General features: G+C 60.8%; 54 protein-coding genes and 1 tRNA gene (1 of these 55 cut by a window edge). 23 read left to right on the forward strand and 32 right to left on the reverse strand.

Going from position 1 to position 56655, the window contains the following annotated elements; genetic code table 11:
* The 6 genes from HDF16_RS20440 to HDF16_RS20465 form a co-directional block, all read left to right on the forward strand.
* Nucleotides 1-267, forward strand: the 3' portion of a protein-coding gene (locus HDF16_RS20440) for a DUF6982 domain-containing protein (RefSeq protein WP_184221076.1). 312 nt of this gene lie to the left of the window's left edge; 267 of the gene's 579 nt are visible here — the last part of the coding sequence; the start codon falls outside the window, past its left edge; it ends in the stop codon at nucleotides 265-267.
* Between the two features lie 93 nt (nucleotides 268-360).
* Nucleotides 361-1374, forward strand: a complete 1014-nt coding sequence (gene lpxD / locus HDF16_RS20445; RefSeq protein ID WP_184221446.1) for a UDP-3-O-(3-hydroxymyristoyl)glucosamine N-acyltransferase — start codon at nucleotides 361-363, stop codon at nucleotides 1372-1374.
* Between the two features lie 60 nt (nucleotides 1375-1434).
* Nucleotides 1435-2262: a response regulator gene (locus HDF16_RS20450; RefSeq protein ID WP_184221078.1), complete on the forward strand. Its 828-nt coding sequence runs from the start codon at nucleotides 1435-1437 to the stop codon at nucleotides 2260-2262.
* 42 nt (nucleotides 2263-2304) lie between these two features.
* The gene (locus tag HDF16_RS20455; RefSeq protein WP_348641372.1) at nucleotides 2305-2664 is read left to right on the forward strand and encodes a hypothetical protein; all 360 of its coding nucleotides are present in this window, start codon (nucleotides 2305-2307) and stop codon (nucleotides 2662-2664) included.
* A gap of 85 nt (nucleotides 2665-2749) precedes the next feature.
* The gene (gene tmk / locus HDF16_RS20460) at nucleotides 2750-3433 is read left to right on the forward strand and encodes a dTMP kinase (protein WP_184221080.1); all 684 of its coding nucleotides are present in this window, start codon (nucleotides 2750-2752) and stop codon (nucleotides 3431-3433) included.
* Nucleotides 3430-4887: a cytochrome P450 gene (locus HDF16_RS20465; RefSeq protein WP_184221082.1), complete on the forward strand. Its 1458-nt coding sequence runs from the start codon at nucleotides 3430-3432 to the stop codon at nucleotides 4885-4887. Before tmk ends, HDF16_RS20465 begins: the two co-directional genes overlap by 4 nt.
* Before the next feature lie 68 nt (nucleotides 4888-4955).
* Here the strand turns inward: HDF16_RS20465 and HDF16_RS20470 are convergent, their stop codons facing one another.
* The 4 genes from HDF16_RS20470 to HDF16_RS20485 form a co-directional block, all read right to left on the reverse strand.
* Nucleotides 4956-6623 carry a trypsin-like peptidase domain-containing protein gene (locus HDF16_RS20470; RefSeq protein WP_184221085.1) on the reverse strand — a complete coding sequence of 556 codons (1668 nt, stop codon included), beginning with the start codon at nucleotides 6621-6623 and terminating at the stop codon, nucleotides 4956-4958.
* 194 nt (nucleotides 6624-6817) lie between these two features.
* Nucleotides 6818-7960 carry a DNA polymerase III subunit gene (locus tag HDF16_RS20475; protein WP_184221086.1) on the reverse strand — a complete coding sequence of 381 codons (1143 nt, stop codon included), beginning with the start codon at nucleotides 7958-7960 and terminating at the stop codon, nucleotides 6818-6820.
* 51 nt (nucleotides 7961-8011) lie between these two features.
* Entirely contained in the window at nucleotides 8012-8281 is a 270-nt protein-coding gene (locus HDF16_RS20480) for a hypothetical protein (protein ID WP_184221088.1), read from the reverse strand.
* A gap of 88 nt (nucleotides 8282-8369) precedes the next feature.
* Nucleotides 8370-9203: an amidohydrolase family protein gene (locus HDF16_RS20485; protein WP_184221090.1), complete on the reverse strand. Its 834-nt coding sequence runs from the start codon at nucleotides 9201-9203 to the stop codon at nucleotides 8370-8372.
* Between the two features lie 304 nt (nucleotides 9204-9507).
* On the opposite strand from HDF16_RS20485, the gene HDF16_RS20490 reads away from it, so the two are divergent.
* The 8 genes from HDF16_RS20490 to HDF16_RS20525 all read left to right on the forward strand — a co-directional run bounded on the left by HDF16_RS20490 (nucleotide 9508) and on the right by HDF16_RS20525 (nucleotide 17908).
* Entirely contained in the window at nucleotides 9508-10716 is a 1209-nt protein-coding gene (locus tag HDF16_RS20490; RefSeq protein WP_184221092.1) for a hypothetical protein, read from the forward strand.
* 87 nt (nucleotides 10717-10803) lie between these two features.
* Nucleotides 10804-11880: a VWA domain-containing protein gene (locus tag HDF16_RS20495; RefSeq protein ID WP_246409490.1), complete on the forward strand. Its 1077-nt coding sequence runs from the start codon at nucleotides 10804-10806 to the stop codon at nucleotides 11878-11880.
* Between the two features lie 23 nt (nucleotides 11881-11903).
* The gene (locus HDF16_RS20500; protein WP_184221096.1) at nucleotides 11904-13166 is read left to right on the forward strand and encodes an alginate lyase family protein; all 1263 of its coding nucleotides are present in this window, start codon (nucleotides 11904-11906) and stop codon (nucleotides 13164-13166) included.
* 126 nt (nucleotides 13167-13292) lie between these two features.
* Nucleotides 13293-14132 carry an ATP-dependent sacrificial sulfur transferase LarE gene (gene larE / locus HDF16_RS20505; protein ID WP_246409493.1) on the forward strand — a complete coding sequence of 280 codons (840 nt, stop codon included), beginning with the start codon at nucleotides 13293-13295 and terminating at the stop codon, nucleotides 14130-14132.
* 24 nt (nucleotides 14133-14156) lie between these two features.
* Nucleotides 14157-15572, forward strand: coding sequence for a nickel pincer cofactor biosynthesis protein LarC (larC, locus tag HDF16_RS20510; RefSeq protein WP_246409496.1), 1416 nt, complete (start codon nucleotides 14157-14159; stop codon nucleotides 15570-15572).
* Nucleotides 15565-16326: a nickel pincer cofactor biosynthesis protein LarB gene (gene larB, locus HDF16_RS20515; RefSeq protein ID WP_184221098.1), complete on the forward strand. Its 762-nt coding sequence runs from the start codon at nucleotides 15565-15567 to the stop codon at nucleotides 16324-16326. Before larC ends, larB begins: the two co-directional genes overlap by 8 nt.
* A 107-nt stretch (nucleotides 16327-16433) precedes the next feature.
* Complete coding sequence (locus tag HDF16_RS20520; RefSeq protein WP_184221100.1) at nucleotides 16434-17468, forward strand: aldo/keto reductase; 1035 nt, start codon at nucleotides 16434-16436, stop codon at nucleotides 17466-17468.
* A 185-nt stretch (nucleotides 17469-17653) separates the two neighbouring features.
* Nucleotides 17654-17908, forward strand: a complete 255-nt coding sequence (locus tag HDF16_RS20525; RefSeq protein ID WP_184221102.1) for a hypothetical protein — start codon at nucleotides 17654-17656, stop codon at nucleotides 17906-17908.
* A gap of 5 nt (nucleotides 17909-17913) precedes the next feature.
* Here the strand turns inward: HDF16_RS20525 and HDF16_RS20530 are convergent, their stop codons facing one another.
* The 5 genes from HDF16_RS20530 to HDF16_RS20550 form a co-directional block, all read right to left on the reverse strand.
* Nucleotides 17914-18690 (reverse strand): SDR family NAD(P)-dependent oxidoreductase, encoded by a 777-nt coding sequence (locus HDF16_RS20530; RefSeq protein WP_184221104.1) that lies wholly within the window; start codon nucleotides 18688-18690, stop codon nucleotides 17914-17916.
* A 16-nt stretch (nucleotides 18691-18706) separates the two neighbouring features.
* The gene (locus HDF16_RS20535; RefSeq protein WP_184221106.1) at nucleotides 18707-19204 is read right to left on the reverse strand and encodes a gluconokinase; all 498 of its coding nucleotides are present in this window, start codon (nucleotides 19202-19204) and stop codon (nucleotides 18707-18709) included.
* A 9-nt stretch (nucleotides 19205-19213) separates the two neighbouring features.
* Nucleotides 19214-20476 (reverse strand): tagaturonate epimerase family protein, encoded by a 1263-nt coding sequence (locus HDF16_RS20540; protein ID WP_184221108.1) that lies wholly within the window; start codon nucleotides 20474-20476, stop codon nucleotides 19214-19216.
* Nucleotides 20477-20763: 287 nt separating this feature from the next.
* On the reverse strand, nucleotides 20764-21150 hold the full coding sequence (locus tag HDF16_RS20545; protein WP_184221110.1) for a type II toxin-antitoxin system VapC family toxin: 387 nt from the start codon (nucleotides 21148-21150) through the stop codon (nucleotides 20764-20766).
* Nucleotides 21147-21398, reverse strand: a complete 252-nt coding sequence (locus HDF16_RS20550) for a type II toxin-antitoxin system Phd/YefM family antitoxin (protein WP_184221112.1) — start codon at nucleotides 21396-21398, stop codon at nucleotides 21147-21149. The genes HDF16_RS20545 and HDF16_RS20550 overlap by 4 nt, the downstream gene beginning before the upstream one ends.
* Nucleotides 21399-21497: 99 nt before the next feature.
* Between HDF16_RS20550 and ychF the strand changes: the two genes are divergently transcribed.
* Nucleotides 21498-22595: a redox-regulated ATPase YchF gene (gene ychF / locus HDF16_RS20555; RefSeq protein WP_184221114.1), complete on the forward strand. Its 1098-nt coding sequence runs from the start codon at nucleotides 21498-21500 to the stop codon at nucleotides 22593-22595.
* Nucleotides 22596-22630: 35 nt separating this feature from the next.
* Nucleotides 22631-23038 (forward strand): OsmC family protein, encoded by a 408-nt coding sequence (locus tag HDF16_RS20560; RefSeq protein WP_184221116.1) that lies wholly within the window; start codon nucleotides 22631-22633, stop codon nucleotides 23036-23038.
* Nucleotides 23039-23142: 104 nt separating this feature from the next.
* Here HDF16_RS20560 and HDF16_RS20565 read toward each other — a convergent pair whose 3' ends face one another.
* The 4 genes from HDF16_RS20565 to HDF16_RS20580 all read right to left on the reverse strand — a co-directional run bounded on the left by HDF16_RS20565 (nucleotide 23143) and on the right by HDF16_RS20580 (nucleotide 28688).
* A complete protein-coding gene (locus HDF16_RS20565) occupies nucleotides 23143-24519 on the reverse strand; it encodes a hypothetical protein (protein ID WP_184221118.1) in 1377 nt (458 codons plus the stop codon).
* Nucleotides 24520-24595: 76 nt separating this feature from the next.
* Nucleotides 24596-25144 (reverse strand): Uma2 family endonuclease, encoded by a 549-nt coding sequence (locus tag HDF16_RS20570; protein ID WP_184221120.1) that lies wholly within the window; start codon nucleotides 25142-25144, stop codon nucleotides 24596-24598.
* Nucleotides 25145-25281: 137 nt separating this feature from the next.
* A complete protein-coding gene (locus HDF16_RS20575) occupies nucleotides 25282-26856 on the reverse strand; it encodes a DUF885 family protein (RefSeq protein ID WP_348641373.1) in 1575 nt (524 codons plus the stop codon).
* A 212-nt stretch (nucleotides 26857-27068) separates the two neighbouring features.
* Nucleotides 27069-28688, reverse strand: coding sequence for a winged helix-turn-helix domain-containing protein (locus HDF16_RS20580; RefSeq protein WP_348641374.1), 1620 nt, complete (start codon nucleotides 28686-28688; stop codon nucleotides 27069-27071).
* A gap of 283 nt (nucleotides 28689-28971) precedes the next feature.
* On the opposite strand from HDF16_RS20580, the gene HDF16_RS20585 reads away from it, so the two are divergent.
* Nucleotides 28972-29397, forward strand: a complete 426-nt coding sequence (locus HDF16_RS20585) for a hypothetical protein (protein ID WP_184221124.1) — start codon at nucleotides 28972-28974, stop codon at nucleotides 29395-29397.
* 83 nt (nucleotides 29398-29480) lie between these two features.
* Here the strand turns inward: HDF16_RS20585 and hydA are convergent, their stop codons facing one another.
* The 7 genes from hydA to mce form a co-directional block, all read right to left on the reverse strand.
* Complete coding sequence (hydA, locus tag HDF16_RS20590) at nucleotides 29481-30872, reverse strand: dihydropyrimidinase (protein ID WP_184221126.1); 1392 nt, start codon at nucleotides 30870-30872, stop codon at nucleotides 29481-29483.
* Between the two features lie 28 nt (nucleotides 30873-30900).
* The gene (locus HDF16_RS20595) at nucleotides 30901-31926 is read right to left on the reverse strand and encodes an Asd/ArgC dimerization domain-containing protein (protein WP_184221128.1); all 1026 of its coding nucleotides are present in this window, start codon (nucleotides 31924-31926) and stop codon (nucleotides 30901-30903) included.
* A 49-nt stretch (nucleotides 31927-31975) separates the two neighbouring features.
* The gene (gene pssA, locus HDF16_RS20600; RefSeq protein WP_184221456.1) at nucleotides 31976-32770 is read right to left on the reverse strand and encodes a CDP-diacylglycerol--serine O-phosphatidyltransferase; all 795 of its coding nucleotides are present in this window, start codon (nucleotides 32768-32770) and stop codon (nucleotides 31976-31978) included.
* A 134-nt stretch (nucleotides 32771-32904) separates the two neighbouring features.
* On the reverse strand, nucleotides 32905-33564 hold the full coding sequence (locus HDF16_RS20605; protein ID WP_184221130.1) for a phosphatidylserine decarboxylase: 660 nt from the start codon (nucleotides 33562-33564) through the stop codon (nucleotides 32905-32907).
* 21 nt (nucleotides 33565-33585) lie between these two features.
* A complete protein-coding gene (locus HDF16_RS20610; RefSeq protein WP_184221132.1) occupies nucleotides 33586-34110 on the reverse strand; it encodes a GNAT family N-acetyltransferase in 525 nt (174 codons plus the stop codon).
* 8 nt (nucleotides 34111-34118) lie between these two features.
* Entirely contained in the window at nucleotides 34119-34787 is a 669-nt protein-coding gene (gene tsaB / locus HDF16_RS20615) for a tRNA (adenosine(37)-N6)-threonylcarbamoyltransferase complex dimerization subunit type 1 TsaB (RefSeq protein WP_184221134.1), read from the reverse strand.
* Nucleotide 34788: 1 nt separating this feature from the next.
* Nucleotides 34789-35268 carry a methylmalonyl-CoA epimerase gene (gene mce / locus HDF16_RS20620; RefSeq protein WP_184221136.1) on the reverse strand — a complete coding sequence of 160 codons (480 nt, stop codon included), beginning with the start codon at nucleotides 35266-35268 and terminating at the stop codon, nucleotides 34789-34791.
* A gap of 123 nt (nucleotides 35269-35391) precedes the next feature.
* Between mce and HDF16_RS20625 the strand changes: the two genes are divergently transcribed.
* From HDF16_RS20625 to HDF16_RS20635, 3 genes are all read left to right on the forward strand, one after another.
* Nucleotides 35392-36738, forward strand: coding sequence for an MFS transporter (locus tag HDF16_RS20625; RefSeq protein ID WP_184221138.1), 1347 nt, complete (start codon nucleotides 35392-35394; stop codon nucleotides 36736-36738).
* A 101-nt stretch (nucleotides 36739-36839) separates the two neighbouring features.
* Nucleotides 36840-38027 carry a tetratricopeptide repeat protein gene (locus HDF16_RS20630; RefSeq protein WP_184221140.1) on the forward strand — a complete coding sequence of 396 codons (1188 nt, stop codon included), beginning with the start codon at nucleotides 36840-36842 and terminating at the stop codon, nucleotides 38025-38027.
* Nucleotides 38028-38037: 10 nt separating this feature from the next.
* The gene (locus HDF16_RS20635) at nucleotides 38038-39819 is read left to right on the forward strand and encodes a chloride channel protein (RefSeq protein ID WP_184221142.1); all 1782 of its coding nucleotides are present in this window, start codon (nucleotides 38038-38040) and stop codon (nucleotides 39817-39819) included.
* 67 nt (nucleotides 39820-39886) lie between these two features.
* On the opposite strand, the gene pgi is transcribed toward HDF16_RS20635, so the two are convergent.
* The 7 genes from pgi to HDF16_RS20665 form a co-directional block, all read right to left on the reverse strand.
* Nucleotides 39887-41509 carry a glucose-6-phosphate isomerase gene (gene pgi, locus HDF16_RS20640; protein ID WP_184221144.1) on the reverse strand — a complete coding sequence of 541 codons (1623 nt, stop codon included), beginning with the start codon at nucleotides 41507-41509 and terminating at the stop codon, nucleotides 39887-39889.
* A gap of 313 nt (nucleotides 41510-41822) precedes the next feature.
* Nucleotides 41823-43436 carry a Do family serine endopeptidase gene (locus HDF16_RS20645; protein ID WP_184221146.1) on the reverse strand — a complete coding sequence of 538 codons (1614 nt, stop codon included), beginning with the start codon at nucleotides 43434-43436 and terminating at the stop codon, nucleotides 41823-41825.
* Nucleotides 43437-43468: 32 nt separating this feature from the next.
* A complete protein-coding gene (locus tag HDF16_RS20650) occupies nucleotides 43469-44938 on the reverse strand; it encodes a M56 family metallopeptidase (RefSeq protein WP_184221148.1) in 1470 nt (489 codons plus the stop codon).
* A 2-nt stretch (nucleotides 44939-44940) separates the two neighbouring features.
* Nucleotides 44941-45360 (reverse strand): BlaI/MecI/CopY family transcriptional regulator, encoded by a 420-nt coding sequence (locus HDF16_RS20655; protein WP_184221150.1) that lies wholly within the window; start codon nucleotides 45358-45360, stop codon nucleotides 44941-44943.
* Nucleotides 45361-45501: 141 nt separating this feature from the next.
* Nucleotides 45502-45630, reverse strand: a complete 129-nt coding sequence (locus HDF16_RS31290) for a hypothetical protein (protein WP_281383528.1) — start codon at nucleotides 45628-45630, stop codon at nucleotides 45502-45504.
* Nucleotides 45631-46145: 515 nt separating this feature from the next.
* The gene (locus HDF16_RS20660) at nucleotides 46146-47384 is read right to left on the reverse strand and encodes an ABC transporter permease (protein ID WP_184221152.1); all 1239 of its coding nucleotides are present in this window, start codon (nucleotides 47382-47384) and stop codon (nucleotides 46146-46148) included.
* Nucleotides 47385-47386: 2 nt separating this feature from the next.
* Entirely contained in the window at nucleotides 47387-48643 is a 1257-nt protein-coding gene (locus HDF16_RS20665) for an ABC transporter permease (RefSeq protein WP_184221154.1), read from the reverse strand.
* Between the two features lie 384 nt (nucleotides 48644-49027).
* On the opposite strand from HDF16_RS20665, the gene HDF16_RS20670 reads away from it, so the two are divergent.
* Complete coding sequence (locus tag HDF16_RS20670; protein ID WP_184221156.1) at nucleotides 49028-49348, forward strand: GIY-YIG nuclease family protein; 321 nt, start codon at nucleotides 49028-49030, stop codon at nucleotides 49346-49348.
* 275 nt (nucleotides 49349-49623) lie between these two features.
* Here HDF16_RS20670 and HDF16_RS20675 read toward each other — a convergent pair whose 3' ends face one another.
* The 5 genes from HDF16_RS20675 to HDF16_RS20695 form a co-directional block, all read right to left on the reverse strand.
* Nucleotides 49624-50178: a 3-hydroxyacyl-CoA dehydrogenase NAD-binding domain-containing protein gene (locus tag HDF16_RS20675; protein ID WP_348641375.1), complete on the reverse strand. Its 555-nt coding sequence runs from the start codon at nucleotides 50176-50178 to the stop codon at nucleotides 49624-49626.
* 10 nt (nucleotides 50179-50188) lie between these two features.
* Complete coding sequence (locus tag HDF16_RS20680; protein WP_184221158.1) at nucleotides 50189-50374, reverse strand: hypothetical protein; 186 nt, start codon at nucleotides 50372-50374, stop codon at nucleotides 50189-50191.
* A 96-nt stretch (nucleotides 50375-50470) separates the two neighbouring features.
* Entirely contained in the window at nucleotides 50471-52054 is a 1584-nt protein-coding gene (gene malQ / locus HDF16_RS20685; protein ID WP_184221160.1) for a 4-alpha-glucanotransferase, read from the reverse strand.
* A gap of 391 nt (nucleotides 52055-52445) precedes the next feature.
* On the reverse strand, nucleotides 52446-54425 hold the full coding sequence (locus tag HDF16_RS20690; RefSeq protein WP_184221162.1) for a peptidylprolyl isomerase: 1980 nt from the start codon (nucleotides 54423-54425) through the stop codon (nucleotides 52446-52448).
* Between the two features lie 207 nt (nucleotides 54426-54632).
* Nucleotides 54633-55910 carry a BON domain-containing protein gene (locus HDF16_RS20695; RefSeq protein ID WP_184221164.1) on the reverse strand — a complete coding sequence of 426 codons (1278 nt, stop codon included), beginning with the start codon at nucleotides 55908-55910 and terminating at the stop codon, nucleotides 54633-54635.
* 218 nt (nucleotides 55911-56128) lie between these two features.
* On the opposite strand from HDF16_RS20695, the gene HDF16_RS20700 reads away from it, so the two are divergent.
* Nucleotides 56129-56205 (forward strand) — tRNA-Met (locus HDF16_RS20700).
* A gap of 188 nt (nucleotides 56206-56393) precedes the next feature.
* On the forward strand, nucleotides 56394-56582 hold the full coding sequence (locus HDF16_RS20705; protein ID WP_184221166.1) for a hypothetical protein: 189 nt from the start codon (nucleotides 56394-56396) through the stop codon (nucleotides 56580-56582).
* Nucleotides 56583-56655 lie beyond the last annotated feature (73 nt).

Raw genomic sequence — 56655 nt, forward strand, 5'->3', positions numbered from 1 at the left:
TCCGAGATAATACTGGAGGGACTGGCGGCGGCAGACCTTTCCCTGCTCGATTCCCTGATCGAGGACGGCGGCCTGCACGTTGCGCCACCGGATATCCGCTCAAATACGCAACGAATCTTCGTTCCCCGGGCGGCGATCGAGAGCCTGCAGATCCTTGCGGTGATTACGACGCCGTCGCGGGCGAAGCCGGTCCCGGAGCGGACGCCTGAAGAGATTCAGAAGAGCCTGTTCGAGGCACTGACGCCACGCAATACCAGACCAAACTGACCGGGTCGACACGAGTACGGGCGAAGCTGCCGGGCGGCTACAATCGTCGACATGCCTACCGATTCCCTGCTGCCTGATGCGCCTGTCACCACAATTAGCCTGTCGGCTTTAGCCGAACGTCTCGGAGCCAGTCTCACGGGCGACGGTGAGGCGCTGGTTAGCGGTGTTGCTGGAATCGAGGAAGCAGAAACGGGCGACCTGACGTTCGTCGCGAACCCGAAGTATGCCGCGAAGGCAAGACATACGGCGGCGACGGCGGTGCTGGTAGAGCCCGATTTTCCTGAAATATCGGCGGCGACGCTTCGGGTCGCGAATCCTTATCTGGCGTTCGCGCGAGCAATCGAGATCTTCTATAGCGCTCCGGTGTATGCGCTGGGGATTCATCCGACGGCGGTGGTGGCAGATTCAGCGCGGATCGGGGCCAATGCGCATGTCGGAGCGTATGCGGTGATCGGGGAACACGTCGTTCTGGGAGATGACGCAGTCGTCCTATCCCATGTAGTGCTGTATCCGCATGTGCGCGTGGGTGACCGGTTCTTCGCACATGCCCATGCGGTCGTCCGAGAATATTGTCAATTGGGCGACGATGTAATCCTGCAGAATGGCGCGATCGTGGGCGCGGATGGCTTCGGCTTCGCGCGGCAGCATGGCAAGGAGTTCGCCGGGCGGGCCTGGTACAAGATCCGGCAGTCGGGACCGGCTGTACTGGAAGACGCAGTCGAGGTGCAGGCAAATGCGTGCATCGACCGGGCTTCGATCGGCGAGACGCGGATCGGCTCGGGGAGCAAGATCGACAATCTTGTCCAGGTGGGGCATGGGTCGACGGTAGGCAAAGATACGCTGCTGTGCGCCCAGGTAGGACTGGCTGGATCGACGACCGTGGGGAACAACGTAATCCTGGCGGGGCAGGTCGGGGTGGCAGGGCACTGTACGGTAGGCGACGGAGCGATTGCCACGGCGCAGAGCGGAATTCCGGGGGACGTGGCCGCGGGTGCGACGGTAAGCGGCTATCCGGCGATCGAGAACCGGCAGTGGCTGCGATCCGTAGCTATCTTCAACCGGCTTCCGGAGATCGTCAGGCAGTTAAAGGGAAAAAACACCCCGTAGAAGTCGACTTGAAATGGCAGGAAGAGCAAGCTGTCGACCTCCTGCCTGCATCCAACCTTGATGATGAGTGACTCAATTCCGAACAGTTCGATTGAAACAAGCCCCGGTACGCCGCCCGTAAGGGTGCTGCTGCTGGACGATGAACCCACGACGCTCTTCCTCCGAAGCCTTGCCCTGCGTCAGCAAGGATACGAGTGCGTTGCGACGAGCACCGTGGAGGAGGCGATGGAGGTCATCTCGGAGATCGATATCGCGGTGCTCGATTACCACCTGGGTGAGGGGCAGTTTGGGACCGAAGTAGCGACACGCCTCAGGCAGATTCGGCCGGAGGTACCGATCATCATCCTCTCGGCGACGCTCGAGCACCGCTTTGGCGGCGTCGAGGATATGCACCTTTTGAAGGGCTATAGCTCCAACGAAGACCTGGTCAACGCTCTTCGGTCGCTGGAGGCGAAGCGCCGGGGCACACCGGTGGTGGTGGATGCGCGAGAGTTCTTCTACTCACGGATTGGACTGGCGATCGGATCGGACGTACTGGTTCAGGTGCTGGACGGCGACGGCCGTTGGGTCTACGTGAATGAGGCCGCCGCGGACTACCTGGGGCAGCCGCGAGAGTGGTTTCCAGATCGCAATCTCTTCGACGAGATGCCCACCATGATGCGCGACTGGCGGGAGATCATCAGCTCGGTGGCAACCCGGCGAGAGACCTACATTGACCGAAGCAGACGGGGACTGCTGGCGCTCGACCCCACGGGTCTCAACGCGACGGGCGAGACCGGCACCCCTGCTTGGAGCGTGCTCGCGTTTCCCATCAGCCTCTACGATGGCCGAAATGGCGTGGTGTTGACCGCCCGGCTGCTGGGCGGCACCTACGTGCTCCCGGACTAGCTCGGCTGGTAGGCTGGGTGGATGATGCAATGGAAGAGATGGGTGGACAGACGCAGAGTTGCAGTCGTCCTCGCCGCGCTGGTGGTGACTTTGATGATCTCGGGGTGCCACTCCGCTTACGTGAATGCGACGATCAGCAATCACACGCCGACACCGATCACGGTCGTGCAGGTTGAGTATCCGAGCGCAAGCTTTGGGACGCAGACCATTGCTCCGGGGCAGGAGTTCAAGTACCGGTTCAAGGTACTGGGTTCGGGGACGGTGAAGCTCACTTACACGGACGCAGCACAGGTGGAGCATAAGTTCACGGGACCTTCGCTGAAAGAAGGCGACGAAGGAAATCTCTCTGCCGTAGTGGGAGCGGGCAATCTTGGCTGGAATCTTTCGTTGCAGTCGAAGTAATCACGCGACGGGACAATCCTTGATGCAATCGAAGCGGCTCCTTTCGGTGATGTTCGCGCGCCGGTCGCTACGGTAGACTTTGCTTATGCCGCGCGGCTTTTTTATTACCTTCGAAGGGTTGGACGGCTCAGGCAAGACGACCCAACTCCGCCGGCTGACGACCTCGTTGACGAAGCAGGGGCACAAGGTCGTCTCGCTGCGTCAGCCGGGCGGAACGGCGCTAGGCGACCGTATCCGCGGCGTAGTGCTCGATTCGCGAAGCGAAAGTTCACTGGGGGCAATCGCACCCGTAGCCGAGTTGACGCTGATGTTCGCGGACCGGGCGCAGGCGATCGCCGAGGTGATCCTTCCCGCCCTTGAGGATGGAGCCATCGTACTGTGCGACCGATTTACAGACAGCTCCGAGGCCTATCAGGGCGGCGGACGCGAGCTAGGCAGCGAACGTGTGCTGGCGCTTCACGTGGCGGTCTGTGACGGCCTGCAGCCCGACCTGACGATCCTGCTGCTGCCACCGCTTGAGCCATCGCTGGAGCGCGCACGGAACAGGAACCAGCGTCACGTGGCGAAGCTGGGCACCGACGAAAACCGCTTCGAGCGCGAGGGCGATGCGTTTTATCGCCGCATCTATGAGAAGTACCAGGAGATTGCGGCGCGAGATGCGGGCCGGGTGGTGACGATCGCGGAGGAAGCGTCGATCCAGGTGATCGAAGAGAAGATCTACAAGATCGTCAGCGCTCGAATCTCTCCGGATTCACAGGGGACGAGATGACTCCGCCGGTGCTGCCACTGGACGGGACCTCTGAGTCGCAGAAGCTGGAGTCGGAGCGGCCAAAGTACAGGCTGCCGCCGGGCCTGAAGCGCTCGCTTCCCTTCTATGCGTTCAAGCCGTGGGTGAAGCTTGGGCATCCGATTTTGCTGTTCGAACACCTGCACCGGACCTACGGCAACATCGCCTGCTACAAGCTGTTTGGAACGCCGATCGTCTTCGTAAACGATCCGGAGTTTATCCGCGAGATTCTCGTGACGCAAGGCGCGGCGTTTGTAAAAGAGCGCACGGTACGGCGGATGAAGGTGCTGCTGGGCGAAGGTCTGATCACCTCCGATGATCCCATTCACATCCGCCAGCGACGCATCGCCGCACCGGCGTTTCATCGCCAGCGGATCGCCGCCTATGGCGACCAGATCGTCGCTTGTGCAGCAGCGCAGAACGAACGCTGGGAGCAGCGGACGCGGCCCGATGAGCCGATCGATATTGCGGCCGCAAGCATGGAGCTTTCGCTCGAGATCGTCGCGCGGACGCTCTTCGATACCGAGGTCACCGAGGACATCCGGCGCATCAACGATGAAGTAAACACGATTATGGAGCTGTACAACTTCATCGTCGCGTTCCCGCGAATTGAGTTGTTCATGAAGCTGCCGATCCCGGGGATCATGAAGTTTCGGCGGTCGAAGGCCCGGCTGGATGCTGTCGTTGACCGGCTGATCCGAGAGCATAAAGAGGCGACACTAGCGGGCAAACCTGATCCTGGCGACCTGCTCTCCATGCTGCTGCAATCGCGCGACGAACAGGCCGATGCGCAGGGGAACTTCACCGGCATGTCTGACGAGCAGGTGCGTGACGAGGTGCTGACGATCTTCCTCGCCGGGTATGAGACCGTCGCGAACGGGCTGACATGGACGTGGTATCTGCTAAGCCAGAATCCTGAAGTGGAGGCGAAGCTTCACGCGGAGCTTGATGCTGTGCTGGGTGTAGGTACAGAGCGACGGCTGGCGACGCTGGCTGACTATCCCAACCTGAAGTACACCGAGCAGGTCTTTGCGGAGTCGATGCGACTCTATCCGCCGGCGTGGGCGATGGGGCGAATGTCCACCAAACCGGTGCAGCTCGGCGAGTACCTGATCCCGCCGGGAGCGCACTTCTTCTTCAGCCAGTACATGATGGGACGGACGGAAGAGTACTTCCCTGACCCGCTGCGTTTCGATCCCGACCGCTTCAGCGCCGAGAACAAGGCGCGGAGACCGAAGTACACGTACTTCCCCTTCGGCGGCGGATCGCGGCAGTGTATCGGCGAGTCGTTCGCGTGGATGGAGGGCGTGTTCTCGATTGCGACGCTGGCGCAAAAATGGCGGCTAAGCTACGCAGAGAGCGCGCCACCCGAGGTGCAGGAGAAGATCACGCTGCGGCCGAAAGACCCGCTGATGATGCGGCTCGAGTCGCGTTAGCGCAGGCTCAGAAAGAGAAACGGCGCGGAGAGATTCTCCGCGCCGTTCTTGTTTCTCGTGCAATGGCGCTACGGAAGCGTGCCACCGACATACGAGTTGCCACCATTCTTCTGCCCTGCGATCCGGATCACAAAGACTACGTCCTCGCCCGGCTTCAACGCTGAGACGATCGCCTTGTAGCTGGCTTCGTCCGTCACCGGCTTCTTGTTGATGGCAACGATCACCGCACCCTTTTCGAGGTTGATGTCGTCGGCAAACGAGTCAGGCCGAACGCTGGTCACAATCACGCCCTTTACTCCGCCCAGCTTGCTTGAAATCGCCGGGGGAATTGAGGAGACTGTGATGCCCAGCTTGCCCTGACCGGCGTCGGACTCTGTCGGGGCCGCGCTGTCATCCGTGTCCTGCGCCCCGGCCGAGAAGATCTTGCTGCGGTCGGTGATAGCTACCGTTGCTGTTGCCTTGCTTCCCGCACGGAGATAGCCAAGCTGCACGGTCGACCCGATCTTGCGGGCCGAGATGTCCGCCACCAGGTCGTCGCCATCTTTGATGGGGCGACCATCGATCGATACGATCACGTCGTCCGGCTTTAGCCCCGCCTTCGCTGCCGCAGCGTTCGGATCGACCGAAGCGATCATCACGCCACCGTTCGAGAAGCCGTACATGCGGGTCACCGCGGAGGAGACATTCGGCTGGAAGCTGATGCCGATCGATCCGCGCGTCACCTTGTGGTCAGGTCCGATGAGCATGTTGTAGACGCCGATGATGGTGTTCGAAGGCATCGCAAATCCTACACCTTCGCTACCTGCGGACTGGGTGTAGATCGCCGTGTTCATGCCGATCACCGCGCCGGTCATATCGACGAGCGGGCCGCCGGAGTTGCCCGGGTTGATCGCCGCGTCGGTCTGGATGAAGCGCTGAAACTGGCTCTGCTGTCCGCCTTCAATCGTGCGGTTCTTGGCCGAAACGATGCCCGCTGTTACCGTCTTCGCCAGAGCAAACGGGCTGCCTACCGCGAGGACCCAGTCGCCTACCTGTGCGCCGTCGGAGTTGCCGAGCTTGATCGTCGGCAGTGGCTCGGGCGCATCGATCTTGATGACCGCGATGTCGGTGTCCTTGTCGACGCCGATCAGCTTCGCCGGACGGCCATTGTCGCCGGGACCACCATCAGGATCGGTCGACAGCTTTACGTAGATCTTGTCGGCCTTGTCCACTACGTGGTTGTTCGTGATGATGTATCCGCGCGAGTCCACGATGAAGCCTGAACCAAGAGCGCGACGCGATCCGCCGTCTGCGCCATCGCCACCATCATCTCCGCCCTGGCCACCCTGGCCGCCGAAGAAGTGGTTGAAGAAGTCCTGCATGTTGTCGTTCGGGCTCTGCGAATCATCGCCGCCGTCGCCGTTCGGAGGTACGGTGAGCGGTCCACGCTGCAGACCGCGCTTGCCCTTCTTGGCTGCTGCGGGCTTGGCCAGCTCTTCCGTGTTGATGTTCACGACCGCCGGGCCTACCGCTTTCGCGATCTTCGAGAAGCCGTTCGACAGGATCACCGGGTCGGGCACAGTCAGGGGACGGGCGTCGGAGGAGTCGACAGCCTGCTCCTTGCCGCTTACTCCGTGGGTAAGCACTGATCCTGCAAGGATGCCTACGGAGAGAGTTCCAAGCAGAACAAACGTCGTGCCAAGGCGATGGCCGCGTACGCGTTCCACCAGTCCGGTCTTTTGTGTCGAAGTTTCCATTATCGAGTCTGACCTCATTTCGTTCTGTTCAGGTTCGCGCGGCACAGCGTGGCTATGCCAAATTCCAAGTATAGTCGCGGATTTGCGGGGAAAAGGTCACTCCGCCATTAGACGCCATCTGCGCCGCAAAAGTGACGGCAACTTGCTCTCGTATTTTGCCCCAGAGAACTTACAGCGATTCCAATGAAGCCTGCCTAACTTTGGGCCAATTGGGTGGCGAAGGCGTCCAGCGACAGATTGCGCAGCAGGTTGCGGCGCATTCCGGACTGCACCTGGTCGAGGCCTCGGCTCGCTTGCTCAATCCAGCGGAACGAGAGGGCCGCGGCGAGACGCTCCAGCTCCGGCCGAAGATCCGTGTTGCGCACCAGTTCGGGAGTTCCCGCGCTCAGCAGCAGCAAGTCTTCCAGCAGCAACGAGAGCGAACGCAACAGCGCGGCCGTCTTCTGCTGTCCTTCAGCACCAGCGCGATAGGTCTCGGTCATGCGGAAGAGTGCCGTGTGGTCCGGGTCTGCGCTGCCAGAGCTGCTCGCTGCGGCGTTGCGGATGAAGATCAACGCGTCTGCACGCGCCGCTGTGTACGCAGTGAGATCGAAGCCCAGCGCCTTGCCCGCCGCTCCCTGCGCCAGTCTCGCGACCAGCAGACGTTGCGCCGGTTGAATCTCTGGACGCCGATCAGCCAGCAGCATCTCGATCTCCTCCACCGGCAACGCGCCCAGCCGCACCGTTCCGCAGCGCGAGCGGATCGTTGGCAGCAGTTCTCCCGGATTCTCCGCGAGGATGATGATGTGAACGGTATCTGGCGGCTCCTCCAGAACTTTCAGCAGCGAGTTCGCCGCCTCCTTCATGAAGTTGGCGGCAGTGAGGATAAAGATCTTTCGCGGAGCTTCGCTCGGCAGATAGTGCGACCGCTGGATCAGCGTCCGAACCTGCCCCAGCTTGATGAGAAGCTGCGGTGGATCAGGCGGAATGATCAGCACATCAGGATGAGGCTGCACCAGGACGCGAGTCTCTTTCTTGTCGGTCTCGCGCAGCTCTTCGCGAGCAGCGACCGCCGCTTCGACCTGCTCTTCAAGATTTGCTGCCGAGGCGATGCGCGTGCAGTTCGTGCAGACTCCGCAGAAGCTCGCCAGCGATTGGCCGTTCGACCAGAGATCGCGTGGCTGTCGCTCGCACTCCACCGCCATCGTCAGCATCAGGGCGAGCGTGTACTTGCCCGCGCCGCTTGGCCCCGAAAGGATCAGCGAGTGCGGAAGACGCCCGGCCGCGATGGCTGTGCGCAGGTGTTCTACAGCAAGCGAGTTGCCAAGAAAGTCGTTGAATGTTGCAGGCAGGGCCACATCCTCAAGGGTACCGCAAACCCTTGAGGAACCGTTCAGTGGGCCCTTAGGCTATTCGCCGGGGAGGAAGGCTTCGCGGCTGATCAGCATCTGCCAGTCCATATCGGAACGGCGACGCTTTGGGCCGTCTTCGAAGGTGATCTCATTCGCACGACGCTCAGGAAATGCAAAGGCGCAGATGTGATCGTGCTCCTGGACACTGGCCGAAAGCTTGGGCTCGTCAAACTCGTTGCGGGAGATCGTCTTGAAGCAGGCGAGGCACATCGTATCGTCCGAGCCATCCTGCTTTCTTCTATGGGGGAAGCGCGTTTTATTTTTCATGGGATATCACCGTTGGATACCGTAACCGGTGCTATACGTTGCCTCAATCCAACCTTGGTGTCATGTGGAAATGCTTCAAAAAGAGCGGCTAGAGCCGATAGACACTCTTTGCGGTCTCGCCAAGAATCATCTCTTGATGCCGCACTTTGAAGCTGCTCATCCAACCGCGAAGAGTCTCCCACCAACGCGAGTATCCGCTCGCGAGCAGACACACAGGCCAGTCCGACCCGGCCATGAGTCGTTCGGGGCCGAAGGCGGCAAGCGCTGCATCGAGATAGGGCCGCAGGCTTTCTAAAGTCCATGCCTCCCAATCACCTTCAGTAACCAGCCCGGAGAGCTTGCAGAAAACGTTCGGCTGGGCGGCGAGGGCGAAGAGATTCGTGCGCCAAGGCTCGATCTCTGCTGCGGTGATCTTCGGCTTGGCGAGGTGGTCAAGCACAAACGTCTGCCGAGGATGAAGCGCGACGAAACGCGCCGCCTGCGGCAGATGACGCTCGTGGATCAGGATGTCGTAGACCAGTCCCGTGCCGAGCAGAGATGCGATGCCGAGGTTGAAGTCCTCACGAAGGATGAAGTCGTCGTCCGGTTCGTCCTGGATGACATGACGTAGTCCCTTCAACTTTGCGGTGTCGCCAAGCTCGGAGAGCTGGGACGGCAGATCTCCTTGAACGATGGGCAGCCAGCCGACCACACCACGGATGGCGAGACTCTGCGCGGCGAGATCAAGCAGCCAGCGAGTCTCCTCGACGCTTTGACGGGCCTGAACGGCCACAGCGCCGTCCACCTGCGCCGCGGCCATCTCGCGCTCGAGGTCTTCGGGCAGGAAGTCGCGCTTCAACTGCTGCATCTGAGGCCCGATCCAGCCATAGTCTTCGCTGGTGTAACGCCAGAGATGTTGGTGCGAGTCGATGGTCTCTGCCATGTTGCGGATGGCCTCCTGCATTCTTCTGAAACGCGAATGCGATTCCGCTTGCACAATGCCGTTGCGGGTGTATTATTCGCTCCAGTTAGTTCCTGTTCCATTTTGGCACCCTGTTCGTCCTTCCTCTCCTCGCCCCAAACACAATTGAAAGAAAAGTTGTCCCTGTAATCCGGGCTGTGCGCAACAGAGCTTCACGCGACGCGAAGGAGTTACACATGTCCTACTTAAGACCGCCCTTGGCGGCCCTTTTCAATGCCTGCCTGAAGTACGTCAAACTGGGTAAAAACGCTCAAGGTACCGAGCGATGAAGCGCCTGATTGCGACACCCCGGCGACGAATCGCCACGACGGCACTGATGCTTGCTTCGTTTCTGGAGATCTGCGGATGCAACCCGGTGCGGACGTGCGAGCAGTTACGGCTCACGCGACTCTCCGCGATTCCCCTGCCGACCCTCCTCCAACAGTGCGCGGAGTGCCTTTCGTCGCAGGAGATTGCGACCCTTCGGCAGGCTGCCGACGGCTCCATCGAGCGAGGAATTGCAGCCGTCATCGCGACGGACGAGACGTTGGAGGAAGCTCTACTGCAACTACGCGGTCCATCGTTCGACTCGGGTGGAGACGCGAGCACGGACACCTGGACCGGCCCCGGCGTCCGTTCCGCAGCGTTGGATGGCGCTGCGTCAACTCAAGGCGGAGGACCGATTGCGTGGCCAATATCGAAGTCGGTGCTCCTGATCTACGACCGCGCTCCGGGGACTGGAGAAGTTCCGCGCCGCATCGGAACCGGCTTCGTCTTGACCGTTGCGGATCCACGCCATCGACAGGCCGTGAGATTTCTGGTGACGGCCCGGCATGTTGTCGATCCGCAATGGGCGAGTTGCGGGAAAGAGAATCCGGGCACCATTTCCGTCCGCTTCAATCGCTGGACTGGAGGTGTGGGCTACGAAACGATCGCACTCCAGAAGCGGGGACTGTCATCGATCGTGACCTCCTCCGATGAGCTCACCGATCTGGCGCTGATTCCTCTGACGCGTGAAACAGCTCCCCACATTGGGAGCTACCAGTTGAATGAGACCGCCTTTGATTCATTGCCAACGATCCTCGAGTTAAGTTCAATTCATCCCGATCAAAGGATCGTGACGGCGGGCATCTCGTCTCCTAAGATGAGCGGCCAGATGGACTTCCCCATCTCCGATCCTGGCGTCCTTGCAGCGGCCACCTCCAGGGTTCCCGTCAAGGTCAAGTGCTCGCCGGCATCCCGGGCGGTTCCGATTGAGCTATGGCTGATCGATGCCAGCATTCCGGAACATGTGAGCGGAGCCCCGGTCTATGCCGAACTGGCGCGGGGACATCATGGAGAGACCCAACCGATGCTGGTCGGAATTCAATCTGCCGTATGGCCGGGTAAGGGGGTTGCAGGTATGACTCCGGTGACCGCGCTGACGGACCTGGTGCAGTCAACTCTGAGCCGGGACGAGATCGCGATGAACCTTCGCGGAGGCGGACCCCATTGAGCGAAGCGCTTACACAGGAGGTCATTATACTGGCATCCTATGACGGTGTGGCGGCTGATTCCCCCGATCGCTTTGATGGGTTCCCTGATGGCAGCAGGCCAGGTCTCGCCGGCACAAGAGGCGGACGCGCCCGCACAAGGCATATCGACGATCAATGTGCGCTCCACGCTGGTGGTCGTCCCGGCGCTGGTGAAGACAAAGTCGGGAGCCCTGGTCTACACGCTGACGGCGAAGGACTTCACGCTGACGGACAACGGAGTGGAGCAGAAGCTGACGCTCGAGGACGACGCCGGAGGACAGCCACTGGCGCTGCTGGTGGTCGTCGAGACAGGTGGTGCGGGCGGACGCCAGCTCGACAACTACCGGACTTTGCCAGCCATGCTCGACGGTCTGCTTGGCGGGGTGCCCCACAAGGTTGGAGTGGTGGCGTTCGACGGCCATCCAGAGCTGGTGCAGAAGTTCACGCCGCATATGGATCGGGTGGAGATCGCATTGAACAATCTTGAAGCCGGAGATCCGAAAGCGGCCACCCTCGACGCGCTTGCGTTCGCGGTGAAGGTATTGAGCGTTCAGCCGCCCGAGTATCGCCGGGCAATTCTGCTGCTGAGCGAGACTATAGACCATGGCAGCACGACGACCCTCGCGGAGGCACTGCGCGCGGTAAGCGATACGAACACAGTCATCTACAGCGCGGCGTTTTCGAGCACGCGATCGGATGCGAAGAACGAGGCGAAGAAGTTCAGCCAGCCGGATACACCGGGACCTCCGGGAGGCTGCATGGCAAAGGACCCGGAGGCGGACCCGAATATCCCTGAGAACGAAGTCGCAAAAGCCTTCGAGTGCCTGAACATCCTGATCCCCCCGATTCGAGCCGCGAAGTTGGCCATCCTGGCGGGTATTCACGGACTAAGTCGCAATACACCAGAGACCGTGGCCCACCTCACGGGTGGCGAGTACTACAAGTTCGACAATGTGAAGTCGCTGGAGAAGGACCTCGCTACCATCTCGAATCACATCCCGAATCGGTATATGTTGAGCTTCCATCCTCAGTCGCCCCAGTCCGGGATTCATGCGCTTGAGTTAAGCCTGAAGGACTATCCGGATTTGAAGGTAACAGCAAGGTCGAGCTACTGGCTCGAGCCAGAGAACGATGGAAAGCCGTAGAATCGCGCTTTGAGCGAGGCAGCATGAGAGACGCATCCCGCCGCATGTTCTGCGTTGCCAGTCTTGCCACGGCGGCGAGCTTCGCGTCTCCGGGCCGCGGGATTTACGGGCAGGCACTCTCATCGGGAGGCATCCGTCCGGACGTCGCGGCAATCGATCATGACCGTATTTTGACCATGGCGGACGTTGCGATGGGGCAGCCAGTTCAGCCGATCACTTCGATTCCGGCGAAGCGTTCACCTGGAACAGCGAACGACTACTACTCCGAGCCGGAGGACTACTTCCCTGCCGGGGCCACGGATGCAACGTCACAAGCACCGTGGGTGCGACGGGGGAACACGATCAATTCAGACGCGTTCGCCGCGCATCGCGACTTGGTCTACAGTCTCGGTCGCTCCGTCGCGGCGCTGACTGCTGCCTTCGTAGTGACCCGAGAAGATCGCTATGCCGCGCGAGCCTCGGAGCATCTCCGAGCATGGTTTGTTGCTCCCGGCACACGAATGACGCCCAACCTGCAGTTTGCGCGACGGATTCCCGGCATGCCGGCGGGCAAGCCCGAAGGCCTGATCGAGACGGTGCCGCTGGCGGAGGTCGCGCGGTCGGTGCGTTTTCTGCCAAACAGCAACGCGCTAACCCCGGCGGACCTCACGGCGATCCACAATTGGTTCAGGGAGTACGCGGCGTGGATGAACGAGTCCCGCATGGGCGGTCTGGCGCGCGACATGAAGGATCAGCACGGCAGCTCGTGGCTGTTCCAGAGCGCAGCGTATGCGGATGCGAACGTCGTTGGGCTAACCTCCGACGACACCACCCTCAGCGCGCTGCGGCACCACTTCCGCACGGCAACCCTCCGGGCCGAAATGAATGGTAACGGAATCTTCCCTCACGTCGTCTCATCTCCGAACCCATACCGCGACTGCCTCTTCAACCTTGACCTTCTCTGCCTGGCCTGCGAACTAATGACGACGCGCTTCGACAATCCGTGGGAGTTTGAGCTACAGGACGGTCCGGGACTCCGGGCGGCGGTCGCGTTCCACTATCCGGCCATCGCGAACCGCGCAGTCTGGCAGTACCCGGCGGATCTGGCGCACTTCAAGGATCTTCCCGGGCGGCGGATAAGCCTATTGCTGGCGGGGCGAGCGTATCGCCATCCGGAGTATGTCGACCTTTGGCGAACCCTGCAACCGCTGCCCGAGATCGCCGCGCCGGAGGTTCTGCGCTCCTTCGCAGTGACGCAGCCGGTATTATGGTTCACTCCGCCGAAACTGGTGGCCGCTCCCGCGTAACTGTGGCATGGCCGCAAGTTGCGTACACTTCCACGGTATGGTCGACAAGGTTTCCCGGGGCTCCGATTCTGCATCCAACTCCAACTGAGAGAAAGGCCGCGAACGGTAACGGCAGGTGACTGAGATATGAATATGACTCTGACGGAAAAATCCGCCCTCCTCGACAGGACCCTTAGCCAGCTCGGAAGCGTGCTGGTCGCGTACTCCGGCGGAACCGATTCGGCATACCTGGCATGGAGCGCGCATCGCGTGCTCGGCGACAATATGCTGGCGGTCATCGCGGACTCGGCCTCTCTTCCACGCGCGGAACTCTCCGCGGCCGTGGATTTTACGAAGACCCATAAGATTCCCACCTACATCCTGCACACCGAGGAGTTGGAAAACGCTGACTACTCGCGCAACGATAGCCGGCGATGCTTCCACTGCAAGGATGAGCTGTTCAGTCGCATGGAGAAGGAGCGCAAGCGGCTGGCGTACCGGCATATCGCCTACGGGATGAACATGGACGATAAAGGGGAGTTCCGCCCCGGCCAGATGGCCGCAGAACAGCATCGCGCGGTCGCTCCTCTGTTCACCGCGCAGCTGCGGAAGTCTGAGATACGCACGCTGGCGCGAGCGGCTGAGTTGTCGATTGCAGAGAAGCCCGCGTCGGCGTGCCTCGCCTCCCGCATCGAGTACGGCCGGGCGGTCACCAAGGAAAACCTGTCACAGGTGGAGCTTGCCGAAGAGATCCTTCACGAGCTTGGCTTCTCTCAGGTCCGCGTGCGCCACCATGGGGATCTCGCGCGAATTGAGATCGATCGCGCCGATCTTCCGCGTGCACTGTCGATGAAGGTGCTCGATCAGATCACCCCGGCGATCAAGGAGCTGGGATTTCAATACGTCACCCTGGATGCGCAGGGATATCGCTCGGGGTCGATGAACGATATTCTCTCCGCGTCGGATATCCTCTCCGCAATTCGATAGAGGATGGGCGAAAATGGATGTCGGATGACGATGACTAAGATTGCTTACCTGGACTGCTTCGCCGGGCTCTCGGGCGACATGTTTCTTGGCGCGCTAATCGGCGCTGGTGTGGATCGCAAGAGGCTCGAAGATGCCGTGACTGCTCTTCAGCTCGGAGCCTCCTTGCAGATCAGGACGGTTGACCGAAGTGGAATATCGAGCGTCAAGGTCGATGTGTTTGAGGGCGGGCGTCTAGCCGAGGCGGTGCCCTCGTCGCCGGACAGCTTTCAAGATCAGGTCGCCGTCAATCCGGTCTACTCCCGTCATCCCGAGACCCAGCATCAGCACAAGACTGGCGTGCCACATACTCACGATACGCCCCACGGTCATGACCACGCGCATGGCGAGGACAGCGAGCCGCACCCTCATGCTCATGAGCATGGGCGTTCTCTTACGACGATCCGCAAGCTCATCCGGGAGTCGAAGCTGCCTGCTCCTGTCATCTGCACGGCGGTTCGCGCCTTTGAACTGCTTGGCGAATCCGAAGCAAGAATCCACAATGTTCCCGTCGAACAGATTCACTTCCACGAAGTAGGGGCCGTCGACGCGATCGTGGACATCGTTGCCGCATCGGCCGGAATTCATGCGCTTGGCGCCGACCGATGGATGGCATCGCCGGTGAATGTCGGCGGCGGCATGGTGGACTGCGCGCACGGACGCTTCCCCGTTCCCGCGCCTGCGACTGCCGATCTCCTGCGCGGAGTTCCAACTTACTCAGCCCATGTACAGATGGAGCTAGTGACACCCACCGGAGCGGCGCTCCTGCGCGTTCTGATCGAAGAGAAGGGACTGACCTTCGGCCCGCAGCCGGCGATGACGGTCCACAAGATCGGGTATGGCGCGGGATCGCGCGATCCTAAGGCGTTCCCGAATGTCCTCCGCCTCTCGGTCGGGGAGACCTCTGCGGCGGCGCAATCGAGCCATCGAAATCATCATGACTCTCAGACGGTGACCGTGCTCGAGACGGCGCTCGACGACCTGTCGCCGCAGGTGCTGGCGCATGTTGCGGAGATGGCACTGCACCGAGGCGCGCTCGACGTCATGCTCACTCCGGTAATCATGAAAAAGGGACGTCCCGGAACCTTGCTGACCGTTTTATGCAATCCCGGAGATCGCGCGGAACTGGAACGGCTGCTCCTGACGGAGACGACCACGCTGGGGATTCGCATCCGCGAAGACAAGCGCTCCTGCCTCGACCGGTCTTTCAGCACGGTTGAGACAGCATACGGCCCGGTGAAGATGAAGATAGGCAGCCTCGCAGGCGAACAATTAAACGCCAATCCGGAGTTCGAGGACTGCCGCGCTGCCGCGGCCGAGCACAGCGTGCCGGTAAAGCAGGTGCAGCAGGCAGCCATCTCAGCGTATGTGTCTCAGATGAACCTGCAGGGAAAAAATGGATAAGTCCGCACTGCTCGCCTTGTTGGCATCGGTCGAACGGGGTGAGATCACTCCCGCAGCCGGAGCGGAGAGGCTGACCAATCTACCGTTCGAGGACATCGGACACGCGCGCATCGACCATCATCGAAGTCTGCGGATAGGCCTGCCGGAGGTGATCTACGCCGAAGGAAAGACTCCCGGGCAGGTCGCCGATATCTTTTCTCGGATGGCGGAAGCCGGCAGCGACGTCCTGGCGACTCGCGTCTCCACAGAAGCAGTGACCGCTATCCAACTGGCGGTTCCGGGAACTGTCCACTATGAGATCGCTCGGATCGTAGCGCTTCGCCAGGCGCTGCCCCTGAACGAGGATGAGTGGCCGTGCATCGCGGTTCTATGCGCCGGGACGAGCGATCTCCCCATAGCCGAAGAAGCTGCAGTAACCGCAGAGCACTTCGGAGTGAGAGTTCTGAGGCTCTACGACGTCGGCGTGGCCGGTGTTCATCGGCTGCTTGCCGTCCGTGAGCAACTGGTGCAGGCGGATGCGGTGATCGTCTGCGCCGGGATGGAGGGAGCCTTGCCATCGGTGGTTGGCGGGCTGGTTGGCGTGCCGGTGATCGCGGTCCCTACGTCGGTCGGATACGGGGCGAGCTTCGGCGGCGTGACGGCTTTGTTGGGGATGTTGAACTCCTGCTCACCAAATGTTTCTGTGGTGAATATCGACAACGGGTTCGGCGCGGCCTACACCGCAACCCTGATTGCTCGTGCAAAGCGGCGATAGCACTTCTATCCTTCCGTCCGCGAAATTCTGCTTTTTCAGACCCATCTGCGAGCAATGATCCGCATCAAACGGCGTGAAAACGTTCACTGAAGCGAAGGAGAAACCGCATGGAACGCCGTGATTTCCTGAAGTCCGCAACCGCCGCGAGCCTTGCTGCCGCTGCCAACGGAACCGCGCCCGCAAACGCGCAGTCGCCGAAGTCCGCCACGACTCGACCACAGTCGCCGGACATGATCTACCGCCAGCTTGGAACGACAGGCGAGATGGTCTCGGCCATCGGGTTGGGCGGATTTCATATCGGCAAACAGCCGGATCCCGCAGAGAGTATCTCGCTCATCCGCAAAGCAGTCGACAGCGGCATCACCTTCCTCGACAACTGCTGGGACTACAACGACGGCACCAGTGAGGTCCGCATGGGCAACGCCCTCCGCGATGGGTACCGCGACAAGGTCTTCCTGATGACGAAGATGGATGGCCGTACGAAGGCGGAGTACAACAAGCAGCTCGACGAGTCGCTAAGCCGGCTGCGGACGGACATGATCGACCTGGTTCAGTTCCACGAGATCATTCGGTTTGAAGATCCAGATCGTATCTTCGCTCCCGGCGGGGCGCTCGAAGCAGCAGTCGCCGCCCGGCAGGCGGGAAAGATCCGGTACATAGGCTTCACCGGGCATAAAGACCCGCAGATTCACCTGCGGATGCTGGAGATGGCGGACCAGCACAACTTCCACTTCGACACCGTGCAGATGCCCATCAACGTGATGGACGCGCACTTCCGATCATTCGAGAAGGAAGTGCTACCGGTCGCGCAGAAGAAGGGCATCGGCGTGCTCGCGATGAAGACCTTTGGCGACAACTTCATCCTGAGCAGCAAGACGGTCGAAGCCATTCCGGCGCTGCACTACAGCCTAACGCAGCCCGTATCCGTGGTGATCACGGGAATCGATAAGCCGGAGATCCTGACCCAGGCTTTGCAGGCGGCAAAGACCTTCAAGCCACTGTCGCAGACCGAGATTGCAGCTATGCTCGAAAGAACAAAGGACGCTGCGATGACCGGCAAGTACGAACTCTTCAAGACGACACCGCACTTCGACGGGACCGCGAACAATCCGAAGTGGCTTGGGAATTCGACGCTGGCATAGCTGCCGGGGTGTCGCTTCCCATTCCTGTCGGAGGGCCCTCCACCCGTGGTGCAGTTTTTCTTGACAATTCAAACTGGCTGCGCCTAATGTCGTGCTCTGAGCGATGGAGCCATGCGCCCGTCGCTGTAACTCGACCGGCGCAGCTACCGATCTAAAGAATCAATCGCTCAGAGAAGAGTGATCCTATGCTTCCCTTTGATCGGCGTCCGTGGGCCAAGACCCTTGCAACTGTCGTGATCGCTTGCTCCCTTACAGCCGCCGTAACGGCGACTTATTTCCTTTACAGCTTTCAGGAACTCCACATTCCTGAGATCGCGATCATTCTGCTACTTCTACTAACAATCATTCCGCCCAACGTGGAGATCGTTCTTCGGAAGAAGAAGAAACATACCGAAGAGAGTTCCGGCAGCGTGCCGGTACATCACCTTCGCACTCCGTAGATCCTCTATTGATTGACACCGCTGGCCAGGAATCCGCCATCGACCACCAGTATCTCGCCTGTAATAAAGGCTGAGGCATCACTGGCCAGGAAGATCGCCGAGCCCACAAGCTCCTCGGTTTTTCCGAAGCGCCCCATTGGTGTGCGCATCTTCAGTTCTCGTCCCCGTTCGCTCTTGTCCAGCAATTCCGCATTAAGCGCAGTGCGAAAGACGCCCGGAGCGATGGCGTTGACGGTCACTCCCTGAGCGCTCCATTCGACTGCTAGCGATTTCGTCAGCGCCCCGACGGCCGCCTTCGAAGCCGCATAGGCGGTGACCTCCTTCAAGCTGACAAAGGTGTTCAGAGACGCGATGTTGATGATCCGCCCATAGCCGCGCCCGAGCATGTGACGGCCGAAGATCTGGCAGGCGCGCAGCGTGCCGGTCACGTTCGTGTCCATGATGTCGTTCCATTGCTCTTCCGGGAAGTCTACCGTCGGAGCGCGCTTGATCTTACCGGCGCAGTTTATGAGGATGTCGACCTTGCCAAAGCCATCGAGCGAAGCCACGAGCAGACGTTCCAACGAACCGCGATCACCGACGTCGGAAGCAATACGAAGCGACTTGACTCCATGAGCCTCGATGGCGTCCGCTGCCTCATCCACCTGCTCCTGCCGCCGCGAGGTGGCTGCGACGTCTGCGCCGGCTTCCGCAAGGCCGACTGCCATGGCGAGGCCTATCCCTGACGTACCTCCGATGACGACTGCTGACTTCCCCTTAAGATCGAACAAGGTACTTCCCATGTGCAGACTTGCCTTTCTAATTGGCTGACTGAATTCGTTGGAGGATCTCTGTAACTACTGCCTCGGGCTCGCGATCGTTCTTCACGACAAGAGCGTCTGAGGGCGCTTCAAGCGTGGCAAGCTGGCTGTCGAGGAGAGCTGGCGTCATGAACTCGTGATGTCGAGCGGCAAGTCGTTGCTGGAGCAGTTCGCGGGGGAGATCGAGCAGGCAGAAGGTCACCGCGCCATCCGGCATGCCTGCCGCGAGAGTGTGCCGATAGGTATCCTTCAACGCTGAGCACGCAAGCACACCGTTAGTGCCTCCCCCGTGCCACTCGCGGAGCAGAGCGTTCAACGTCTCCAGCCACGGCTGGCGGTCGGCGTCGTCGAGCGGATGGCCGGCGGCCATCTTCGCCTTATTGGCGGCGGGATGGTAGTCATCGGCATCGGCAAAAATTGCGTCGGCACGCTCCGCGAGAAGCTTGCCGATGGTGGACTTGCCGGAACCACTCACTCCCATGACAACGACGATCATCTTAAATCCTTATTGACCAAGGAAGACCGGCTTGATGTGACGCTCGAAGAGGTTCGCGGTGACGTTCTTCGCGACGATCTCCTCGTTCGCCTCAAGCGCCTTCAGGTACCGGTCGCCCATCTTCGCGGCAACTTTGAAGCCCACGTGAAGTAGTTGACGGAAGCTCTGATTGTAAGCCGGGTTGGACTGGTCATGACGTAGCGCAGAGGTGAACTGCTCGCTGGTCCAGGTCTCGACCTCGGCGGGAAGAGGCAACGCAGCGGGATCGATATCGATGACAGTGGCGTAAGGGGCGCAGAGTTCGGCGCTGTGCGCATAGGCTTCCGCATACACCTCAATCGCCAGCGCAAGTCCGTCGCCGCCCGACTCCGCGAGACCGATCAGCTCCTCGAGCCACGTGGTTCCTGCGGTCTTCAGGTGGACGCCAGCGCCAGTCTTGGTCACAGCAGCATGGATCGACTTGTAGATGGAAAACTTGTCCGAACCCGAGTGGACGCTGAGCTTTAGGTTCGCGGGCAGGCCGTAGGTCTTGATGGCGAAGGCGATGGCGGCGAGGTCCTCTTCGAACTCCTTCGCGAACTGCGCGACATCGCCGACATAGTCGACACCCTTGTTGAAGCGGCCGGTGAACTTCGGTGCGATCGTCTGGATGGCGATCTTCTCATCGGCGATAGCGGCCAGGATGATGAGCAGTTCAACCGGCGTCTGCGGCGAATCCGTCTCGTCCATGGAGATCTCTGGAACGAAGCATCCGATGCCTTTGTTCTCCAGAAGCATGCGATAGATCACCCCTGCATGTTGGACCGCGGCGAGGAACTTATTGGCCACGCGGGAGACAAAGGCCGCGTCCGTGTGGAAGGGCTCGGCGATTCCGGGGATGATGACCTCGCCGATCAGTTCCGGGTGGCGCGCGAGGAAAGCAGCGACGTCTGCCTCCTTCGCAGGCTGGCCGATCAGGTCGGCGACGTCGATGGTGAAGAAGTCGCTGGGCGCGAGGAAGCGCGGCACGGTCGTCAGATTGATGTGATCCGCATCGAGGAAGTAGGGCTTCGTCCAGCCCAGCGCCGCGACGGCGGCATCGGCTGCGGCGCGCGTCTGCACTGGCTCGGAGCCGATAATCGTGTGCTCACGGTTGGACTTGTTCCAGACGGGGACTACTTCCACACCGGCTCTCGCCGCGAAGATGCAGGCGGTAAGTTGCGCCTTTGCCTGGTGGGCGAAACGGTCGCCAACGCCGATAGAGAAGCGGGGTAGCTCTAGAGCTTTAGACATGGGTAAACGTTCCCTCTGCGGAAGCTGGTAATTGGTCGTACCACTTCCACGTCGATCAGCATACACGGTTCCCCGCCGCTTCGTCTCGAGCCAAGGAGACATGCCGTAGCCTCATGACATCTTGCCGAACATCTTTCATCCGGAGCTCCACCAGTTGTTTGAGACGCTGGGCTACGCGGGTAGATATGCTCTCCACCGCCGGTAGTGCCGCCGGCAGGGCGACGCTCCCGGCGCTGGAGAAGCGCTGGGTGGCGGTGTAGTGCCGGTTTGATCCGAGATCAAACCGGTTATACCTTTCGCACGATCCCCGAATAGGCTTCCAGTACCTTGTCGGATGTCAGAAGAACGAGTCCCTCACTCATCGCCTGAGCCATGAGCGCCCGATCGAACGGGTCCTTATGTAGAAGCGGCAAGGAACTGACAGCAAATGCGTGATCGCTCGTAAACGCCAGCTCGCCATACCCATAATCCAGGAGTCCGCGCCGTAACACCCTTGGCTCGACATCAAAGTCCGGCCGCTCGAGCCCGCGCTTGATCGCAACCTCCCAGATACTGATCGAGCTGAAGATCACCTCGTTTGCAGGGTCCGTGATCAATTCACTCGCAGACTTCGGCAAGAGGCCGGAGCCGGACGCAGCCCAGATTAAAAGGTGCGTGTCCAGGAGGAGCTTCAATCCTGCTTCCCATAGAACATCTCTTCAATCTCTGCCTGGCCCATCGTGTCGAAGTCGTCCGGCACCTTGCATTGACCATCGAGAAATCCAATCCGCTTCATCGCCCTTGCCTTCGGATCTTCCTCGATTGCCGTTACCTTCACCAGCGGCTTTCCCGCGCGCGCGATGATGAACGGCTCGCCCTTCACCGCCTTCTCCACCAGCTTGGAAAGGTGCGTCTTGGCCTCGTGCATGTTCACGGTTTCCATCTTTCGATCTTAGCTTAGTCCATAGACTTAGTCCACTTGAGAACATGATCCTGTGCGTTCTCCATGTTCAAATAGAACTCAAAGGAATCGAGCAAAAAAATGCCTCTGAACTGTGGAATTGTAGGTCTGCCGAACGTCGGCAAGAGCACCATCTTTAACGCACTCACATCGGCCAAGGCCCAGGCCGCGAACTACCCGTTCTGCACGATCGACCCCAACACCGGCGTCGTCACCGTGCCCGATGAGCGGCTGGCGAAGATCTCCGCGCTGATCAAGCCCGACAGCCTCGTTCCCACCACGATGGAGTTCATCGACATCGCTGGCCTAGTCGAGGGCGCGTCGAAGGGCGAAGGGCTCGGCAACCAGTTCTTAGGACACATTCGCGCGACCGATGCAGTCTGCCACGTCGTCCGCTGCTTCGACGACGCGGAGGTGATCCACGTCGCCGGCGGCGTGAACCCGCTGCACGACATCGACATCATCAACACCGAGCTGTTGCTGGCCGACCTCGACACGGTCGAGAAGCGTTTCACCAAGGTGGAGCGTTCCGCCAAGGCCACCGCCGACCAGAAGATCAAGGCCGAGCACGCGACGCTGCAGAAGCTCCTCGCCGTCCTCAACGCCGGCAAACCCGCACGCACCGCCGACCTCACCGACGAGGAGCGTCTCATCGCGCGCGACCTCTTCCTGATCACGATGAAGCCGCAACTCTACGTCGCGAATGTCGACGAAGCCGGCCTCACCGACGGCAACGCCTACACGAAGCTCGTCGAGGACCGTGCCAAGGAAGAAGGCGCACAGGTGGTCAGCATCTGCGGGGCGCTTGAGAGCGAGATCGCATTGCTCGAGCCGTCGGAACGCGACGAGTTTCTCGCCGACATGGGCCTTAAGGAGCCCGGCCTCAACCGCCTTATCCACTCCGCGTATCGGCTGCTGGACCTCATCACGTACTTCACCGCAGGCGTGCAGGAGGTTCGCGCGTGGACGATCAAGCGCGGCACCAAGGCTCCCGGAGCGGCCGGGGTGATCCACTCGGACTTTGAGAAGGGATTCATCAAGGCAGACTGCTACGCTTCCGACGATCTCTTCCTCTATGGCAGCGAGCAGGCGGTGAAAGAAAAGGGCCTGCTGCGGTCGGAAGGTAAGGAGTACATCGTGAAGGACGGCGATATCCTCTTCTTCAAGTTCAACGTGTAGTTCTTCAACCTTCCGCTGGGCGGAAAAGGAACACGATGGTTGCAATTCAAGTTGAATACCAGGGAGACCTGCACTGCAAGGCAGTGCACGGTCCCTCCCAGACAGAACTCACCACCGACGCCCCTAAAGATAACCAGGGCCGTGGCGAAAGCTTCTCTCCCACGGATCTGATCGCGACTGCGCTCGGCAGTTGCATTCTCAGCGTGATGGGCATACTTGCGCGCACGCTTGAGGTTGACATCAGCGGCTCCACGGCGACGGTCGAAAAGGAGATGACTTCGACGCCGCCGAGAATGATCGCAAGCCTTACTGTCCGCGTTCACGTTCCGCATGATCTTAGCCCTGAGAATCAGGCCAAGTTTGAGCGAGCGGCCCATACCTGCCCTGTCCACAAGAGCCTTCACCCGGACGTCAAAGCGCCTATCGAATTTGTCTGGGGATAGATCAGCCGGATCGCTTCAGCGTGGACTTATAGGTACCAAACTCCCATGCTGAAAGTTCAATATGCGGGGTTTGCACTTCGCGGGATCATTCTCCCCTCGCAGATTCATCGCGGAACCACAACGAACTTCTCCACCGCCACTTTCCTTCCTGACGTGGCATATCTCGGGTCCGGAACAAACGTTACCGTGATTTCATCAAATCGCTGTAGAGCACTCCTCTTTGGTATCAGGAACGTAATCGTCTCTTCCGTCCGCCCAGTTTCATGATTCTGGGCGCGCTTGATTCCCAGGTTCAGGCCTACCTTCTTCTTCGAACTGGAGTCCGTAAGGGTTAGTCCCACACCAAGTGCTCCCTGCGCCACATCGTTGGTGATCACCACCTGCATCTCGCCACATGAAGCCATCTCAATCGGCCCGGCCAGCCGTTGATGCGCCTCCATCAACAACGGGAGCCTGTCGGTTGAGTGCACGTTTACCTTCAATGGATCGCCCTTCGTCGCCTGTGAGTCCTTCCCCGGCGTCTCACCCTCAAACTTGAAGTACCAGTAAGGCCCATAAAACGGAATCACCAGCGGTTCAGCTGCGCCTGGAGCAGGCACATCGCTCTTCACTGGAAGTCTCAGGACCGTCTTCTTCTCTTTTTCTAGAGGCCAAAGCACAATCGTGTGAAACCCCGATGACGCATCACCCTTTGCCTTGATCGTCGGCATCTTGCGAGCCGTCAATCCCCACTGTCCCGTAAACAGCGATGATTGCAGCACCGCCGGATTTGACAGACCGAACAGGACGCAAAGAAATGCCGCAGTAATGAGGATGTAGATACGGTCTTCACGCCCTCGCGTGTTCGCCGATGGCTGCACCCGCTTCAACGCGCTTGCAACCTGTAACGCGAGCAGATACACCGCCGTTGCCAGACACAGCGTGGCGACCATCATGCGGTCAGCTGCTGCCATCGCTACCGTTGCGCCCCACAACACCGCAATCCCAAACGGAACCCACGACGAAGCTCCAATCTGTACTTCTGTCGCGAAGATCTCGCTGCCGAGATATCCCTCAACGTCAATCGCAGTTGCGCCTTCTTTCGTAAACGGGAACATATACGCGGCCATCAGCACCGCTGCCACGCTCGCAATCGCCTGCGCCAGCAGCGACTGCCGATGAATCAGCAGCGCGATCGCAGGCAAAAATACCCAGCCCCGCAGCGCTCCCCGTAACAGCACTCCCAACTCACCCGAGGCCCTGCGTGGCATCGCCACCCAGTGTCCGAACGCACCCGCCAGACATGCAAGCACGATATAGATCGCCGCCGTCTGAAACCTTTCCGACCACGCAAGTGCGTGAGGCCACGGCGGTTTGCAAATCAGCATACATACCACAAACGCCAGGTTCAGCCCAGTTGCCATCGCCAGCCAGCCACGAACGCTAACCTTGCCTGGCCTTCGCTCTTCTATCGAAGCCTGCGAGTAAAGGATGGACTCCATGGAGCATCACCTCAGACCAATGGACTTGATTTCCAAGTAGCATTCAATGCTACATCTACCCTGCGTGCGATAGATGCTATTGATCGCTTGATGCGCCGCGACCACCTTCCAGCTCATCCAACTCCGCGAATACCTCTTGAAGCGTCACCCGGATCTCCGTCCCGGGAACCGCAAGCTCCTCCGGCACCTGCCGATGCCCGTTCGCGTCCGAGACGAAGGCGGTGCGGCGAAGGGGATCGACGATCCACACCATCGGCACTCCCATCGCAAGGTAGTCCTTCGCCCGCTCTTCGATCTCGCTCATCCGCTGCTCGCTCGACATGACCTCGATACACAGCAGCGGAGCTACGGTGATGATCGCCTCGAACGGATCAATCGCGCGTGTCAAAGTCACGTCAGGGACGCGAAACCGGTTCGCGGCAACCTGAACGCGCTGCTCCGGCCAGACGCGAATGCCCCACTCGCGCTTATGTTGCAGAAAGAGGCCGATGAAGAAGACCTGTATGTTCGAGTGTTGTCCTTCACCGGAGTTGCGCTCCTTCACCTCACCGTCGATCCAGTCACAATCGGGCCGATAGTCAGGTTCGAGATACACCTGCAACGGAACCAGCGTAGAAGCCGCCATAGAAGTCGCCTACCTTGGCACGCAGATTCTGGGTTCATGCCGCGTTCACGGATAGTATCGCAGTTTCGGGGCGCGGGGGCATCCCACTCATCGCGATAAGGCTGCGATGAACGGAACACGGAGCGTTGCAAGTTCCTCTATGGTTCCCGCGCTTCTTTTACGATCATCTCGTCTTCCATCAGCGGCACCGGAATCATGCCGTCATTGTTGAAGCGGTCCATGAAGTCGCGCATGACGAAAGGCTTGCCGGCGATCTCCTGCTGGCGGGAGTACTCCGTCATGAGGCGGTCGAAGAGGATCTTCCCGGTCACGTAGCTCGCACCATATCCGGGCTGGCGAAGATAGAGAAGCTGCTCGAAGGTCGTCAGTGAGTCGCCCGCGACCGCCCATCCCCTCGGTGTCCACGCTGAGTGGAACTGGCCTGCCTGCTCCAGCGTGAAGTCGTTCGATTGAACGTAGAGCGATGCAAGGCCGCGGGCGGCGCGGTTCGCCAGCATCATCCAGACGAGCTCCTTGGCGCGCGGGTTGTCGTCATAGAGGCCGGCGTGCATCACGATCTCTTCGAAGGCCGTGGCGAAACCTTCGGCGCGCGTATCCCAGATATTTGAGAGCGGAGCGAGGCGACGGATGGGGCTGGGGTTGGGCTCGTCGCGCATGCGGGCAAGATCGATCCAGTGATACTCGTGAGACATCAGCAGCATCGGCTCGCGATGCGTGACGCGGGTGAAGAAGATGCGCTTGTCTTCGGGGACGTAGTGGCCCATCTGCGGTTCAAGCGCGCCGCGGATGTATGGCTTGTCCGGAATGATGGGCTTCGTGGTGATGAACTTAACGAACTTGTCCATCCGGTCTCGACTCATCTTGTCGTAGCTGGCCGCGTCGGTGACCGGTTCGAGCGGCGGCAGGTTCTGGTTGTTCAGTTCTTCGAGGCGAAGCGCGGCCTGGGATCGCTCAAGTTCGCGATGCAGAAGGACGACCTGGTCTTCCCAGGGGAAGGGGATGAGGTGGACGTTCTTCTCGTACCAGTTGTAGTTCTCCTTGCCTACGCCGGATGGGCCGGTCTTCTGCGGGGCCAACTTCTCCAGCCACGCGATGAAGTCATCCGTCGCCTTGTGCGCACTGACGACTGCTGCTTGCAGTTCGGGCGTGGTGCCGTTCAAGTCGGCATGTTGACTGCCCTCTAGCGTAGTCACCGTCAACGTTCCCGCTTCAAGCGATGTGAGCGTCGCCGACTGGTCGCGAAGCTCCTGTTCGCCCCACACCCAGAGGTCGCGGGCGTTGCTGTCTTTCAGATTTGTCTTAGCTTCGGCGAGCAGCGCAGGCACCGCCCCGATGCGTCCAGCCAGCGTCTTCTGGTCTGCTGGTGACAGCGGGAACTTATAGGTGTAGAGGTCGATCGCGTCATACGCGAGCGGACCTTCGCGCAGAGGGCAATCGCTGCGCACGGCCCACACACTCACGTAGAACGCGGGATCGAGCGCCCAGGGGCGGAGCACGCGCAGGTTGAAGTCGAAGCCGTTCATCTCTGCTTTGACGAGCTTGTAATCGTTGACCTTCTCGATGGGCCAGCCGGTCACGTCGATCGCCGCAAGCCGCTTCTGCCACTCCGGCAACGCCTTCGCCTTCGCTGCCATCGCGCTTGCGCTGTAGTCCGGAAGCACGCCGTTCATCACGGGCCGCTCGAACGAGCGCCAGCCCTCGAACAACTTCACCAGCTCAGCATATCCGGCTCGCGGCGCGTCTGCTTTGGCAAGAGGCGCTAACGAGATTAACGAGAGAGAAACGAGGGCAAGAAGGACTACAGAGCGGCGTGAAAGAGGCACGAGCGTTCTCCGTGGAATGCAAAGATAGGCGAAAGGGTGATGACGCTATTCTTGCAGACTACGGCTCTCTTGCGAGATTCTTTCGTCGACGAGTGATCGATCTACTGCTCGAACCCAGCCTTCTCCAGGCCCGCCATAAACTGCTCGGCCAACTCCCGCTGCCACCAGATGGACAGCTCTTCATCCGGGGACTTTGCAAAGTCCGGACGCTGTTCGAGCATCAGGGCGAGGGCCTTGCGCGCCGCTGCTTTATCGCCTAACCGCCCCCGCGAGGCAGCGATAAGAAGATTGGTGCGCCAGTGTTCAGGCATGTTGGTGCGGTCGGCGAACTCAAGCGCAGCGCGATATTCACCGTTCCGATAGGCATCCACGCCGGGCACAAACCAGTACCAGCCGGGATGATGCGGGTTCAAACGACGGGCGCTTGCACACAGCACACCGCCGCGTTTCCAGTCGCCGGAGTAGGCCATCAGTAAGCCAAGGTATGCGAGCGTGAATCCATCCATCGGGTTCAACTCCAGCGCTCGCGCGGCGGATAGGCGGAAGCGCTGAAACTCCTTGCGGAAGAACTCCGCTGCGGCGAGAGCATGGTGCGCGAGGTGATTCGAAGGGGCAAGTTCGACAGCCCGCCGAGCGGCTGCCAGAGCGCGATCCAAAGGATCAGGGCCCAGGTTGAAGCCGTGCGTGAACTCCTCTTTGTAGATGAGTGAGAGCATCGCCCAGGCATCCGCATATGCGGGTGACTGCTCCACCGCGCGTTCGAGTGCAGTGCGTACGGGCAGATGCTCTTCCGCACTGAGGCGGTGGAAGTACGCAAAGCAGCGAAGCACAGCTCCGTAAGGAGTCAAAGATGCGGCATCGGCGTTCCGAAGCGTCTCTCCCATGCTGCGCGGCAGCACGCCATAGGAGTCCGCGATCGTGGAGACGATCTGCGGAACGATGTCGTCGAGCAGATCGAACTCCGCCTGCGGGGTGAAGTCACGGTCGTAAGTCTCCGCCCAGAGATGTGCGCCGGTCTCGCGGTCGACTAACTGTGCCGAGAGGCGGACCCTTGGTCCAGCCTGCCGAAGGCTTCCTTCGAGGTAGTACCGCGGCCCCGGATGCTCTCCGTCCGCTGGCTTTCCATGTCCGGTGTGTGATGACGCAGCCACGACGCGAAGATACGAGAACCGGGATAGGCCGGTGAGAATGTCTTCGGTTGCGCCATCGGCATAGCCAGCCAGGCTCGGATCGGTGCCACTCCACTTGAAGGGCCGTACCGCGATCCAGAGGCACTCCTGCATCGCAGCTTCCTGCATGGTCACGCTCGGCGGGGCCGCGCCGTTCGCGGAACTGTCTTCTAAAGGAGCTTGGCTTTCAGGCATCGACGGAACAGACGCCGCAGGATGGGAGACGGGAGCGATGAAGCGATATCCGCGCTTGGGAATCGTTTCGATGTACATCGGGGAGTCAGCGGAATCGCCGAGCGTCTCGCGCAGCTTCATCATCGCGGCGTTCATACTGTGCTCGAAGTCGACGAAGGTGTCCGCCGGCCATAGCTGACGGCGGAGCTCATCGCGGGTCACCAGCTCGCCCGCGTGCTCCAGCAGATAGACGAGGATGCGGAAGCACTGCTCGCGAATCTTCAGCGGGGTGCCGTTTCGCCGCAACTCTGCATTCTGCAGGTCGACCTGGTAGACACCAAATCGCCAGTTCTGTATCCCGTTTGCCACCTGTGGCACGATTTTAAGCCCCTAGCTCCGTTTCGATCAGCATACTTCGGACGATCAACGCGCGAAAGCGCTTCAAGTGCCTGCGCAGCACGTCCGTAATGGTAGTGCTGCGGCAATCGGGAGCGTATCTTTCCGCCTAAATCCAATGTAATCATACGCCCGCGAGATGATCTCGATTTCACCTCGGAATCACCGCGAGAGCATGGCGCCGATGCCCGGAAGCGCGCAGAGTACAACACATCGACAGCGGTTGCCCACAGGGTGGTCGCGTCATTCATAAAGGAGATCTACCATGACACGTCTACTCCCCACTTTCGCCTTGGGCCTCTCACTCGCCACCGTAGCCGTCGCAGGCACTCCAACGGCATTCGCCGAATCAGAGTCCTTGATGACGGTTACGGTTCCGTTTTCCTTCACCGCGAACAACACCGCGTTTCCGGCCGGCACGTACTCCCTCCGCGCCTCGGAGCACTACCTCAGGCTCACCAACGCGAGCAACGGAAAGACCTCGGTCGTCATCACCCGCTATGACGACGGCACCGCCAACCGTGGGACCGCTCGTCTAACCTTCCATCAGCACTCTGGTCAGACCTACCTGGCGCAGGTATGGACCAACGGAAGCAACCTGCATAGCGAACTGCTATCGCACCCCAAGCCAAACCGGGAGATCGGTCAGGCAAACTTGCCGGACCGCACCTTCGAGATCGCTACGAAGTAGCCACGATGTTGGAGCCCTCCCCCAAACAGACTGCGGGCCGCATTTATCGATGCGGCCCGCAGTCGCTTTAAGGACTCGATGTCCTAGCGGGTGGAACTCTCTACGTGTGGCTTTCTGCGCAGAAGTTCCCCACGGCCATATTCCCCAACGAACGCGCCGTCTCTTACCTGCACCTTGCCGCGCACTGTGACCACGTCCGGCCGGCCATCGATCTCGACGCCTTCGAAGCCGCTGTAGTCGCAGTTCATATGCTGCGTTTTTACGGAGATATTGCCGCGATAGGCAGGATCGTAGATCACAAGGTCAGCGTCGCTGCCCACCGCGATCTCCCCTTTACGCGGATAGAGTCCGAAGAGCTTTGCCGCCTTCGTGCTCAGCGCATCGACGAAGCGGTTCAAGCTCAAGCTTCCGCGACTGACACCATACGTGTACATCAGGTTCACACGATCTTCGAGGCCAGGGATACCGTTGGGGATAAGCGTGAAATTATCTTTCCCCAGCAGCTTCTGTTCGAGATCGAACGGGCAGTGATCGGTGCCCACCGTGTCAATGCCGCCGTCTTCGAGCGCCTCCCACAGAGTCGCCTGGTTGCGCTTGTCACGCAGCGGCGGCGACATCACGTACTTCAGTCCCTCAACGCCCTCGCGTCCGGCGTAGGTCTTATCGAGAAGGAAGTGCGGCAGCACGGATTCGACGGAGATCTTTACGCCGCGCGCCTTCGCATCGAGCGCTGCCTTCAACGCAGGCGCGCAAGAGAGATGCACAACGTAGCCGGTGGCTCCGGTGGTCTCGAGGAAGGTTGCGAAGCGAGTCGTTCCCTCTGCTTCGACCGTCTCCGGACGGCTGGGCTCATGCCACTCCGGCCCGGTCTTCCCGGCAGCGATCAGCTCCTGCTGCAAGCGGCTCACCAACTCGGCGTTCTCGCAGTGCGCGGTGACGATGACGCCCAATTCGCGAGCCAGCTTCAGTGTCTGGTACATCTCGCCATCGTCGACGCCAAAGAAGTTCTTGTACGAGAGAAAGATCTTGAACGAGGTCGTGCCATCGGCAACGATCTCGCGAAGCTGAGCTTCGGTCTTCTCGTCGAAGCGCGTCACCGCCATGTGAAAGGCGTAGTCGCAGGCGCTGAGGCCAGCAGCCTTCTGCTTCCAGGTGTTGTAGCCCTCCATCGCATCTTCGCCGCGCGACGGACAGCACATCTCGATCAACGTCGTCGTGCCACCAACGAGCGCAGCCGTGCTGGCCGTCTTGTAGTCGTCCTTGGCGAAGGTGCCCATGAAGGGGAGGTGGATGTGAACGTGGGGATCGATGAAGCCGGGGAAGATGTACTTGCCGGTAGCATCGATGACCTTGGTTCCCGGAAGCACTTCGATGTGCTTGCCGATCGCCGAGATCGTCTCGTCCTCAATATAGATGTCGGCAAAATAACGATCTTTGCTGGTTACAATCTCGCCGTTGCGAATCAGCAGACACATTGGATCTTCCCCCCAGCAAACGATCGTTCTACTGTACTTTGCCCAGCGGCCGCAACTGCGCCAGTTCGCGGGCACAGGCGATGGCGTGGAGCGCGGCCAGTTTGAGATTGTCCGCTGCCACCAGCAGCTTGAAGCGAGTGTTCTCCGCCTGGCTTGCGTCGGCCGCTTCGACCGTCACCATGACCTCTTCCTGTCCCGTCGCGCTGAGATTGCTTGGCGGCTCGGAGTCCTTCGAGAGCAGATCGATGTGCTCTCCAACCAGGCTGAGCTCGAAGGCCTCAAGCGTCGTTGGCTCGGCAAGCTCGATAAAGATGGAGATGACATAGCCGTGAAAGACCGGCGCATGAATCAACTGCAACGCAAGCGGTGGGGCATCCCCAAGCAGCGCGTGGAAGTGGGACTGGATGCGCGATTCGGTCCCGGCAAGCTTCACCTTTGCTTCTTCGCCCATCGTCTTCAGGAGGTTGAAGGCCACCTGCGCGTCATAGACATCGCGCGGCAGCTTCTGGAAGGAGAGCAGGCTCACGGTCTGTTGGTGCAACTCGTCCATCGCGACGCGACCGTACTGGGACGCTGGCTCAAGCACGGTTGCGGAGAGTCCAGTCACCTTGAACTTCGCCGACGCACGCGCGGTAACGAGCCCCAGGATGACCGCTGCCGGATGAGCGGCCACTACGACCGATGTCTCGAGATCAAGCTCGCGCGAGGCAGAGACCCATGGCGAGCGCACGAAGACGCCCGGTTCCTCTTCAAGCGCGAAGGTCATATCGACGGTTCCAGCACCGGCCTTGCGTGCGGTCTGCCAATACTTCGTGGCAACCTCGGCCTCCCCAGCGAAAAAGACGAAGTCCATGGCATCGAAAGAGTTCCCGTCGATCGGCTGGATGAACGAGATCTCGTCTCCTGCAGAAGCAAGCTTCCCCGTGGCACCATCTTCATCAAGCAGCGTGAAGCTGGAAGCCGCGAAGGTCGAGTCACTCAGCGCGTCGCCCAGCTCCTTGCCGGCCAAAGACGCGGCTCCTACAATCGCGATGCGATAGATTTTGTTGCTCATCTCCTACCTGCTTCCTGCGCGTTCCAGATCGCGGCACCAACAGCCTACTCTAAGCGCTGCCACCCTGTGCCGACCGGCGGCGTTCCCTGCTCCATGAATAAGCGAGACGCGCCAACACGCCCGATACTAAATATCCCAACGCGATGATCAGCAGGGCCCACTCCGACTCCATCACCAGCACGGCCACCACGATAGCCAGAATGAGCAACTGACGCACTGGATGGCTGGCGCCGAGATTAATCTCCTTGCCGCTCCAGAACCGCCAACTGCTGACCATGAGGAATCCCGTGCCTGCGATCAATCCGAGCCAAAGAATCGACATGCGCGCGTCGACGATGGGCGAGCCGCGAAAGAAGTGAACTACGGCCGCCAGCACGCCTGCGCCAGCCGGAATCGGCATCCCGACAAAGTACTTGCGTCCCGGACGTCCGGGATTCCGTGGCTGAGGGTTGACGCTCACGTTGAAGCGCGCAAGCCGGCTTGCCCCGCAAATGAGGAACAGGAAACAGACGAAGACGCCGACGTGAAGGATGCGCTCCCGCAGCATGGGGTAAGCCAGCAGCGGCAACATCCTGAAGCCCCAGATGTAAGCGAGCAGGCTGGGAGCGACGCCGAAGGTGATCACGTCGGCCAGCGAGTCCAGTTCCTTGCCAAACTCGCTCGTCGTATTCGTCATCCGCGCGATGCGGCCGTCCAGGCCATCGAAGAGCACAGCAAATCCGATCGCCAGCGCAGCGCGGTCGAAATAGTTCGGGTCGGCGACGCTGCCCTGCACGCTCTGCGTAATCGCGTAGTACCCGGCGGCAATGTTGCCCGCGGTAAAGAGCGACGGCAGAACGTACATGCCGCGGCGCGGCTTGCGGACTGGCTTCACCGCTGGATCCGGAGCCGAAGTCGTAGCCACGAAGAACGCCGGAGTCGGCTCCAGCGGCACCTCGGGTAACGGCTCAGTTCCGGGTGAGACGAGATCGTCTGGCATTAAGCTCCCACTGCCTGGGCCACGGTTCCGTAGGCCTCTGCATCTGCGGGAAGAACTGCGAGCACGGTCAATCCGCCAACCACGCGGTCACCCTTGCTGACGCGAAGATCGACGTCGGCAGGCATCAGAACATCGACGCGGGAGCCAAACTTGATCAACCCCATGCGCTCTCCGCGCTCCACCTTGTCGCCCACCTTCAGGTTGCAGACTATACGGCGGGCAAGCAGCCCGGCGATCTGCTTGAAGCTGACCTCATACACACCGTTGTCGATGACAATCAGCGTCTGCTCGTTCAGCATCGCGGAATCCTTGTTCATCGCGTTGAGGAACTGACCCTTGCGGTACTCGCATACCGTAACTGTGCCGCTGATCGGAGACCGGTTCACATGCACATCGAAGACGCTGAGGAAGATGCTCAGGCGAAGGCGGCTCCCGCTCTTCGTCTCGACCCAGTTGGACTCCGTGACCACGCCATCGCCCGGCGAGACGATCAGGTCAGCGCCCTGGGGGATGACACGGGTGGGGTCGCGGAAGAACCAGAGGAAAAAGAGCACGAGAATGACCGGAATCGCAGTGAGAGCGATGGAGCCGGTGAAGTGCCAGAGAATCGCAGCGACGACCCCGAAACCCAGCGCGTAGAAGTAGCCGTCCTTGACCATAGGGTCTGATTATAAATCCACTTAGGGTGCTGGCTGGGCCGGGGTGGCAGGATCTGAGGACTCCCGTTTCAGGACGAGACGCATCAGGATGGCGTCGTCCGCCGGAGCGTGGTAGTAGCCGCGTCGCCTCCCGGCGACTTCAAATCCGAGTTCTCCGTAGAGGGCGGTAGCCCCTGTGCTTTGGCTCCGCACTTCGAGATCGAGATGCGATGCGCCCTGAACCCTGCACCAGCCGATGACGCTCTGGCAGAGCTCCCGACCGATCCCTCGTCGCTGCGCTGAAGCCGCCACGCCGACGGATTCGAGCTCTCCCGAGCAATCCCCGGCGATGCGGTCTACTCTTCCAACCGCGAAGCCGACGATGTCGCCGCCGGAGTCAGCGACGAAGAGACGCCGGAGCGGAATCGAGTCCGGACCCGCGATCGCAGCACGGTACTCGGCGACCGGCCAGTGCGGAAGTGTGTCGAGCTCGCGATCAAGGAGAACAACGGCCTCAATGTCCGCATCGCCCGCCAACCTGAAGCTCACTTCGCCGATAGGCTTCATCCTGCTCCTTACCTGGGTGGTGATGAGAAGATCTCGGCGTCGGTGCGGCGGAGATAGTTGGCGTCAAGCGTCGCCGAGTCCGCGATCTCGCCTTGTTGGAAGTGGAGAAGCGCCATCTGCAAAGCGTCGGCCGAGTTCGGTTCGGGTATCCGCGTTGCAGGCAGGATTCCCGCCAACGCCCGCTCGACGGCGTCTTCGCAGAAGACGATCAGGTCCGACTCGCCGGCGGCGACAAGCGCGCCGTCAAGTGAAAGAAGCTTCTCGCCCAGCGGATCGCCATCACGGTATCGTCCGCAGTAGAACTCGCCGCGTCCGGCATCGAGCAAGGCACACACTACATTCGGCTTCGGGACCATACTTTGACTCGCCACGGAAGCGAGCAACTCCAGCCGCGAGATCGCGATCAAGGCAGCTCCGCTGGCCTCGCTGAGTCCCTTGGCGACACTGAGGCCCACGCGAACCCCGGTGAAGGAGCCGGGGCCGGTGACCACGGCGATGGCTTCTACTTCGGCCACCTTCCATTCTGCGGCTGCCAGGGCGAGGCGTAGCTCTGCCACCAGCCTCTCGGAGGCCGATCTTCCCGGCATGGTGACAAGCTGAATCTCGCCGGCGTTGGCAGTGTCGGCGAGGGCAAAGCTGCCTTCCGCGCCACAGGTGTTGATCAGAAGAAGCTTCATCCTATGCGCAACCCCGTGCATCGGCGACGATTTCAACCAGCACGCCAGCCGCACTTGAAGGATGGATGAAGAAGTAGCGATGGCCACCCGCACCGATGCGGATCGAGTCGCTCGCCAGCCTCATGCCTGCGGCCCTGCACTCGTCAAACTTCGCGTCGACGTCTTCTACCCGGATCGCAATGTGGTGGATCCCTTCCCCACGCCGTTCCAGGAACCGGCCGACTATGGTCTCCGGAGACAGCGGTTCAAGCAGTTCGAGACGGGTGGAGCCCAGCTGAAGCATCGCCGTCCGCACGCCTTCGTGTGCGATCTCCTCGGTCGCGCCTGTTTGCAGTCCCAGCACCCCATAAAACTTCCGCGCCACTTCGATACTGAGCACCGCGATCCCGATGTGATCCAGACAAAGCGATAAGTCCGCGCCGCCTAGCAGGCCGGGGGGAAGATCTTCGGGGACCAGAGCTTCCTGGAAAGAAGTTGCCATCACGAGAGCGATGATAACGCGTCCGAACTTCCGAACCCCTCGCCTTGACACCCGTGTGAGGGCAAAGGCTATGCTTGTTCGCACAGAGAAAGTGTCTCTCCACAACACCCGAGGCCATTGGACATGCCGGTCGAGATAACGCCGCACGCTGCTTCCGAGACGTACTCGCCCAGCCGAAACAGCCCAAACCTCAAGTGGGCAGTCTGCGGCCTGCTCTTCCTCGCGACCACCATCAACTACATGGACCGCTCGGTGCTTTCGCTGGTCGAGCCGCTCTTGCACAGCCTTCCCTTCATGGGATGGGACTTCGCCCGCGACGCCGCCCACCAGACCCTCTTCAATAACAACTACGGCAACATCATCATCTGCTTCCAGATCGCCTACGGCATCGGCCTGCTCTGCGCAGGCCGGATGGTCGACCGGCTCGGCACAAAACTGGGCTACGCGCTGGCCATTGGCGTGTGGGCTTGCGCTTCGATGGGCCACGCCTTTGTCTTCTCCGTCGCGGGATTCTGCATTGCGCGCTTCATGCTCGGAATCGGCGAGGCGGGCAACTTCCCCGCCGCGATCAAGGCGACCACCGAGTGGTTCCCCTCCGAGGAACGAGCCTTTGCCACCGGCATCTTCAACTCCGGCGCAAACGCGTCGTTCTTCATCGCGCCGCCGCTGGTGGCCTTCGTCACCGCAAAGTGGGGCTGGCACGCGGCATTTCTGACCACCGGCTCGATGGGCCTGATCTGGCTCGTTATCTGGCTGATCTTCCCTTACAACCGGCTGCGGCGCGGCGCTACGGAAACCCAGCCGGATCTGGATCTTTCCACACAGGTAAAGACGCCCTACGGCAAACTCTTCGGGCAGCGCGGGCTCTACGCCTTCTCCATCTGCAAGGCTTTCACCGACCCGGTTTGGTGGTTCTATCTCTTCTATCTGCCGAAGTTCCTGAATGAAAACTACGGTCTCGACCTCGCCCACGCCAAGGTGCCGATCATCGTCGTCTACGCCTGCTCGAGCGTGGGGTCGATCGGCGGCGGATGGCTCTCCGGCGCACGCATCAAGAGTGGCCACACGGTGAACCACGGCCGTAAGTTCGCGCTGTTGCTATGCGCCCTCTGCGTCCTTCCCGTCCTTCTGATCCCGCAACTAGGCCACATGTTCCCGACCAACGCCTGGCCCGCAATCGCAGTCTTCTCGCTCGCCGCCGCAGCGCACCAGGGCTGGTCGTGCAATATGTACTCCACCGTCTCCGATATGTTTCCGTCGAGCTCCGTCAGCAGCGTCATCGGCATTGGCGGAGCTGCTGGAGCAGTGGGCGGGGCGCTCTTCACCTGGATCGTCAAGAGCTTCTTCGCCCTTCACCCGCTGCTTATCTTCATGATGGCGGGCCTCGCCTACGTCACGTCTCTGGCCATCTTCCAGTGGTTGGTTCCCCGCCTGGGCGAGAAGAAGCAGCCCTTCGCAGCAACGATTTAGCTTGGTCCCGACCCGACGTCCGAGGTGACCTATGAGCTTCCCTGGCCCGGCGAACAACCGCGCCAGCCATTTCAAGCTCTACACTTAAAGACGGTAGGTCGATGACTACAAACGCAGCGCTCAAATCCGGCAGGCGGCAGTTGATGATCCACGACGGCGCAGCCTTCCTTATCCTCACCGCAGTCACCGGTGTGCTCTTCGCGGTGACGCTCTTCCTCTTCCGGTCTTTCTCCTCGCACCGGGCCGATCTTGCGGTCGAAGCCAGTGACGCCGGTAAAGAGGCGCTCGCGCAGCATCGCCCGCATGATGCCATCGCCTCCCTGCGAGAGGCGCTCTCTTATGCTCCCAATCAGCGCGACTACCAACTCCTCCTCGCGCAGGCACTTGGTGAAGACGGGCGAATCGAAGAGGCAAACAACTACTTCCTGAATCTCCGCGAGGCCGAACCAGGCGATGGCTTCATCAACCTGCAGCTTGCGCGGCTCGCCCGCCAGCGCAAGCTGAAACAGCAGGCTGTCGACTTCTACCGCGCCTCCATCTTTGGCGACTGGAAGGGCGAGGGCGACGTACACCGCCGCCGCGTCCGGCTTGAACTTGCCGACTTCCTCATCGGGCAGAAAGACTTGCAGGAAGCACAGTCCGAGCTGGTCATCGCCGCCAGCAACGCGCGATCGAGTTCGGACCCGGCGCTCGACATGACCATTGGCGACGCCTTCCTCCAGGCTGGAGACAGCGCGAACGCTCTTCGGCTCTACCAGAAAGCGATGATCGACAGCCCGCGCGATCCCGTCGCCTACGAGAAGGCAGGCCGCATCGCCTACCGCCAGGGAGACTTCGCCCACGCTGCGGAGTGGCTGGAACATGCGCTGCGCGAGAGCGCTGGGAATCCGGGCTCCGCTGCTGATCCTGAAGGTGACACCGCCACGCTCCAGAAGAACTCCGAACGGCTGCTTGCGCTGGCCCCGGCGGCTGCAACAACCCGCACGGACCGCGTCGCTCGCGAGATCCATAATCGGGCACTGGCGAAGCAGCGCTTCGATGCCTGTCTCAAGCAAAGTTCAACACCCAAGTCCTTGCCTTCCGCCGCCTTGCAAAACTTGGCTGCGCGCTGGACCAGCGCCGTGAAGACGACGCGCATCGCCCTTTTGAGCGACAGAACCACCGAGGCTGATCTCAACACGCTCATCGGCGACACAGAGATTCTGACCGCACAGACTTGCGGTCCGCCGAAGGGTGATGACGGCCTTCTGCTCATCCTCGCTCAACGTAACGTCCAACCAACTCGCTAGCAGGAGAGCAATGCAGGTTTCATCGCAAACTACAGAGCAGATCGCACCGCAGCCCGGAACGGTCTCGACCAAGACCGCCGCTGAGCTGGCGGCCGAGATCTCGCCCGCCCGCGAAGAGCGGATCTTCCTTCTGCTCTCCATCTTCATCGGCATCATCTCCGGCCTGCTGGTGGTCAGCTTTCGGATGGCCATCGATTGGCTACAGGTGCTCCTACTTGGAACTGAGACCGGGCCGCACCGGCTCCGTCTTATCTTCGTGCCGGCTGCGGCTGGGCTTGCGATCGCTCTGCTGACCAAATACGTCTTTCCGCAGGTTCGCGGAAGCGGCGTAAACCAGACCAAGGCCGCTCTCTACATCTCGAACGGCTACATCTCGATCCGCACCGTGATCGGCAAGTTTCTTCTCTCGTCGCTGGCGATCGGGAGCGGACATTCGCTCGGGCCTGAAGACCCATCGCTGCAGATCGGCGCGGGCGTGGCGTCTCTGATCAGCCGCAAGATGGGGCTGTCGCGGGAGAAGCTGCGCATCTTTGCTCCGGTCGGCGCGGCAGCAGGTCTGGCCGCGGCCTTCAACGCTCCTATCTCGGCAATTCTGTTCGTCATTGAGGAGGTCATCGGCCAGTGGAGCGCCGGCGTTCTCGGCTCGATCGTTCTCTCCGCTGTGGCCAGCGTCGTAGTGGCGCGGTCCTTCTGGGGATCGGAGCCGATGTTCCGCATCCCCGTCGTGACAGAGTTGGACTCGCGCGAACTCCTGGCCTACGCCGTTCTGGGATTGGTCGGGGGCGTGGCTTCGCTGGTCTTCGCGAAGGCGCTCGGTTACCTGCGGCCCAGACTCCGCGCACAGACTTCATGGACGATCTTCCAGCCTGCGGTTGCGGGTCTGCTGGTGGGCGGCATCGGATACTTCGGCCTGCCTCAGGTCATGGGCGCGGGATATGAGGCCATCGACCAGGCGATGCACGCGCAGTTCGCCTTCAAGATTCTGATTCTGCTGGCGATCTTCAAGATCATTGCGACGACGCTGTCCTTCTCCAGCGGCACACCCGGCGGCATGTTCGCTCCGACGCTTTTCATCGGCGCGATGCTTGGAGCGGCTGTCGGATCGTTTGAGAAGCACTACTTCCCTTACCTCCAGGGTTCGACGGGATCGTATGCGCTGGTGGGCATGGGCGTCCTCTTTGCTGCCTTCCTGCGGGTGCCACTGACCTCGGTCTTCATGGTGCTGGAGGTGAGCGGGAATTACTCCGTCATCTTGCCGGTGATTCTTGCGAATACGATCGCCTACCTGATCTCGCGGGCGCTTCAGCCGGTGCCGATCTTCGAGCTCTTCACCCATCAGGATGGGCTCTATCTGCCGTCCATGGAAGAGGAGCGCGAGGACAGACACGATCTTCACTTTGAGGACGCCTTGGGTCCAATCAACGTTCCAGTCTTCAAAGGGTCCGAGATTTTGGGAGACGCCCGAAAGTCCGTCCTCGACGCGTTTGAAAAGACTCCAGGAGCAATGGCTGCTTTGATCCAGTGCAAGGATGGGGCGTGGTATGCGGCTACGCGGCAGGAGTTGGAGACGATCTTCTCGGCGATGAACGAGGAGACGGACGCGAAGCAGTCGCTGGAAGAGCGACTTGGCGGTGAGCGCACTCCGACTATGTATCCGGATCAATCGCTGGCTACTGCGCTTCCCTTCTTCCGCCGATGGCCGTTGATTCCGATCTCGAACCGGGCCATGCGTGGTGCGCTTGAAGGGGTACTTTCGCAGGCGGATGTGATCCGGAGATATCAAGGAAACTAGAGTTCGCTGAATGCAAAAAGCCCCGGCCAGATACGAATCTGGCCGGGGCTTTTTGTAACTGCTGTGGTTACTTATTCTTCGCGCGATAAAGCTCGATGAGTTTATTCGTCGAGCTATCGTGCTTCAGCTCCGAGTCGCTCGAAAGCTCAGGGATGATGCGGTTGGCGAGTACCTTGCCAAGCTCAACGCCCCACTGGTCGAACGAGTCGATCTGCCAGATGCAGCCCTGCACGAAGACGCTGTGTTCGTACAGCGCGACCAGCTTGCCGAGAATCTCCGGCGTGAGCTTATCGGCAAGGATCACGTTCGAAGGGCGATTGCCTTCAAACGTCTTGTGCGGGATGAGGGCTTCGGGAACCTTCTCTGCCTTCAACTCGTCGGGCGTCTTACCGAAGGCGAGAGCCTCGGCCTGGGCGAAGACGTTCGACATGAGGAACTTGTGGTGGTCGCCGAGCGGGTTCAGGGTCTCGAAGAAGCCGATGAAGTCGCAAGGGATGAGCTTGGTTCCCTGGTGGATGAGCTGGTAGAAGGAGTGCTGGCCGTTGGTGCCTGGCTCGCCCCAGAAGATGGGTCCGGTCTCGTAGTCGACGTGGTGGCCGGAGAGCGTGACGTGCTTGCCGTTCGACTCCATGGTGAGCTGCTGCAGGTATGCAGGGAAGCGTTTCAGGTACTGCTCGTAGGGCAGGACGGCGACGGTCTGGGCATTGAAGAAGTCGTTATACCAGACGGTGAGCAGGCCGAGGATGACGGGCAGGTTCTTCGAGAGCTCCGTGGTCTGGAAGTGCACGTCCATCGAGTGGAAGCCGGCAAGGAGTTCCTTGAACTGATCCGGCCCGATCGCGAGCATCGTCGATAAGCCGATGGCCGAGTCCATCGAGTAACGACCGCCGACCCAGTCCCAGAAGCCGAACATGTTTGCAGTGTCGATGCCGAACTTCGAGACGGCAGCGGCGTTGGTCGAGAGCGCGACGAAGTGCTTCGCGATGGCAGCGTCATCCTTCAACTGCGCGAGCGCCCAGGCGCGGGCGGAGTTCGCATTGGTCATGGTCTCGAGCGTGGTGAAGGTCTTCGAAGCGACGATGAAGAGCGTCTCGTCTGCCTTCAGGTCATGCGTGGCTTCGACAAAGTCCGTGCTATCTACGTTCGAGACGAAGCGGAAGGTGAGGTCGCGCTGGGTGTAGTGGCGGAGCGCCTCGTAGGCCATGACGGGGCCGAGGTCCGAGCCGCCGATGCCGATGTTCACGATGTTCTTGATGGGCTTGCCGGTGTAGCCCTTCCACTCGCCGGAGCGGATCTTTTCGGAGAAGGCAGACATCGCGTCTAGAACTTCATGCACCAGCGGAACCTGGTTCACGCCATCCAAGTTGATGACCTGATCCGGGGTGGAGCGGAGCGCAACGTGAAGCACCGCCCGATCTTCCGTGATATTGATCTTCTCGCCGGAGAACATGGCGTCGAGCTTGGCCTTCAGGCCGGACTCCTCAGCAAGCTGGAGCAGAAGCTTCAGGGTCTCGGCGGTGATGCGGTTCTTCGAGTAGTCGAAGTAGAGGCCCTCCGCGCTGATAGCGAAGGTCTCTCCGCGCTTCGGGTCGGCGGCGAAGAGCTCGCGCATGTGCTTCTTTTCGATCTCGGAGTAGTGCGCTTCCAGCGCCTTGAACGCGGGCATGTCACGGAGCAATGTCTCAGCCATCTCTATCCTCTTTCCTTGCTGCGAATTCCCTATCCATTCTGCAACAGAACGCGCTCCGCCGCTCTGGGTACGAGTGAGGATTCTTGAAAAATGAATTTTCGGGGTTCCATCTCGCACGCGGATTAATGTTCCACGTGGAACATTGAGCGTCTTTGCGGGGTGCGAAAAATGCAAAGTCGTCTATCTATTTGGGATAGGGTTTTCCACCGGTCGAATTGGGCCGAATGTTCCACGTGGAACATTAATTGCTTAGCGTAAAAAGCAGCACGCCCAGCCAAAATCGGCTGGGCGTGGGGATGATTCAGGCTAAGAATCAGCCTGCATTGGCAGGATGAACGACACGGTAGCTTGCTCCGCCACGCGACCAGACGAGCAGAAGGATGTCTTTGCTGGCGGGGTTGGCGCGCACTGCGGAGACGAACTTATCCGCAGAGGCGACGGGTTGACGGTTGAGTTCCAGGATGACGTCGCCGGGAGCAAGACCGGCCTCATCCGCCGGGCTCTCCGGGCGAACGGTCTGGACAGCTACACCGTGGACTTCATCCGGCAGGCGAAGCTGCTGGCGAAGGTCCGGTGTGAGGTCGCCCACGGAGACTCCAAGCTTGCCGGGTTTTGCGTTGGTGGTGGAGGAGTCGCCGTCGTTCTCGGCGGTCTCGGCTTTGGCGTGGAACTCGCCGACCTTTACAGACAAGGTTTGGGGAGCGCCGTCGCGCAGGATGCCGAGCGAGATGCTGGTTCCGGGCTGGTCCTGGCTGACGATGACCTGGAGTGCGCCGCCGTTGATGATGGGCTGGCCGTCGAGCGAGCGGATGACATCGCCGCTCTTCATACCTGCCTTGGCTGCGGGCGAGTCGGGCGAGACCTGGGAGACGATCGCGCCGTCAGCGTCCTTCAACTTGAAGAAGCTGGCGTTCTCCGGCGTGACGTCGTTCATCGAGATGCCGAGGTAGCCGTGATGGACCGCGCCAGACTTGATGATCTGGTCGGCGACATTGCGGACCGTCAGCGACGGGATGGCGAAGCCTGCACCGGCGAAGGAGCCGGAGCTGGTCATGATGCCGTTGTTGATGCCGACGAGTTCGCCGTGGGCGTTGACCAGCGGGCCGCCGGAGTTACCGGGGTTGATGGCGGCATCGGTCTGGATGAGGCCACCGGGGGCGCGGCGGTTGTCGGAGAAGTTGTTGGGGCGGTTGAGCGCGCTAACGATGCCGCGGGTGACGGAGAACTGGAGCGAGCCGAACGGCGAGCCAAAGGCCAGGACGGTCTGTCCGGGGTGCAATTTGGCGGAGTCGCCCCAAGCGATGCTGGGCAGGTCATGGGCGTCGACCTTGATGACGGCGATGTCTGTAAGTTTGTCTGTGCCAACAAGTTTTCCAGTCAGCACGCGACGATCGTTCAACGTCACCTTGATCTGGGTTGCGCCGTCGATGACGTGGTTGTTGGTGACGATGTAGCCGTCGGGCGAGATGATGACGCCTGAGCCGATGCCGTGCTCAATCTGCGGCTGCTGGGGCTGACCTTGCCCTTGGCCGAAGGGGCTGCCGGGGCCAAAGAATTGCTCGAAGCCGGGAGGAAGCGCCGACTGGCCGCGCTGCTGTTGGCGGCGGTGTTGCTGGGGCTGCTGGTCGTCGGAGTCGGCATCACTGTCGTCATCGGCTTCGCCGCCAGATTTGGACGTGACGGCGATGTTGACGACGGCGGGCGTGACGCGGGCGGCTACGGACTCTACGGCGTTATCGAGGGCAACCAGCGAGGAGACGCTGTTGTCGTCAAGCGGCGTCGCGCTGAAGCTGGCGGCGTGAACACCGTTGTGGTTGAGGAAGAGGGTTGCGCTGCCCACGATGGCCGCGCCGAGGACGACGGGAGTGGCGTACTTGCGCGCTCCCAACTTGACTTTGTTAACTAATGAATTAGTTGATGCAGACATGCGTATCTCTCCAGGAAGCAGCTTGTTGACGACTACAGTTGAACGATGAGCCAGCCGGCCTGGGTGGGCACGGCGGCATACGGAGTTGCAAAAAATCGGCCATCGGGTGTGCGGAGGACGACGCGGGAGACGGGAACTACGACGTCACCGTCCTGCTCATCGTTTGTGAAGTCGCTCGCACGTTTGGCTTGAACTGAACGCTTGCTGGATGGCTCTTCGAACGACGAAAGAACGAGCCACTGGGGCTTTGCCTGACGTGGTGAGCTCTTGCGCTGGGCCGTCTGCGCTTGTGTGGGAGCGTCTACATTCGCCTTTACGGAGATAGCAGCTACGGGATGCTCTTCAATGGTTTGGGCGTGGGTCAATGGAATTGAAGACGGGTGCATCGAGCGATTTGGTTGGGTTTGGGGCAGACGCAGGTTGGCGTTCTCGAAGTGTGGAGCGACGGTTTGGCGATGTTCTCTCGGCACCGTGATCGCCTCCGCTTGCGCGGAGTTTACGGGTGCATTCTGACTGGTCGCGGCGCGGAAGGAGACCAGCTCCGGGGCATGCGAGATTGCGGCTGAGCCGCCGATGATCGCCACGACGAGAACTGCGGCGATGGCAGGACGGCCTGCGGTGCGTTGGCCCCCAACTGAGCTCAAGATGCTTTCGATTCGCTGAGCAAACTCTGAACGGCGGGCGAAGAGTTTGCCGGTGCCGAAGGCTCCGAGCGCGAGGGCTACCATGCGACGGCGGGCGCTGAGATTGAGGCGGCGCTCGGCGATGGAGGTCAGGCTGGCGGCGTAGGCGCGGGGGGTTTTGGTGCGGGCGAGGACGCCGTCGTCGCAGGCGATCTCGCGCTCGGTGGAGAGGCGGCGGTCGATCCAGAACATGGCCGGATTGAGCGGGAAGAGAACGAGGCCGATCTTCTGGAGGAGGTTCAGCCAGTCGTCGCGGCGGCGGAGGTGTTCCATTTCGTGAAGGACGATGTGGCGGAGTTCGGTGGGCGATAGCTGGTCGCAGAGCCAATCTGGAATGAGGATCTTGGGGGCGAAGAAGCCGATGACGCTGGGACGATCTACGTCCGGGGTGGTGCAGACCTGAACCGCACGATTGGATTGCAGGTTGGCCGATTCCAGAGCTTCCGGAGGGAGTGGCCGGGCTTCGCTCCAAAGCTTGCGCAGGCTAACGGCTTCGAGCGTAAGCCTTACGAGGCGAAGAATCGATGCGCCGAGCCAGATTGCGGCGAGGAGATAGCTCCAGCGGGGATCGAGGAGGAGATGGCTCGGTGCGGCGGCTGAGGTTGGGCTCGAGGTGAAGAGGTGGGCGAGGGGCATCGCCGCCGAGGCGCAGAAGACGGCGGTCCAGATGGCGAAGCGGGCGGAGGCGGTAGTTCCGGGGAGGAGACGAAGGATGAGGCCAGTGACGACGGCCAGGGCGATTCCCTGCCAGAGGCCGGCAATCAGAGCCTGGGCTGCGGGGATGGCGGCGTGCTGCAAGAACTCAAAAGGAAGGTGCATGGCTATGCCTCCTCCCTTTGCGCTGATTCCTGGGGGGTTGCGTCTTCGGGCGCTTCTGCAATGGCTTGCTTCAGGCGCTGGAGCTCCTCGGGGGTGATCTCGTCGTCGCCGAGGAGCGAGAGAAGGAGGCGTTCGCGGGAGTTGCCGAAGAAGCGCTGCATGATGTGGCGGACCTCGGTCTGGCTGGCCTCCTGCTCGGCGACGCAGGGGCTGTAGAGGAAGGCGCGGGCCTCCTGGCGGTGGGTGACGTATCCCTTTTGCTCGAGGATGCGGATCGTGGTGAGGACGGAGTTATAAGCGAGGGTCGCACCGGCGGGCATGGCGGCGACGAGATCGCCGACGGCGGACTCTCCGCGACGCCAGAGAATCTTCATGAGCCTGAGTTCGGCTTCGGTGAGCGTGATGGAGCGCTTCGGCGGCATCGTCAGCTGTGAGACGGAGCAACTAATGGATTAGTTAGCAAAGATTTCTGAGGACGTGGAGTGTAGACGAATGGTGAATACCAAACTCCCAAATTAAAGTAGCAAGGCCGCCCGGAGGCGGCCTTGCTACTTTAATGTTTGCTACTTGCAGCAGCTGCCACCATCGCAGCAGGTTGGATCACCGCAGCAGGCATTGAGGGTTGTGGCCGAAGCCGACAGAGAGACGAGCATGACTGCTGCAAATACCAACGATAGGGCCTTGATCTTCATAAAATCTCCTTTAGGTTTCCTGCGAGAAGGCGACACGACGGTCCATCAGGACCAGCCGTGAAATACGAACAGAGATGAAAATCTCTCTAAATTCGAAGATCGTCTTTAAGCTGAAAGACGGTCGCTTGATAGCGCAGACCTGGAGTCAACTCGCGTGGAGCCACGAGGGTGAAAGGAGCCGGAGCGTGGTGAATACTCCCAGAGCGTGACGCGGGACGGACAGCCTCCGATTTGCTCTCTTCTTTTGCGGCAACTGTAATGGGGGCCTGACACGCCGGACAAGATCCAGGCGCATAGTTCCCCGGTAGCGGACAGCAAGGGGAGCTGTCGGGCTGACATAGCGGAAACTCCGCCGAGAGGTGCTCGGCAAAAGACGCGCTCGTGAGCCAAAGACATGCCAGGAAAAGCGCGATGACCCGACGAAGATGGCTACCAGAACTCACAGGTTAACTCTAGCGTATCCTTTCGCTGCGCAGATATTGTTTCGCACGGAAAGATAGCGATATAAGAGGCGGCTATTCGTAGCGTAAAGCTTCAATCGGGTTGAGGTTGGCGGCCTGGATGGCGGGGATCATGCCGCTGATGGTGCCTACGATGATGAGAATGCCCGAGGCCATGAGGACAGTCGCAGGGGCGATCAGGAGATGGATGTCCGCGGCTTCGCCGTTGGTGGCGATGGCGCTGTAGAGCGTGACGCTGCCCACCACTTTGCTGACGATGTAGGCGAGCGCTACACCGGCAAATCCGCCAATGCTGGAGATGACGAGGGCCTCGGCTAGGAACTGGAAGAGGATGTGGCGTTTGCGCGCGCCGAGGGCTTTTTCGACGCCGATCTCGCGGGTGCGCTGCTGAACGCTGACCAGCATGATGTTCATCAGGCCGATTCCGGCGATGCCGAGGGTCAGCGCTCCGATGAAGAGCAGAAGAACCTGGAGGCCGAGGGTAACGATGCGGAACTGGGCGAGGCCCTGCATAATGTTGGCGACGTAGACGGCGTTGCGGTCTGTGGGACGGAAGGCGTGGTAGCCGGCGAGCGAGGTGCGGAGGGCCTTTTCTACCTCGAGATAGTTGCCGTTGTAGCTCATCCAGATGCCGTCGAGATACTTGGTGTCCTTGATGTCGGACATGGTGGTGAAGGGGACTTTGACCATGCGGTTGATGTCGTTGTCGCCCTCCTGCATCTTGGCCTGGAGGATGCCGATGACCTCGAAGGTGATGCCGTTGAGGCGGATGTTCTGACCGACGGCGTAGGCGCCGGAGAAGAGCTTGCTCTTGGACTCCGAGCCGAGGATGACGACGTGGCGGCGCTCGGTAAGGTCCTGCTGGCTGATGGCGCGGCCCTGGGCGATGTCCATCTTCTGGATGGTCTGGAGTTCGGGCTCGATGCCTTCGACCTCCCAGGTGTAGGTGTGGAGGTCGTTGGCGACGGGAACGGTCTTTGAGACGACGGCGGAGGTGTGGATGATTCCGGGAACGGTCTCCTGGATGCGCTCGACGTCTTCGCGGGTAAGGCGGACGAGGACGCCGGCTCGGGAGCCTCCGGCCTGCTCGCTGGTAGTGCCGGGGAAGACGCCCATCATGTTGGTGCCCCACTGGGCGAAGATGGTCTCGATGGCGCGACCGAAGCCGGCACCGAAGGCGAGGAGAAGGATGACAGTGGCGATGCCCCAGGCCATGCCGACGATGGTGATGGTGGTGCGGCGCATGTTGAAGCGCATGGCCTCCATGGCCTGGCCGAAGATGTCTTTGATCATGGTTACTCTTTCCTCAGGGCTTCGACGGGTTCGAGCATGGCGGCGCGGCGGGCGGGATAGATGCCGGCGACGACTCCGCAAAGGGTGAGGCTGCCGAAGGCGACGGCGGCGGACCAGGGGACGAGGCGGGGTGGGTCGAAGCCGGTGTCGTTGTTGCCGATCGCAGAGCCCAGCAGGATCATGAGCGCGGCAGCGGCACCGATGCCGATGAGACCGCTGACTCCGGTGAGGGTGAGGCCTTCGAAGAAGAACTGCAGCATGATGCTGCGCTGGGTTGCGCCGAGGGCCTTGCGGAGACCGATCTCCTTGGTGCGCTCGCTGACGGTGACGAGCATGATATTGACGATGCCGACGGCTCCGAGCATGAGGGTTACGACACCGACTCCGCCGAGGAAGATGTCCATGGAGGTGAAGATGATGCCGATCATGCGGCTGGACTTAATGGAGTCCCACTCCTCGATGGCGTCGGGCAGGTTGGGATCGAAGCCGTGACGTTCGCCGATGACGCGGTGGACTTCGGTCTTGGCGGTCTCGTTGAGTTCAGGGGTGATCGGCTGGTACTGGATCGAGGAGATGGCATCTTTGGGGACGTTTTCGCCGGTGATGGGGAATAGCTCCATCATCGTGGAGAGAGGGATGTAGATCTTCTGGTTGTCGTTGTCGTCGTTGCCGCGGCCGACTTTTTTGGCGACACCGATGACCTGGAAGCGGTAGCCGTTGATGGTGATGTAGGAGCCGACGGAGGGGCGGCCGGGAAAGAGCAGGATGTTGTTCTTCTGGCCGATGATGGCGACGAGGCGCTTCTGGGTGAGGTCGTCGGCGTCGAGGAAGCGGCCCTGCGCGATGGGGAGGTTGCGGATGTCGGGGTAGTTCTGCTCGACGCCCATGACGGGGCCGCCGGCGCTTGAGAACTCGGAGACTTCCTTGAGGTCGCCGCGATTGATGAGGGCGGTAGCGGCGCGGACGTGCGGGGACTGGGAGCGGATGGCGTTCGCGTCAGAGAGGGTGAGCTTGTAGGGGAGCATGCCCTGGTGCTGCTCGGGGAGGGCGGGGATGGTGCCGCCCCACATCATGATGACGTCGGTGCCGAGTTCGGAGAGGCCGCGTTTCTGGCCCGAGCGGAAGCCTTCGCCGAGTCCGACGAGGAGGAGGAGCGAGGCGACTCCCCAGGCGATGCCGAACATGGTGAGGAAGGACCGGAGCTTGTTGGCCCAGATGGCCTGGAAGACCTGCACGAAGATCTGGAGTAGTCCCTGCATGATGTGCGACTTCCTTCTGGGCGGCGGTACAGGGGGTAGTACGCAACGTACGGGCGGAGAGTTCCGTTGATCTTTGTAAGACGGGAGTCGGGGTTGAAAGGTTCGGGAGGTGTGGGTGATTGTGGTGTATCGGCAAAGCTGCGTGAACCTCTTTGCCAAGACAGCCTGTCCGCCTAATCGGCAGAAAGGTTCGAGCGGTATGGGTGGCGCGAGCACTCTCGGGGTCCTTCGACTGCGTCCGGCGCAAAAGCGCGCCGGACGCCGCTCAGGATGACGGATTTGTGGGGTCAGGTGTGGGTGGCTCAGGATGACGGATTTGTAGGGTCAGGAGAAAAACGGGGACGTTTTGGGGCAGTGGAGAGGAAAGCTGCTAGGATTCGCCGCATGAACGGCGGGTATGTTTATATTCTCGGCAGCGTGACCGGCACGCTTTACTTTGGAGTCACGAGTGATCTTTATGTCCGCATCGCGCAGCATAAGAATGGGGCGTTCGAAGGCTTTTCCAAGACATATGGTTGCACCCGTCTCTTATATGTCGAAACCTTCGAACTGATGCTTGCGGCCATTGCGCGTGAGAAGCAGTTGAAGGGCTGGCGTCGCGAGAAGAAACTGGCCCTGGTCCGGAAAGCTAATCCTGAGTTTGAGGATCTCGCTGCGGACTGGGGTTGGCAGATGATCGGGCCTCATGAACGGATGAGGCCCTAGCGCCACTCCGTCGCTCCCCAAAACCCGTCATCCTGAGCAGAGCAGGTCGCGGTTTCATCGCGAACTGCGGAGTCGAAGGACCCCGATATCACTCACGTTGCCGAAGCCGCGTGAACCTCTCTGCCAATACAGCCGGCGAGCCTAATCGGCAGAAAGGTTCGAGCGGTATGGGTGGCGCGAGCACTCTCGGGGTCCTTCGACTGTGTCCGGCCAAAAGCGCAGGACTCCGCTCAGGATGACGGATTTGTGGAGGGGTGCTCACGAAAACCAGGATGTCATGCGGACTTGATGTTTTTCATCAGCATGGGGGCATCGGGGTCGGCCTGGATGGTAAGAGAAAAGGCCAGCGTTGCGAAGAAGTTGCTGGTGGCTGAGAGGACTTCGGCGGAGGCGGCTTCGGGATGGAGGAGGTGGATGGCATTGCCGGAGGCGAGATCGCCACGGAGGGCGAAGCAGCGATTCGGGCGGTAGGTGCAGGAGGCGAGGTCGGTAATGCTGAGAGCTTCGCTGGGAGTGCAGAGGATGGTCTTGGGCGGGGCCATGCGGTCGATGAGGCTGAAGATTTCGAGCTTGGACTCGAGTTCGTCGGGAACGAAATCGATGGCGATGTCGGCTTCGCGGACGGCGTCTTCGACGGTGAGGGCGAAGGTCATGGAGCCGGTGGCAAGCTTGCCCGATAGGTCGGCGAAGTCAGCTTCGGCGCGGCGGAGGTTGGCGGGCATGACGTCTTCGAGGATGACGTCGAAACCGGACTGGGCGCACCTTAAGGCAAAGCGGCGACCGGCCTGTCCTGCGCCGATCACCGCTATCTTGCGAATACTGATTGTCACAGCGTCTGAGTTACTTTTTGCTGGCTACGGCAGTGACGACGGACTCGTAGCTGGGTTCGGCGGACTTGATGTGGTCGGAGACGCGCTGGCGCTCCTCTTCGGTGAGCGAGGGGAGCACGGTAAGGATGCGGCGCAGCGTTACCGAGATATCGTCAACGTAGTTCATGGTGCGGATTGCTTCGCCGGAAAGCGGCATCTTCGTACTCCTTCGAGGTTTGTAGCGCTGGCTGACGTTGAATAGGACTTCTGCTCTCGCTCCAGTCTAAATGGAACGCCGTCCGTGCGCTTTATCCTAGGCGACCGAGCCTAGTTCGGCGCGTTTTGAGGCCTCTTCAACGGGCTTCCCGGCGTCGTCGCCTTCTACAGGCTCTTCGTAGTCGTCGCGGTCGGTCATCTCCATCAGGGCGGCTAGCTGGGTGGAGAAGTCTGGGTGCAGCGCGTTGGGGTGATAGCGCCAGGTCCAGTTCCCTGCGGGGGCGGAGGGCGTGTTCATGCGGCCTTCGCTGCCAATGTGGAGGATGTCCTGCAAGGGGAAGATGCATAGGTTGGCGACGGAGCGGGCTGCGGCCTTGATCATGGCCCAGTTGATCTCGCCGTCGTGGTGGATGGTCTGTAGGTAGGTCTGGACCTTCTGCTTGTCGGTTTCGTTGAGATCGTCGCGCCACCAGCCCTGGGTGGTGTTGTTGTCGTGGGTCCCGGTGTAGGCGACCGTGTTGGGAACGTAGCGATGGGGAAGATAGAGGTGCCCGCCGCGGTCGCCGAAGCCGAATTGCAGGATGCGCATGCCGGGCATGCCGAAGTGCTCGCGGAGTTCGTCGACTTCGGGGGTGATGACACCGAGGTCTTCGGCGACGAAGGGGAGGTCGCCAAAGACTTCCTTCAAGCGCTGAAAGAGTTCGTGGCCAGGAGCTTTGACCCATTGGCCGTTGATGGCGGTCTCTTCTTCGGCGGCGATGGACCAGTAGGCCTCGAAGCCGCGGAAGTGGTCGAGGCGGATGGTGTCGTAGAGGGCGAGAGAGCGGCGGATGCGGGAGACCCACCAGTCGAAGCCGCGCTGTTTGAGCTCGCCCCACTTGTAGAGGGGGTTGCCCCAGCGCTGGCCGTTGGCGGAGAAGTAGTCGGGCGGAACGCCGGAGACGCGGATGGGAGCGCCGTTTTCATCAAGTTCGAAGATCTCGGGGTGGGTCCAGACGTCGGCGCTGTCATAGCTGACGAAGATGGCGACGTCGCCCATGATGCGGATCTCGCGCTCGCAGCAGTAGTCGCGGAGTGCCTTCCACTGCTGGGCGAAGAAGAACTGGACTGCCTGTTCGACGGCGAGTTCGCGGCCGTGGTCGGTCAGGACAGAGGTCATGGTGTCGTGATCGCGAAGGGCGAACTCTTTGGGCCACTGGTGCCAGCTTGCGTACTGGAAGCGGCGGCGGAGGACGGTGTACTGGGCGTAGTCGGTGAGCCAGTAGCTGTTGTCCTCACAGAACTTGTGGAAGCCGGCCTTATCGTCGTCGCTGGCGTGGTCGAGGAAGTTCCCTGCTGCCTCCTCGATGAGAGGAAGCTTGATGTTCATCGCAGCTTCGAAGTCGGCGGGGCCTTCGTGGCCAGGCAGGCCCTGGATGCGGTCCCAGGAGATCCAGCCGGCTTCTGCCAGTTTCTCGAGGCTAACGAGGATTGGATTGCCAGCGAAGGCGGAGAGAGCCGAGTAAGGGGAGCTGCCGTAGCCGGTGGGGCTGAGTGGAAGGACCTGCCAAAGGCGCTGTTTCCCTGCTTCGAGGAAGTCCACGAAGGCGTAGGCTGCCGGGCCGAAGTCCCCGACACCACCGTAAGAAGGAAGCGAAGTTACGTGAAGCAAGACACCTGACAGACGATCCGACTGCGCCATTCTTTCTCCCTCAGCAGAAACCATGCAATGAACAGAGCAACTTACCCTGAATCCTGCAACTATCTTCTACCCTGTGATGCAGTTTGTCGTGTTTGGCGCTGCAAATAAGAGAGGTTCGCGCGTTGCGCGAATTGTCCCACCCATGGCCAAAGGCGAGCCATGGGTGGGGCACCAGATTCGGTGGCGATGCTCCCACATCTGGCGATGAAGCTGCCAGATATGGGGCACCCGGTTCCGTGGCTGAAAGGTTCGAGCTGTGTGGGTGATGTTGCGTTCGTCGGGGTCCTTCGACTCCGCGCTGCGCGCTGCGCTCAGGATGACGGATTCTCGCGAGGATAAATAAGAAGGCCCGCCGGTGATCGACGGGCCTTCAGGTTTGATTGGCGCGAGACTAGCCGCCGAAGGGTGAAGAGCCGGGAGCGGGCTGCTTCTGCGTGTACTTGATCGCGCCCTTCTTGGTGTAGGTGTCGGTCAAGGTGCCGATGTAGACGCGGAAGATCTCCTCGCGCTGCGTGCTCAAAAGCTGCTCACGCGTCGCGTCGAAGTTCTTGGCGATGTCATCAGCTGTGGGCTCCTGCTTGTCGGTGACGGAGAGGATGATGCCGGTAGTGCCGTTGTTGATCGGCGCCGAGATCGCTCCCTTTGCGAGGGTGAAGGCCACCGAAGCCTGTCCGCTCATCGAGCCGACATCGGGAACCTGGCCATCCTTGCCTACGAGTTCACTGGTCTTGACGGGGACGTTCATCTCCGCCGCGGCCTTCTTGAGATCGTTGAGGACCTTGGCGCGATCGGCAAGCTTGGACAGCTTCGCGTTCAGAAGCTGCGGAACCTGCTGCTCGCGGTAGTCGTCGAGGATGTGGGACTTGTAGTCGGCGAAGTCAGGAGCGTGGGCCGGCTTCACGTCGACCACCTGGAAGATGGCGAAGCCATCGCCGGTGGAGACGCTGGCCGGAGCTGCGCCCTTGGCTGCGGAGAAGGACTGGGTGAGGAGCTGGGCCGCGTCGGCGACTCCGCCGATGACACCATCCTTGCCGATGAAGTCGGTGGTGGTGGTCTTGAGGTTGTGAGCGGCGGCAGTCTTGTCGAGACCCTTGCTCTTGGCCTCGGCGGCAAGTTGGGCAGCGAAGCTCTGCTCGGCTGCTCCAGCCTTCTGCTGCTCGAGGACAGGAAGGATCTGTTCCTTCACTTCTGCGAGGGGCTTGGCGTGGGCGGAGTCCTTCGCTTCGGTCTGGATGATGTGGTAACCGAACTGCGAGCGGACTAGGTCAGAGGTCTCGCCGGGCTTGAGGGCCATGGCGGCCTTGGCGTAGGCGGGGTCGAGGCCAGCGGTGGGGATCATGGGAAGTTCGCCGCCCTGGGTCTTGCTGCCTGGGTCGTCAGAGTTCTTGCTGGCGAGGTCGGCGAAGTTTCCACCGGCCTTGATCTGCTTCAGGATGTCGGCGGCCTTGGACTTCGCGGCTGCATCGGTCTTGGCATCCGCGCCCGATGGAACCTGGATGAGGATGTGACGGGTCTTGACCTGCTCCTTGACCTGGTACTGATCCTGATGCTGGCCGTAGTACGAAGCGATCTCGGCGTCGGTGACCTGCGGCTTACCTCCGGGGAGGTTCGAGGCGTCGAAGCTGAAGTACTCGATCTTGCGCTGCTCGGGAACGGCGGTCGCGTAACGCGCTGCGCTCTTGGTGAAGAAGGCCTGCAGGTCTGCGTCGCTGGGGTTGATGGACTTGCGGATGTCTTCGGAGGAGACGACGGCGTAGTCGAACTTCACCTTGGTGCCCTGGGTGCGGTAGGACTCGCGGACGGCGTTATCCGAGACGGAGACGCCACCGGTGACGAGGGCCTGGAGACGGTTGAGCTCCATGTCGCCCTTGACCTGATCTTCGAACTCGGCGCGCGTGAGCTGGAAGTAGGTCTGGACAAAGTTGATGTACTTGTCGTCGCCGATGTACTGGCCGTTGGGGAAGATATAGCGGGCGAAGGAGCCGGTCTGGAGCTCGCGGGCGAGGTCGGCGTTGCTGACGTCAAGGTGCAGGCGGTCGGCTTCGTGCTTCAGGATCGCGCGCTGGACGAGCATCTGACCGGCGCGGGGGAGCAGGAACTGCAGGAAGCCTTCGGGCAGACGCTGCTGCTGAAGCTGCTGCTGCGCGATCTGGTTGACCTCGGAGGTCTTGATGTCGGTGGAGTCGCCGGTGAACTTGCCGAAGAAGCCGGGGTCGCGGACGGTGGCGAAGACACCGACGTTGCCGGTTGCGCCCGCGTTGTCGCCGATGCCGGGGATGAGGTAGGCCACCATGGAGAGGCACGCCGCGCCGATAATGACGGCAAAGATGATCTTGGTTGCTTTATTGTCCTGTTGCAGAATGCGAATCATGCTTGACTGACGACCTTCACTTCGCGCGTTCGTCTCCCAGTTTGTGAAGGGAAAGAACGCGTACCTGGGATTTTGCGCGACGGGCGGTGCTTTGGGAGCACTCATCCTGCCGACTGCAGGGCAAGCCTAAAGTATAAATCAGGGATCGGTAAAGGAAATGGCCGCGCCCGAAGGAACCGGGGCGGCCATGGACCTATTTACCGAGAGTTAGTAAGGAGCGGGGTAGTAGCCGGGCCGACCGTACGCGGGCTGGGCTACGGGACGGCGCTGAAGGTTGGCCTGCTGGACGCCAAAGCCGAGGCGGTCCATCTCCTGCTGCGAGACGGTTACGACGCTGGCGGGCTGCACGAGGTGAAAGCTGATGATGGCCTCCGCAGGGACGACTACGTCGTTCCGGCCCGAAGCTGCTGAGACGCCGATTCCGGCGCCAACGCCTGCCGCCGCGCCGATTGCCGCACCGGCACCACCCCCGGCGAGAGCGCCAATCAGAGCTCCGAAGCCGCCAAGGCCGACGGCGCTGCCGACGGTCTGGCCAGTCTTGTCGCGACCGTAATGGGTCCAGGTGTCAGAGACGATGGGGTAGTTGCGACCGCTGAGCGAGACGGAGTTAAGTTGTAGAGCGAGCTGGCCTTTGCCGCCCACTGCGCCGGAGGCATTCGCCTGAACGATGGTTCCCTGCACTGTCGCGCCGCGAGGGATGGCGACTTCGCCGTCGGCGATGACGTCGTTGAGGACGGTGCCGTCGAAGGCGGTGCCGGGCTTGATCAACTTGGCAATAAGGCCTTCGCTGAGGCGCATCCGGACAAGCGCGCCGCTGGGGATGGTGACCTCACGGCCGCCCTCCTGGGCTCCATACTGCGGCGGTTGCTGCTGGGAGTAGCCTGCGGGCTGGCCGCCGCGATAAGGCTGGCGGTAGGCAGGGGGCGCATTCTGCCCCTGAGGCTGATTCTGGGGCTGAGGCGCATTGTTGCTGTACTGACCATTATCTGGTGGAGCGGGCGGTGACTGATAGCCGGGTTCGGGAGCGCCCTGAGGCTGCTGGCCGTTCTGTGCGGCGTCAGGAGGGGGAGCCACAGTTCCATCCGACTGGAGGGTCGGGTTGGAGCCTTGATCCTGCTGACCGCCCTCAGGCTGAGGATATGGCTGCGGTTGGCCAGCAGGCGCGCCGCCGTTACGGTCCGAGGTGAGCGTGAGTTCATCGACGACCTTCTGCACGCCCTGCGCTCTTGAGGCGAGATCTTCGGCGAGGACGCGGGTCGACTCATCGCTGACACTGCCGCTGAGGGTGACGGTGCCGTAAACGGTCGTCGTCTTGATCTGTTGAGTGGCGAGCTGAGGAGCGCCGGCAAGGGCTCGTAATACGTTGGCCTCAACCTGGGCGTCGGATACGGTGGTGCCCTGGGCAAATGCGGCAGTTCCGATGGAAATGGTACCGGCAATAGCGATCGCTCCGGCACCGGTGATCGAAAAGATCGTGCGTTTCATGCTTCCTCCACGAATAGCCGAGGCGAGGCTTTGCTCGACAACCTCGGCAACATCACTTATGCAGACGCAAAATCGAGCGAATAGTTACGGTTCACGCAGAAGAATACCGCGATCGGCGCCGTCCCGCTCGCCAAAAGTCATGAGGTCACCTTTGGCGGCGGGTAGATTCAACTCGAACGGTGGATTGACCCCAGATGGAGGGAGCGCTATACTCGGAATGCGGGGTGGAGCAGCCCGGTAGCTCGTTGGGCTCATAACCCAAAGGTCGTAGGTTCAAATCCTACCCCCGCAACCAATCAAATCAATGGTTTAGAGAGAATCAGAAAAACCGATTCACTCCCATTTACTCCCAATATGAAAAATGATCACTTTAGGCGCTCGCCCCAAGGGCTTGAGCACCATCGTGACTACCTTTCCATTGGCTTCCCTCTTCGACTCCGGCATCGCCTGTCCATACACGTTCATCATGGTCTGGATTGAGGCATGACGCATGAGTTCCTGTTGAACCTTCATCGGAGCCCCGGTTTCGTCCAGCCACGAACGGTACGTGTGGCGGAACGTGGCCTCACCGCGAGAATGCTCTATGGGACATCGAAAGAGGTTCCGATTCTTGCGGCCGCCGAGGCTGTTCTCAACAACTTTCAGATTGCTCGGACCCGGCACCCCAAGTGATTGCTGTGCATAGAAGGCGGAAAGCGGGTTTATCGTGACTGATCATGGCCTGCTTCGGTCGGTTCGAACCCGC

Origin of the sequence: Granulicella aggregans (genome assembly GCF_014203275.1) — a bacterium.
Classification (GTDB): domain Bacteria; phylum Acidobacteriota; class Terriglobia; order Terriglobales; family Acidobacteriaceae; genus Edaphobacter.

Bases quoted from the DNA above. Each gene is read 5' to 3' on its own strand.
- HDF16_RS20450 (WP_184221078.1), top strand. From the start codon at position 1,435: ATGATGAGTGACTCAATTCCGAACAGTTCGATTGAAACAAGCCCCGGT.
- tmk (WP_184221080.1), top strand. From the start codon at position 2,750: ATGCCGCGCGGCTTTTTTATTACCTTCGAAGGGTTGGACGGCTCAGGC.
- HDF16_RS20465 (WP_184221082.1), top strand. From the start codon at position 3,430: ATGACTCCGCCGGTGCTGCCACTGGACGGGACCTCTGAGTCGCAGAAG.
- HDF16_RS20470 (WP_184221085.1), bottom strand. From the start codon at position 6,623: ATGGAAACTTCGACACAAAAGACCGGACTGGTGGAACGCGTACGCGGC.
- HDF16_RS20480 (WP_184221088.1), bottom strand. From the start codon at position 8,281: ATGAAAAATAAAACGCGCTTCCCCCATAGAAGAAAGCAGGATGGCTCG.
- HDF16_RS20485 (WP_184221090.1), bottom strand. From the start codon at position 9,203: ATGGCAGAGACCATCGACTCGCACCAACATCTCTGGCGTTACACCAGC.
- HDF16_RS20490 (WP_184221092.1), top strand. From the start codon at position 9,508: ATGAAGCGCCTGATTGCGACACCCCGGCGACGAATCGCCACGACGGCA.
- HDF16_RS20495 (WP_246409490.1), top strand. From the start codon at position 10,804: ATGGCAGCAGGCCAGGTCTCGCCGGCACAAGAGGCGGACGCGCCCGCA.
- HDF16_RS20500 (WP_184221096.1), top strand. From the start codon at position 11,904: ATGAGAGACGCATCCCGCCGCATGTTCTGCGTTGCCAGTCTTGCCACG.
- larE (WP_246409493.1), top strand. From the start codon at position 13,293: ATGAATATGACTCTGACGGAAAAATCCGCCCTCCTCGACAGGACCCTT.
- larC (WP_246409496.1), top strand. From the start codon at position 14,157: ATGACGATGACTAAGATTGCTTACCTGGACTGCTTCGCCGGGCTCTCG.
- larB (WP_184221098.1), top strand. From the start codon at position 15,565: ATGGATAAGTCCGCACTGCTCGCCTTGTTGGCATCGGTCGAACGGGGT.
- HDF16_RS20520 (WP_184221100.1), top strand. From the start codon at position 16,434: ATGGAACGCCGTGATTTCCTGAAGTCCGCAACCGCCGCGAGCCTTGCT.
- HDF16_RS20525 (WP_184221102.1), top strand. From the start codon at position 17,654: ATGCTTCCCTTTGATCGGCGTCCGTGGGCCAAGACCCTTGCAACTGTC.
- HDF16_RS20530 (WP_184221104.1), bottom strand. From the start codon at position 18,690: ATGGGAAGTACCTTGTTCGATCTTAAGGGGAAGTCAGCAGTCGTCATC.
- HDF16_RS20535 (WP_184221106.1), bottom strand. From the start codon at position 19,204: ATGATCGTCGTTGTCATGGGAGTGAGTGGTTCCGGCAAGTCCACCATC.
- HDF16_RS20540 (WP_184221108.1), bottom strand. From the start codon at position 20,476: ATGTCTAAAGCTCTAGAGCTACCCCGCTTCTCTATCGGCGTTGGCGAC.
- HDF16_RS20550 (WP_184221112.1), bottom strand. From the start codon at position 21,398: ATGGAAACCGTGAACATGCACGAGGCCAAGACGCACCTTTCCAAGCTG.
- ychF (WP_184221114.1), top strand. From the start codon at position 21,498: ATGCCTCTGAACTGTGGAATTGTAGGTCTGCCGAACGTCGGCAAGAGC.
- HDF16_RS20560 (WP_184221116.1), top strand. From the start codon at position 22,631: ATGGTTGCAATTCAAGTTGAATACCAGGGAGACCTGCACTGCAAGGCA.
- HDF16_RS20565 (WP_184221118.1), bottom strand. From the start codon at position 24,519: ATGGAGTCCATCCTTTACTCGCAGGCTTCGATAGAAGAGCGAAGGCCA.
- HDF16_RS20570 (WP_184221120.1), bottom strand. From the start codon at position 25,144: ATGGCGGCTTCTACGCTGGTTCCGTTGCAGGTGTATCTCGAACCTGAC.
- HDF16_RS20585 (WP_184221124.1), top strand. From the start codon at position 28,972: ATGACACGTCTACTCCCCACTTTCGCCTTGGGCCTCTCACTCGCCACC.
- hydA (WP_184221126.1), bottom strand. From the start codon at position 30,872: ATGTGTCTGCTGATTCGCAACGGCGAGATTGTAACCAGCAAAGATCGT.
- HDF16_RS20595 (WP_184221128.1), bottom strand. From the start codon at position 31,926: ATGAGCAACAAAATCTATCGCATCGCGATTGTAGGAGCCGCGTCTTTG.
- pssA (WP_184221456.1), bottom strand. From the start codon at position 32,770: ATGTACGTTCTGCCGTCGCTCTTTACCGCGGGCAACATTGCCGCCGGG.
- HDF16_RS20605 (WP_184221130.1), bottom strand. From the start codon at position 33,564: ATGGTCAAGGACGGCTACTTCTACGCGCTGGGTTTCGGGGTCGTCGCT.
- HDF16_RS20610 (WP_184221132.1), bottom strand. From the start codon at position 34,110: ATGAAGCCTATCGGCGAAGTGAGCTTCAGGTTGGCGGGCGATGCGGAC.
- tsaB (WP_184221134.1), bottom strand. From the start codon at position 34,787: ATGAAGCTTCTTCTGATCAACACCTGTGGCGCGGAAGGCAGCTTTGCC.
- mce (WP_184221136.1), bottom strand. From the start codon at position 35,268: ATGGCAACTTCTTTCCAGGAAGCTCTGGTCCCCGAAGATCTTCCCCCC.
- HDF16_RS20625 (WP_184221138.1), top strand. From the start codon at position 35,392: ATGCCGGTCGAGATAACGCCGCACGCTGCTTCCGAGACGTACTCGCCC.
- HDF16_RS20630 (WP_184221140.1), top strand. From the start codon at position 36,840: ATGACTACAAACGCAGCGCTCAAATCCGGCAGGCGGCAGTTGATGATC.
- HDF16_RS20635 (WP_184221142.1), top strand. From the start codon at position 38,038: ATGCAGGTTTCATCGCAAACTACAGAGCAGATCGCACCGCAGCCCGGA.
- pgi (WP_184221144.1), bottom strand. From the start codon at position 41,509: ATGGCTGAGACATTGCTCCGTGACATGCCCGCGTTCAAGGCGCTGGAA.
- HDF16_RS20645 (WP_184221146.1), bottom strand. From the start codon at position 43,436: ATGTCTGCATCAACTAATTCATTAGTTAACAAAGTCAAGTTGGGAGCG.
- HDF16_RS20650 (WP_184221148.1), bottom strand. From the start codon at position 44,938: ATGCACCTTCCTTTTGAGTTCTTGCAGCACGCCGCCATCCCCGCAGCC.
- HDF16_RS20655 (WP_184221150.1), bottom strand. From the start codon at position 45,360: ATGCCGCCGAAGCGCTCCATCACGCTCACCGAAGCCGAACTCAGGCTC.
- HDF16_RS31290 (WP_281383528.1), bottom strand. From the start codon at position 45,630: ATGAAGATCAAGGCCCTATCGTTGGTATTTGCAGCAGTCATGCTCGTC.
- HDF16_RS20660 (WP_184221152.1), bottom strand. From the start codon at position 47,384: ATGATCAAAGACATCTTCGGCCAGGCCATGGAGGCCATGCGCTTCAAC.
- HDF16_RS20665 (WP_184221154.1), bottom strand. From the start codon at position 48,643: ATGCAGGGACTACTCCAGATCTTCGTGCAGGTCTTCCAGGCCATCTGG.
- HDF16_RS20670 (WP_184221156.1), top strand. From the start codon at position 49,028: ATGAACGGCGGGTATGTTTATATTCTCGGCAGCGTGACCGGCACGCTT.
- HDF16_RS20680 (WP_184221158.1), bottom strand. From the start codon at position 50,374: ATGCCGCTTTCCGGCGAAGCAATCCGCACCATGAACTACGTTGACGAT.
- malQ (WP_184221160.1), bottom strand. From the start codon at position 52,054: ATGGCGCAGTCGGATCGTCTGTCAGGTGTCTTGCTTCACGTAACTTCG.
- HDF16_RS20690 (WP_184221162.1), bottom strand. From the start codon at position 54,425: ATGATTCGCATTCTGCAACAGGACAATAAAGCAACCAAGATCATCTTT.
- HDF16_RS20695 (WP_184221164.1), bottom strand. From the start codon at position 55,910: ATGAAACGCACGATCTTTTCGATCACCGGTGCCGGAGCGATCGCTATT.
- HDF16_RS20705 (WP_184221166.1), top strand. From the start codon at position 56,394: ATGACGCATGAGTTCCTGTTGAACCTTCATCGGAGCCCCGGTTTCGTC.